This window comes from Bacteroides sp. AM54-2NS (assembly GCF_003602935.1).
Lineage (GTDB): Bacteria > Bacteroidota > Bacteroidia > Bacteroidales > Bacteroidaceae > Bacteroides > Bacteroides xylanisolvens.
Genome location: NZ_QTMZ01000012.1, coordinates 1 through 57671, shown reverse-complemented (window position 1 = coordinate 57671; position 57671 = coordinate 1). Strand labels below are relative to the sequence as shown.

20 protein-coding genes, 2 tRNA genes and 17 pseudogenes (1 of these 39 running past the window's edge) are annotated in these 57671 nt (G+C 42.3%); 25 read left to right on the top strand and 14 right to left on the bottom strand.

Annotated elements, in window-relative coordinates; genetic code table 11:
• From DXA05_RS09680 to fsa, 4 genes and pseudogenes are all read left to right on the top strand, one after another.
• Positions 1–2149, top strand: a pseudogene (locus DXA05_RS09680) (zinc-dependent metalloprotease) (it extends 339 nt beyond the left edge of the window).
• 308 nt (positions 2150–2457) lie between these two features.
• A pseudogene (gene gpmA, locus DXA05_RS09675) lies at positions 2458–3203 on the top strand (2,3-diphosphoglycerate-dependent phosphoglycerate mutase).
• Between the two features lie 27 nt (positions 3204–3230).
• Positions 3231–4283, top strand: coding sequence for a class I fructose-bisphosphate aldolase (locus DXA05_RS09670; protein ID WP_049703513.1), 1053 nt, complete (start codon positions 3231–3233; stop codon positions 4281–4283).
• Between the two features lie 67 nt (positions 4284–4350).
• Positions 4351–5007 (top strand): fructose-6-phosphate aldolase, encoded by a 657-nt coding sequence (fsa, locus tag DXA05_RS09665; protein ID WP_128859112.1) that lies wholly within the window; start codon positions 4351–4353, stop codon positions 5005–5007.
• 153 nt (positions 5008–5160) lie between these two features.
• Here the strand turns inward: fsa and DXA05_RS09660 are convergent.
• Positions 5161–9106: pseudogene (locus tag DXA05_RS09660) on the bottom strand (two-component regulator propeller domain-containing protein).
• A gap of 113 nt (positions 9107–9219) precedes the next feature.
• Here DXA05_RS09660 and DXA05_RS09655 point away from each other — a divergent pair.
• From DXA05_RS09655 to DXA05_RS09595, 12 genes and pseudogenes are all read left to right on the top strand, one after another.
• Positions 9220–10648: pseudogene (locus DXA05_RS09655) on the top strand (RNase adapter RapZ).
• A gap of 35 nt (positions 10649–10683) precedes the next feature.
• A pseudogene (locus DXA05_RS09650) lies at positions 10684–11432 on the top strand (nucleotidyltransferase family protein).
• Positions 11433–11542: 110 nt separating this feature from the next.
• Positions 11543–13525, top strand: coding sequence for a response regulator (locus DXA05_RS09645; RefSeq protein WP_128859111.1), 1983 nt, complete (start codon positions 11543–11545; stop codon positions 13523–13525).
• 659 nt (positions 13526–14184) lie between these two features.
• Complete coding sequence (locus tag DXA05_RS09635; protein WP_008026065.1) at positions 14185–15234, top strand: PD-(D/E)XK nuclease family transposase; 1050 nt, start codon at positions 14185–14187, stop codon at positions 15232–15234.
• Positions 15235–15529: 295 nt separating this feature from the next.
• Positions 15530–18736, top strand: a complete 3207-nt coding sequence (locus tag DXA05_RS09630; RefSeq protein ID WP_118196449.1) for a TonB-dependent receptor — start codon at positions 15530–15532, stop codon at positions 18734–18736.
• Positions 18737–18758: 22 nt separating this feature from the next.
• Positions 18759–20573, top strand: coding sequence for a RagB/SusD family nutrient uptake outer membrane protein (locus DXA05_RS09625; RefSeq protein WP_008026069.1), 1815 nt, complete (start codon positions 18759–18761; stop codon positions 20571–20573).
• 271 nt (positions 20574–20844) lie between these two features.
• Positions 20845–22426: pseudogene (locus DXA05_RS09620) on the top strand (sulfatase).
• Positions 22427–22444: 18 nt separating this feature from the next.
• Positions 22445–24767 (top strand): annotated as a pseudogene (locus DXA05_RS09615) (glycoside hydrolase family 20 protein).
• Positions 24768–24836: 69 nt separating this feature from the next.
• Positions 24837–27926, top strand: a complete 3090-nt coding sequence (locus DXA05_RS09610; protein WP_008026074.1) for a glycoside hydrolase family 2 TIM barrel-domain containing protein — start codon at positions 24837–24839, stop codon at positions 27924–27926.
• Between the two features lie 144 nt (positions 27927–28070).
• Complete coding sequence (locus tag DXA05_RS09605; protein WP_128859109.1) at positions 28071–29888, top strand: alpha-L-fucosidase; 1818 nt, start codon at positions 28071–28073, stop codon at positions 29886–29888.
• A 140-nt stretch (positions 29889–30028) separates the two neighbouring features.
• A pseudogene (locus DXA05_RS09600) lies at positions 30029–31203 on the top strand (mechanosensitive ion channel family protein).
• Positions 31204–31299: 96 nt separating this feature from the next.
• Positions 31300–32909 (top strand): annotated as a pseudogene (locus DXA05_RS09595) (AAA family ATPase).
• A gap of 78 nt (positions 32910–32987) precedes the next feature.
• Here the strand turns inward: DXA05_RS09595 and DXA05_RS09590 are convergent.
• Positions 32988–34204, bottom strand: a pseudogene (locus DXA05_RS09590) (endonuclease).
• Positions 34185–35645 (bottom strand): aminoacyl-histidine dipeptidase, encoded by a 1461-nt coding sequence (locus DXA05_RS09585; protein WP_087322395.1) that lies wholly within the window; start codon positions 35643–35645, stop codon positions 34185–34187. The pseudogene DXA05_RS09590 and the gene DXA05_RS09585 overlap by 20 nt, the downstream one beginning before the upstream one ends.
• Positions 35646–35778: 133 nt before the next feature.
• On the opposite strand from DXA05_RS09585, the gene DXA05_RS09580 reads away from it, so the two are divergent.
• Positions 35779–36012 carry a hypothetical protein gene (locus tag DXA05_RS09580; protein WP_008026083.1) on the top strand — a complete coding sequence of 78 codons (234 nt, stop codon included), beginning with the start codon at positions 35779–35781 and terminating at the stop codon, positions 36010–36012.
• A gap of 27 nt (positions 36013–36039) precedes the next feature.
• Complete coding sequence (locus tag DXA05_RS09575) at positions 36040–36642, top strand: OmpH family outer membrane protein (protein WP_032812121.1); 603 nt, start codon at positions 36040–36042, stop codon at positions 36640–36642.
• Positions 36643–36755: 113 nt separating this feature from the next.
• Here the strand turns inward: DXA05_RS09575 and DXA05_RS09570 are convergent, their stop codons facing one another.
• Together DXA05_RS09570 and DXA05_RS09565 are read right to left on the bottom strand one after the other, a co-directional pair.
• Positions 36756–37097, bottom strand: coding sequence for a hypothetical protein (locus tag DXA05_RS09570; RefSeq protein ID WP_004316221.1), 342 nt, complete (start codon positions 37095–37097; stop codon positions 36756–36758).
• A gap of 3 nt (positions 37098–37100) precedes the next feature.
• Positions 37101–37397 carry a septum formation initiator family protein gene (locus DXA05_RS09565; RefSeq protein ID WP_004316220.1) on the bottom strand — a complete coding sequence of 99 codons (297 nt, stop codon included), beginning with the start codon at positions 37395–37397 and terminating at the stop codon, positions 37101–37103.
• Positions 37398–37630: 233 nt separating this feature from the next.
• On the opposite strand from DXA05_RS09565, the gene DXA05_RS09560 reads away from it, so the two are divergent.
• Positions 37631–39496: a DNA polymerase III subunit gamma/tau gene (locus DXA05_RS09560; protein ID WP_128859108.1), complete on the top strand. Its 1866-nt coding sequence runs from the start codon at positions 37631–37633 to the stop codon at positions 39494–39496.
• Positions 39497–39596: 100 nt separating this feature from the next.
• On the opposite strand, the gene DXA05_RS09555 is transcribed toward DXA05_RS09560, so the two are convergent.
• Entirely contained in the window at positions 39597–39830 is a 234-nt protein-coding gene (locus tag DXA05_RS09555; protein ID WP_128859107.1) for a PspC domain-containing protein, read from the bottom strand.
• A 304-nt stretch (positions 39831–40134) separates the two neighbouring features.
• Here DXA05_RS09555 and DXA05_RS28345 point away from each other — a divergent pair.
• Positions 40135–40667 (top strand): annotated as a pseudogene (locus DXA05_RS28345) (Crp/Fnr family transcriptional regulator).
• Positions 40668–40727: 60 nt separating this feature from the next.
• Entirely contained in the window at positions 40728–41909 is a 1182-nt protein-coding gene (locus DXA05_RS09545; protein ID WP_083444190.1) for an acyltransferase, read from the top strand.
• An 824-nt stretch (positions 41910–42733) separates the two neighbouring features.
• Here DXA05_RS09545 and DXA05_RS09535 read toward each other — a convergent pair.
• The 7 genes and pseudogenes from DXA05_RS09535 to rho form a co-directional block, all read right to left on the bottom strand.
• Positions 42734–42809 (bottom strand) — tRNA-His (locus DXA05_RS09535).
• Between the two features lie 69 nt (positions 42810–42878).
• A pseudogene (locus tag DXA05_RS09530) lies at positions 42879–44027 on the bottom strand (CapA family protein); the annotation flags it as partial.
• A pseudogene (gene folD / locus DXA05_RS09525) lies at positions 44024–44904 on the bottom strand (bifunctional methylenetetrahydrofolate dehydrogenase/methenyltetrahydrofolate cyclohydrolase FolD). The pseudogenes DXA05_RS09530 and folD, both read right to left, overlap by 4 nt.
• A 209-nt stretch (positions 44905–45113) precedes the next feature.
• Positions 45114–46436, bottom strand: a complete 1323-nt coding sequence (gene ffh / locus DXA05_RS09520; protein ID WP_004312925.1) for a signal recognition particle protein — start codon at positions 46434–46436, stop codon at positions 45114–45116.
• Positions 46437–46540: 104 nt separating this feature from the next.
• Positions 46541–47863, bottom strand: a complete 1323-nt coding sequence (locus DXA05_RS09515) for an MATE family efflux transporter (protein WP_008025832.1) — start codon at positions 47861–47863, stop codon at positions 46541–46543.
• A 273-nt stretch (positions 47864–48136) separates the two neighbouring features.
• Positions 48137–49602, bottom strand: a pseudogene (locus DXA05_RS09510) (sulfatase-like hydrolase/transferase).
• A gap of 286 nt (positions 49603–49888) precedes the next feature.
• Positions 49889–52146: pseudogene (gene rho, locus DXA05_RS09505) on the bottom strand (transcription termination factor Rho).
• Between the two features lie 236 nt (positions 52147–52382).
• Here rho and DXA05_RS09500 point away from each other — a divergent pair.
• On the top strand, positions 52383–53219 hold the full coding sequence (locus DXA05_RS09500) for a 4Fe-4S binding protein (RefSeq protein WP_004312931.1): 837 nt from the start codon (positions 52383–52385) through the stop codon (positions 53217–53219).
• On the opposite strand, the pseudogene tilS reads toward DXA05_RS09500, so the two are convergent.
• Positions 53204–54483: pseudogene (gene tilS, locus DXA05_RS09495) on the bottom strand (tRNA lysidine(34) synthetase TilS). The gene DXA05_RS09500 and the pseudogene tilS sit on opposite strands and share 16 nt — an antisense overlap.
• A 145-nt stretch (positions 54484–54628) precedes the next feature.
• Between tilS and feoB the strand changes: the two are divergent.
• The 3 genes and pseudogenes from feoB to DXA05_RS09480 all read left to right on the top strand — a co-directional run bounded on the left by feoB (position 54629) and on the right by DXA05_RS09480 (position 57449).
• Positions 54629–57114, top strand: a pseudogene (gene feoB / locus DXA05_RS09490) (ferrous iron transport protein B).
• Positions 57111–57326 (top strand): hypothetical protein, encoded by a 216-nt coding sequence (locus tag DXA05_RS09485; protein ID WP_128859106.1) that lies wholly within the window; start codon positions 57111–57113, stop codon positions 57324–57326. The pseudogene feoB and the gene DXA05_RS09485 overlap by 4 nt, the downstream one beginning before the upstream one ends.
• Before the next feature lie 51 nt (positions 57327–57377).
• Positions 57378–57449, top strand: a tRNA-Cys gene (locus DXA05_RS09480).
• Positions 57450–57671 lie beyond the last annotated feature (222 nt).

Genomic DNA, 57671 nt, shown 5'->3' with positions numbered 1-57671 from the left:
GTGTGGTTTATTGGGAACAACATAATGATAAAACTCTCTTCTTACGTGAATATGTGCAGTCGCAGTTTGCCCGCCCGGGTGATAAGATAGCAGAGGCGTTGAAGCAGTCTACTGTAGATCCGGTTATCGGTAAGTTTGATGTTATCGGTAGAAATCCGGAGACTCGGGCACAGCTTGTCAACGTCTCCAAGTTCCTTTTAAGTGATAACAAGACCTGTGGCTTTACATCAAGTGACCGTTCTATTCTTGGTATTGGTTCTTTAGTTCAGGATCGTACATTTATGGATACTATAAAGACCTATCCTATTAATGTGGAAGTAGTAACTTTGCGTACTTACAACATAACTTCCGGCAAACTGCCGGCTGCGGCAACAGGATCAGTGACTGTGAAACTGAATACCAGTATGGTAATGTTGCCTAAAGAGCCGATGCAGCCGAGACTGGCAGATGAACGGGTCGGCTTTTTTCAGAATCCGGTGACAGAATTCTCTGATGAACAGCAAGTCACATCGCGTGGAGCTATCATTCAGCGTTATCGGTTGGAACCGAAAGACCCGGAACGTTATCGTCGAGGGCAACTCACTGAACCGAAACGCCCTATTGTATACTATATAGACCCGGCGACACCCAAGAAATGGATCCCTTATCTTAAAGCCGGTGTGAACGATTGGAATGTTGCTTTTGAAGCAGCCGGATTTAAAAATGCCATTATTGCCAAAGAGTGGCCGGACGATCCCACAATGAGCTTGGATGATGCACGTTATAGTGTATTGCGTTATTTGCCTTCGGAAACAGAGAATGCCTACGGACCGCGTATTGTAGATCCGCGTAGCGGAGAAATAATGGAAAGTCATATCTGTTGGTATCATAACGTGATGAACCTACTTAAGAAATGGTATATGGTGCAGTGCGGACCTTTGGATAAACGTGCGCAATCAATGACCTTTGATGACAAATTAATGGGAACTCTGATTCAGTTTGTCTCCTCGCATGAAGTAGGACACACACTCGGTTTGCGTCACAATATGGCTGCCAGTTCAGCTACTCCGGTAGAGAAGTTACGTGATAAAGCCTGGGTGGAAGCCAACGGTCATACGGTATCAATCATGGACTATGCACGATTCAATTATGTGGCACAGCCTGAAGACCGGATTTCAGAAAAAGGACTTTTCCCTCGCATTGGCGATTATGATAAATGGGCTATAAAATGGGGATATCAATATCGTCCAGAATTTAAAGACCCCTTTAAAGAGAAAGCGGCATTACGCACCGAAGTTACCAAGAAACTGAAAGGAGACCATCGTTTATTGTTTATCGGTGATGAAGGAAAAGGCTCTGACCCGCGCAGCCAAAGCGAAGATTTGGGCGACAATAATATGAAGGCTAATGAATATGGTATCAAGAATCTGAAAAGAGTGATGGAGAACATTCTGACTTGGACGGCGCAACCCGACGGTCAGTATGACGACTTGAATACTATCTATAATTCAGTTCGCGTCCAATACCTGAAGTATACGTTGCAAGTACAGAAAAATCTGGGAGGCCGTTATACCAAAAATGTGCCGGATAGCAAAGGACGTGATTATGTGCCGCGTAGTATACAAAAAGAGGTTGTTGAATGGTTGGGACGTAACTTGTTCGTAGCTCCCCTCTGGCTCTATCCGGACGAAGTGGTAAGTCGTGTAGGCCTGAAAGCGGTAGATGAAATTAGCGACCGGCAGAGTTCTGCGTTAGCTTGTTGCTTGCGCCGGGAATGCTTCACAATATCTATTCAACTTCCTTCAGCGTACCCGAACCGTATTCACTGGACGAGTATTTGAATGACGTATTTGTTGCTGTATGGAAACCGTTGAACGATCCTAATGAGTTGGAGAACAATTTCCGTCGTCAAACACACCGGACTTATCTGTCGTTTGTAGGGCGTGTGATTAAACCTAATGAGAAAGATAATACAAGTTTGAATATGACAGTCACCCGTTCTGATATTCAACTCTTTATGGAGAAACATCTGGACAAGATTGAAGAGCATGTAAAGGAACAGTTGGCAGCTTGTAAGGAAGGAGATATGAACTATCGCCACTATTCATCTTTGCTGCGGAACATCAAAAAAACGAAAGAAACCTATTATGGAAAAGATGCTGATGTGTAGACTTCAACAGTGGAACTTTTTAAAAAGAACAGAAAAGTAGAACAGATTTTCTTGTATATATAAACTCTCTCTTTTTTACTTTAACAGACTTACTCTTCTCTAACGATAACCTTGCTTTGATGAATTATCATCCATAATGCAAGCTTAGAATTAGAGGAGGGTATTTTTTTATGTCCCTGATTACTGCATCCCGCTTCTTTGCAGAAAGAATCATTATTTCTGGGTATTGATAACTATTTGTTTTCTAGTGAACTTTGTGAAGAAACAATCTGTTGTATATATAAAAAGAAGAAAGGAGAATTTTAGAAATGAAAAAGATAGTATTACTTCGTCACGGAGAGAGTGCATGGAATAGAGAAAACCGCTTCACAGGCTGGACAGATGTCGATCTGACAGAAAAGGGAGTTGCCGAAGCAGAAAAAGCCGGAGAGACATTGAAAGAATATGGTTTCAATTTCGATAAGGCTTATACTTCCTATTTGAAGCGTGCGGTGAAAACCTTGAACTGTGTTCTCGATAAGATGAATCTGGACTGGATACCTGTAGAGAAAAACTGGCGCCTGAATGAAAAGCATTATGGTGAATTGCAGGGATTGAATAAAGCCGAGACTGCGAGAAATATGGAGAAGAACAAGTGCTCGTGTGGCGTCGTAGCTATGATATAGCTCCCAATCCGCTTTCGGAGAGTGATTTGAGAAACCCGCGTTTTGATTACCGTTATCATGAAGTGCCCGACGTGGAGTTACCTCGTACCGAATCATTGAAAGATACCATTGAACGTATCATGCCTTACTGGGAAAGTGATATATTCCCCAGCCTGAAAACGGCCCATACTTTATTGGTTGTGGCTCATGGTAATAGCCTGCGGGGTATCATAAAACATTTGAAAAATATCTCCGATGAAGATATCATAAAACTGAATCTGCCTACTGCTGTGCCTTACGTTTTTGAGTTTGATGAAAACCTGAACGTGGCCAACGACTATTTCCTGGGAAACCCGGAAGAGATCAAAAAACTGATGGAAGCAGTAGCCAATCAGGGAAAGAAAAAATAGAAAAGTTACACATTAAAAAATGAAGTTATGAGTAAAGTAGTAGAATTATTAAGAGATAAGGCCTGTTATTACCTGGACCACACTTGCGAAACCATTGATAAATCACTGATTCACGTTCCGTCTCCCGATACAATTGATAAAGTATGGATTGATTCGGACCGGAACATCAGAGTATTGAACAGTCTGCAAACGCTGTTGGGACATGGTCGCCTGGCAAATACCGGTTATGTATCCATACTTCCTGTCGATCAGGACATCGAACATACTGCCGGAGCATCATTTGCTCCCAATCCGATCTATTTCGATCCGGAGAATATCGTGAAACTGGCTATTGAAGGAGGCTGTAATGGAGTCGCTTCTACCTTTGGTATCCTTGGTTCCGTAGCACGTAAATATGCCCATAAAATACCTTTCATCGTCAAGTTGAATCACAATGAACTACTTTCTTATCCCAACACTTTCGACCAAGTACTGTTTGGTACAGTCAAAGAGGCCTGGAATATGGGAGCGGTAGCGGTAGGGGCCACCATCTATTTCGGTTCGGAACAGAGTCGCCGTCAGCTCGTGGAGATTGCCGAAGCTTTTGAATATGCTCACGAACTGGGGATGGCAACCATTCTTTGGTGTTACCTGCGTAATAATGATTTCAAGAAAGGTGCTGTCGATTATCATGCGGCTGCCGATTTAACAGGACAGGCCGACCGTCTGGGAGTGACTATTAAAGCTGATATCGTAAAACAGAAACTTCCTACTAACAATGGTGGTTTCAAAGCCATCGGCTTCGGCAAGGTAGACGAACGTATGTATACCGAACTGGCTTCCGAACACCCGATTGACCTTTGCCGTTACCAGGTTGCCAATGGCTATATGGGACGCGTTGGTTTGATTAACTCCGGTGGAGAATCTCACGGAGAATCAGATTTGCGTGATGCTGTCATTACAGCCGTTGTCAACAAACGTGCCGGTGGTATGGGATTGATTAGCGGACGTAAAGCGTTCCAGAAACCAATGAACGAAGGGGTGGAATTATTGAATACCATTCAGGATGTATATCTTGATTCGTCAATTACGATTGCTTAATCAGGGATGAATAAAAATAAATTCTTATCTTTGACTATTAGATCGTTAACCATTAAAAATTAAGAGTATGAAGTTTTTTATTGACACAGCTAATTTGGAGCAAATCCAGGAGGCTTATGACCTCGGAGTACTTGACGGAGTGACTACCAACCCTTCGCTGATGGCGAAAGAAGGTATCAAAGGAACGCAGAATCAGCGTGAGCATTATATTAAAATATGCGAGATCGTCAACGGAGATGTAAGTGCCGAAGTGATAGCAACCGATTATGAAGGAATGATTCGTGAAGGCGAAGAACTTGCCGCGCTCAATCCGCATATTGTAGTAAAAGTTCCCTGTATTGCCGATGGCATTAAAGCTATCAAGCATTTTACGGAAAAGGGAATCCGCACGAACTGTACATTAGTCTTTTCAGTAGGGCAGGCATTGCTGGCAGCTAAAGCCGGAGCTACGTATGTTTCACCTTTTGTCGGCCGTCTGGACGATATTTGTGAAGATGGAGTAAGGCTTGTGGGAGATATCGTACGCATGTATCGTACGTATGACTATAAAACACAGGTATTGGCTGCTTCCATCCGTAATACGAAACACATTATCGAATGTGTAGAAATAGGAGCTGACGTTGCTACTTGCCCGTTGAGCGCTATTAAAGGATTGCTCAATCATCCGCTGACTGACTCGGGATTGAAGAAGTTCTTGGAAGACTATAAAAAAGTCAATGGTTGAGTAAGCAATGAAACTTGCAATATATTAAAATGTTAGGCACGAATTACATGGATTTCACGGTTTTTAAAATGATAGTTATCATAAAACAACTATAAAAAGAAGTGAAACCTGTGTAATCCGTACCTAAAAAATATTTATTTTCCGCGTAGCTTCTTATTGCTCTTTTTTCCTTTCCTGTTTCTGCTTTTCTTTGTATTGAGTCGGCGTTTCTCCAGTATATTGTTTGAAAGCCGTACTGAAATAGCGTGAAGTAGTAAAACCGACCTTCTCGGCAATTTCCGTGAACGACAGGTCCGTACTGGTGATTAACGTGATTGCTTTTTCCATCCGGAATTTATTAATGTAATCATTGGCTCCCATATCGGTCAGAGCTTTCAGCTTATTGTAAAGGGAGGCTCTGCTCATACCTATCTCTTTGCAGATAAAAGTGACATCCAGATGGCTGCTATCCAAATGCTCCAGGATAATTTTATTCAGTTTCAACAGGAATGTTTCATCTGCCTGGCTAAAGGTGCTTTCTTCCGGCGCAGGGACTAGTCTGTATTCAAATATCTCTTTTTGATAGATTCACGGTTCTTCAACCGGTTGCGAATGATTTCCATCAGCATTTCTATCTCAAAAGGTTTAGTCAGATAAGCATCCGCCCCGTTCTTGTAACCACTCAACTGGCTTTGTTTATCATCTCTTGCTGTCAGCAGAACGATAGGAATGTGACTGATCGTAATATCTTCCTTTATATTTTTGCATAGTTCATATCCACTCATTCTCGGCATCATCACGTCGCTGATGATAATATCCGGGGCATGGCTTTTGGTCAGTTGAAGGGCTTCCACACCATCCGAAGCAATCACTACCCGTTTGAAATATTCTCCCAGTGACTTTTTCAGGAAGTCCGTCAAGTCCGGATTATCATCCACTACTAAAACACTGTAAGGACTCGTGTCGAAATTATCTTCCTCCGGTTGTTGTTCTTTACTATCGTCACTCATCAATTCGTTCAAATACGCTTTCGGTTGGCAGATAATCTCTTCCGATTGTTGTCTCAAGGGCAGTTCAAAGAAGAATGTCGCACCGGCATCCTGATTATCTTGCGCACCAATGGAACCTCCGTGTAGTTCCACCAGAATCTTGGAATAAGACAATCCGATCCCTGTGCCGCTCTGCTCTCCTGTACCCTGATAGAAACGGGTGAAGAGTTTCTGTGTATTTACTTGTTTCAATCCGTTTCCCCGGTCAATGATGGAGATACGTACGCTATTTCTTTCGGAAAGCAACTCCGACATAATTGTTATTTCTGCATCCTGCGGACTGTGTTTCAAGGCATTGATAAGTAGATTGCTTAGAATAATCTCACACTTATCTTTATCAAAACTTACAGTATCGATATCTGGATCAAGCTGATAACGGATACGGACGCTCTTTGCTTCACCTTCGCTGATGAAATCTTGGGATACATGTTCAATCCATTGATTGAGAGCATACGGTTGTATCTGCAATTTGCTTTCGCCAACCTCCATCTTGCGTACATCGAGTACCATATTAATAAGGTTTTTCATTCGCTGCGCTTGACGGTAGATCGCTTTTATTGGCAAATACTGTGTATCTTCGGTAGAAAGGGACTTCAACATCCGGTTAAGTGGTGCGTATATTAACGTTAAAGGTGTACGCAACTCATGACTGATATTAATAAGAAAACGTACTTTTTCTTCATATACCTGTTGCTCATGTTCTTTCATTGCCCACTTTAACTTCTCTTCTTTACGTTTCCATGCTCTTCGGAAAGCTTCGATAATAGCGGCAGCAATAAAAACGGCGCAACAAAGAATAAACCACCATGTCCGATACCAGGGAGGGAGAATGGTTAGTTCCAGTACTTCCTGACTGGGAATCCAATTACCATCCTTGGCGGTACAGGATGCCATGATTTTATAACTTCCCGGAGGAAGTGAACGTATGGCCAGTTCGGGATTGTATGATTCGATTTGCTGGTCATTCAGCCCCTCTATTTGGTATCTGTACACTTTCTGTCGAAAAATATCTTTCTCTTTCGACATGATTCGAATAGTGATATTGCTATTCCAGGGAGCAGAAATCCCTGTTGGATGATTCGTTAATTCGTTATTTACTGACTCTCCATTAATGATGACATCTGATAATTGGAGTTGGGGAAGTTCGGAAGTGGTTAATGGTATTTTGCTGTTAATATGCAGTAACCCTTTCACTCCACCCATGTAGATGTCTCCCCGCATACTTAATAGACGAGGTTTGGAGAGATATTCGTTTTGGATTACACCGTCTGATTCACCGAATAGAACGAATTTTTTCTCTTTGATGAGCCAGGCGAAAAGCATACTGTCGGCTCCTATCCATACTTTTCCTTGCTGGTCGCATGCGATCAATGTGATTTCACTAAATAGAGAGGTCGGGATCGGTGTCTGTATTTGGGTGGCAGGATTGTAGTGTACCAACCCGTAGTTGTTTCCAATCCAGAAATTTCCCTCTTCGTCTCGTGCAACAGAGTTGATTGTTGTATCTTTCCAACATCTGTACAGGGCTTTCAGTCGGTTGGTATGGTTGTCCAGTTCATATATGTGCTTCGTATCATTTAGATAAGTGATATTCTTATAATTGTCGATCGGTAAGAGAGCACCGATAATTTCCTGCTCTTCTTGTTCTATAACGGTGAAAGTACGTGTATTCAAATCATAGATATAGATATGTTCTCCAAGGAACAGAATATTGTGATGAGTGTTCCGAAGTAGATTTACAGCCTTGCCTCGATTGCACAAGAGTGCTGTCGTTTTAGCGTCAACAATGGTGAAAGGCTGTTTTTCTCCTGTTGCCGGGTTGAAAATAAATACTCCCTGTGAGAAAAGAGAAATTAATAATTTGCCGGGAGTAAACTGGCAGATAGAGGCTACTTTGTCTTCCCAGGTGGAAGGGTAATGGATAAATTTCTCTGTGAGTGGGTTAAAGCTGTTGATGCCTCCTCCGTCTGTACCGACCCAAATTTGGTCTTGGGATTCTTGGAAAAGACTTAGAACGGTATTGTTGCTTAGTCCGCGGTCGTTGCCGGGAGGTACATCTGTATACGTTTTCATGGAAACTTCCCGGATGCTGATTAGTCCGTTACGGATGCTACCTGCCCACATATTATTGTTGCAGTCGTTGTATAGACATAAAATAGAGTTAGCGGGGAGTGAGTAGTTGTCACTTCCGGGCATATGCTCCAACAGCGAAAAACGTCTTGTTTCCGGGTCGAGAATATTAATGCCTCCTCCGTCTGTTCCAATCCAGATTTCTCCTTCCCGTTCGGCGAGGCTTAGTATGACATTGTTGCTTAAAGAGGAGTTGTGGGTAGTATATGTAGCCAGTAGTTTACCGTCGCGTGTCAGACAGTTCAGCCTCCATTGTAGGGAGCTACCCAGATTCTTTTTTGTGAGTCTATGAGTACATTCATAATTTCTTTTCCGCAATCGAAAGGAGGACGTCGGCATTTTCCGGTATTCAGGTCGAGCAGGAGTAGTCCTTGCCACCGGCTGCAACAGAGTAATGTGTGTTTATCCCATAGATTTAGTAGAGTCACATTATAATTGGGTTCTAAGTCAAATGTTTGTAGGAGGCGTAAAGAGGTATCCTGATAATTATAGAAAAAGATTTTATTTTTCGAACCGAATAACACTCCGTTATCAGTCAGGCAGGCGGAATAGGCGATGATATTATTTCCTGTCTCATCAGTCGGTATAAAAAAGTCATCGCTTTGCCTCTGATAACGTGCCACTCCTTTGTCTGTCAGAATCCAGATATTGTTTTGTTCGTCTTCTATCATCTGGTAGATTAAATTGTGAGGAATGGAATGAGGGTTATTTGCCTGATGAATATATTTTTTAAGTTCGTGTCCGTCATATCTCCCTAATCCGGAACGGGTTCCAATCCATACAAATCCTTGTTTGTCCGTTAAAATACATCTCACGGTAGAGGGAAGACCATCTTTTAGGGAGATTTGCTTATAGTAATAATGACCGGCTTGAAGAGGGGAACCGCCGATAAACAGTGTGATAAATGCAATGCATAGTAGTAAAAAGGTTTTTGTTCTCATGAGATCAGGTCAGTTAAACTGAAACAAAGATAGTGTATTCGGATGAATATTAGTTAAATCCCCTCTCTTATTTTTTGGTTTTTATGCTTATCTTTGCTCGAAAATATACGACTATGATTACCGAAGAACTACAGAAACTTTATCAGTCATATACGGGCGTTCCCGCTGAAAACATAACAGAATTACCGTCTTCCGGTTCCAACCGCCGTTATTTTCGGTTGGCGGGTATAGAAACATTGATTGGAGTCTACGGGGCTTCTATTGATGAGAATGAAGCTTTTCTTTATATGGCAGGACACTTCCGCAAATGTGGACTGCCTGTTCCCGAAGTGCGCATTGCCTCGGAAGATAAAACCTATTATTTGCAGGAAGATTTGGGCGATACTCTGTTGTTCCATGCCATAGAGAAAGGACGTGCTACCAGTGTTTTTTCCGAAGAGGAAAAAGAGTTGCTTCGCAAAACGATCCGTCTGCTTCCTGCTATTCAATTTGCCGGGGCGGATGGATTTGATTTTTCCCGTTGTTATCCTCAACCGGAGTTCAACCAACGCTCTATTCTGTGGGATTTGAATTACTTCAAATATTGCTTCCTGAAAGCTACCGGCATGGAGTTTCAGGAAGACAAACTGGAAGATGATTTCCAAAAAATGAGCGATGTCTTGCTCCGCAGTTCTTCCGCTACTTTCATGTATCGTGATTTTCAAAGCCGTAATGTGATGATAAAAGATGGGGAACCGTGGTTTATCGACTTTCAGGGCGGACGCAAAGGCCCGTTCTATTATGACATAGCCTCTTTCCTGTGGCAGGCGAAAGCGAAATATCCTGATAGCCTCCGTAAAGAACTGCTGCAAGAATATATGGAAGCTCTTCGCAAATACCAACCGATTGACGAATCCTATTTTTATAGCCAGCTTCGCCACTTTGTCCTTTTCCGTACGCTGCAAGTGCTGGGAGCATACGGTTTCCGTGGTTACTTTGAAAAGAAACCGCATTTTATCCAAAGCGTTCCTTATGCCATCGAAAACCTGCGTGAACTGTTGAAAGAAGAATATCCGGAATATCCGTATCTCTGTAACGTTTTGCGGGAGCTACTGGACTGAAACAATTTACGGACGACCTGAAAAAGCGGCAGCTAACCGTCAAAGTAATGAGCTTTGCTTATAAGAAAGGAATTCCTGATGACTCTACCGGCAATGGAGGAGGTTATGTATTCGACTGCCGTGCCGTGAATAATCCCGGCAAGTATGAGCGTTACAAACCTTTCACCGGACTGGATGAACCTGTAATCACTTTCTTGGAAGAAGATGGCGAAATACTTCGTTTCCTCGATCATGTCTATGCTTTGGTAGATGCCTCCGTGAAACGTTATATGGAACGCGGATTCAGCAATTTGTCCGTCTGCTTCGGTTGCACCGGCGGACAGCATCGTTCTGTTTATTCAGCCAGCACCTGGCAGAGCACCTGAATCAGAAATTTGGTGTGAAAGTCGAACTGGTGCATCGGGAACAGAACATCGAACATACGTTTGAGGCAACAATCTAAGAAGAGTAACTATAAAGAAGAAAGTAACCGAAAGAATGAAAGCAATGATATTTGCAGCCGGTTTGGGTAGCCGGCTGAAGCCACTCACCGATACCATGCCGAAGGCTTTAGTTCCCATAGCCGGACGTCCGATGTTGGAACATGTGATTTTAAAACTGAAAGCTGCCGGATTCACAGAAATAGTGATTAACATCCACCATTTTGGCGAACAGATACTTGACTTCCTGAAAGCCAATGAAAATTTTGGACTCATCATACATATTTCCGACGAACGCGACTTGTTGCTCGACACCGGTGGGGGAGTTAAGAAAGCCCGTTCTTTCTTTGAAAATTCCGATGAACCTTTCCTGATACACAATGTAGATATTCTTTCAGACGTGAACCTGAAAGAACTATATGACTATCATCTACAAAGCGGTGCTGTTGCTACTTTACTGGCCAGCCAACGTAAAACCTCCCGCTATCTTCTTTTTGATACAGACAAAAGACTTTGCGGATGGATAAACAAGGATACGGAACAAGTGAAACCGGAAGGTTTTCAGTATGATCCTTCTCTTTATCAGGAATATGCATTCAGTGGTATCCATGTACTTTCGCCCGCCATTTTTCAATGGATGACCTCTCCCCGTTGGAGGGTAAATTCTCTATTATGGATTTCTATCTTGCCACTTGCCGGCAAGTAAACTATGGTGGTTATTTGAAAGAAAAGTTACATCTGATTGATATCGGCAAACCGGAAACATTAGCGAAAGCAACAGCCTTTTTATACCAAAATACCAAATAAAGATACTGAAAGAGGCTTTTTTTAGCCTCTTTCTTGCTATGTAACAAAATATTTAAGTAACTTTGCTTGGATAAACAATCAATATTGTAATACTATACAAATTTTGCTGCATGGAACAGACTTTGGAAAATGGGATAGCTGACAACTTATTGCACAACATCTTTAATGACCTGTCTGTAGGCTTGGAGTTGTATGATAAGGACGGTCTCATGATAGATGTCAATTATTCGCGGTTGAGATCAATGGGGATAAAAGACAAAAAGGATATTCTGGGCTATAATCTATTTAATTACACTAGTTTCTCTGATGAAATCAAAGAACAGGTCAGAAAAGGAGAAACAGTGCGTTTCATGGCAAAATATAATTTTGATGACGTGCGTCATCTTTTTCCTACTAATCTGTCCGGTATAAAATTCTTCGAGATTACCGTTTCTTTCGTACATAATGAAAAGTCGGAAATTATGAATTATATGGTGATTAGTCAGGATGTCACCGAACGTGTTCTGTGGCAAAACAAATATGATAATCTTTACGAAGAAGCGGTGCGCTCAAAAAAAGAACTCCTTGAGAGCGAACAAAGAATGATCCAATTGATTCGTCAGAATGAGTTGGTATTGAACAATATTAATTCGGGATTGGCATATATTGCGAACGACTATATCGTACAATGGGAGAATATCTCGCTTTGTAGTAAAAGCCTTTCTTATGAGGCTTACAAAAAAGGGGAGCTTTGCTATCTGACGGCCCATAATCGCACCACTCCTTGTGAGAACTGTGTGATGCAACGTGCCCGGAAATCCGGTCAGGTAGAGTCTATCTTGTTTAATCTGGATAACAAGCATGTCATAGAAGTCTTTGCTACTCCCATATTTAATGAACAGGGAGATGTTGACGGTGTCGTGATTCGCGTAGATGATGTTACCGAGCGACAGCACATGATAGGTGAACTTGAAACGGCAAGAAGTCGTGCTGAACAATCCGATAAGTTGAAATCCGCCTTTCTGGCAAATATGAGCCACGAAATCCGTACACCGTTAAATGCTATCGTTGGTTTTTCCGATTTATTGATGGTGACGGAAGATCAAGAAGAAAAAGAAGAATTTATTCAGATTATCAATGCCAACAATGAGTTGCTTTTGAAACTGATTAACGACATACTGGATCTTTCGAAAATAGAAGCCGGCTCGGTAGAACTGAAATACGAAGATTTTGATTTGGCTGTTTATTTCAACGAATTAGCTGCTTCGATGCATCGTCGTGTAGTAAATCCGCAGGTTCGGTTAGTTCCCGTGAATCCTTATGAAACCTGTACCGTTCGTTTGGATAAAAACCGGTTAGCGCAGATTCTCACTAACTTTGTAACTAATGCTATCAAATATACCTCCAAAGGAACTATTGAAATGGGGTATGAAAAGATAGACGGAGATATTCGTCTTTACGTTCGCGATACAGGTATTGGTATACCGGAAGATAAAAAAGACAAGGTGTTCCATCGTTTTGAGAAACTGGATGAATTTGCACAGGGGACCGGACTGGGACTGTCTATTTGTAAAGCCATCGTTGAGGCTTGCAGGGGAGAGATAGGCTTTGAGTCGGAATTTGATAAAGGGTCTTTATTTTGGGCGGTTTTGCCATGCCAGTTTGATTCGGTTGACAGCGAGCCGACTTCTTCACGTCGGAATAATGAGAAAGATGCAGATAATGAAAGCGTTCTTGACTCCGAAGAAACAAAGAAAGTACCTAAAAGAGTGCTGGTTGTTGAAGATATTCAAAGTAACTTCTTTTTGGTATCTTCTATCTTGAAAAATAAATGCCAGTTGTTACACGCACCGAATGGACTGGAGGCAGTTGAGATTGTCCGTACCCAACCAGTGGATTTGGTACTGATGGATATGAAGATGCCTGTTATGGACGGGCGTACTGCAACCTCGGAGATCCGGAAATTTAATGCTGAAATTCCGATTATCGCCCTGACTGCTCATGCCTTTGATGCCGACCGGGTAGCTGCGTTGAAAGCCGGTTGTGATGATTATCTGGTGAAGCCGATCAATGGTGCGAAGTTGATGCAGACTTTGAAAGAGTATGGTTGTTGAAAGGAGGGGATTAAAAATGTGCTGATCTGAAAAAGGGTATATCCTATTCTTTCTGTTTTTAATATATCGGTCACTTGTTTGTGGTGAAGGAAAAAACGCTCTGCATTTTGGATGAAAGAATGTAGGGTTGTTTGTTGTCCTGGATAATTCCTGTCTAAAAATAAATAATTCCTCTGTATTGCTATCTATATGCTTACTGTTTGCCCGTATGTAGTTTGCTTTATCATTTTTCTTTTGTGCGCTTGTGATGATGAACTAGCCTATAAACGGGCTTTTCCGAGGGCTTTTATAACTTGGTCGGTGAGTATGGAAGGCTTTCTCGGTGAGGAAGGATGTGTTCCTCACCGAGGAATGGCTTATTGCTCACCGAGGAAAATCATTTATATCTTTAAAGAAAACGCATATCATCTGAAAATATATGCTGTATTGTGGCGGTAATATGCATATATATGTGATAATATGGATGCTTTTAATTCCGGATTACCATCTTCAATAGTTTTGTTTTCTTTCTTAATCTGAAAAATAGAACATTTCTCTTGTTTGTTTGGAGGAATTGAAAGGGAGACAGCTTACTATAAAAGGCTATAAATCCGTAAAGTTTGGGATTGTTTTTTATGTTTATGGATTTAAATAGTTACCTTTGCTAAAAATAGAATATCATGTCCAAATACGTCAATCCTTTTACTGATATAGGATTTAAAATTATTTTTGGTCAACCGGCCAGTAAGAATTTGCTCATCACTTTGTTGAACGAATTACTTGCAGGTGAACATCATATTACAGAACTTACTTTTCTGGATAAGGAAGATCATGCGGACAATGTGAGTGATAAAGGTATCATTTATGATCTTTATTGCCGTACAGCAAGTGGTGAGTATATTATCGTGGAGATGCAGAATCGTTGGCACAGTAATTTTTTAGATCGTACACTTTATTATGTTTGTCGTGCTGTGAGTCGGCAGATAGAATCTCCTTCTTCAAAAGAAGTCCCTGTCCCTGAAGATCCGATGACTGCAAGAGAACCACTTGTCTCTTATGGAAAGCAGTATAGACTACCTACTATATATGGAATTTTCCTGATGAATTTCAAAGAGGAAAATTTAGAGGCTAAATTCCGTACGGATACGGTTCTTTCCGACCGTGATACAGGGAAGATTGTTAATCCGCATCTCCGGCAGATTTATTTGCAATTTCCTTATTTTACAAAGGATTTGTCGGACTGCCATACATTATATGATAAATTAATTTATGCACTGAAGAATATGAGCAATTGGAATAGAATGCCGGATGCTTTGAAAGAACAAGTGTTTGAACATCTGGCGAGATTGGCAGCAGTTGCCGATCTTTCGGAAGAAAACCGTATCGCTTATGATAAGGCATTAGATCGGTATAGGGTCAACCAAATTGTAGAGGAGGATGAACGGCGTAAAAACGAAGAGATGCGGAGAAAAGCGGCTGAAGAAGGGTTAAAGGAAGGGATGAAGGCCGGGTTGGAAAAAGGAGTGAAAAAAGGAAGGCTAGAGGGAATAAAAGAAGGGATGAAAGAAGGGATGAAAGAAGGGATGAAGGAAGGGTTGGAGAAAGGGTTGGAGAAAGGAGAGCAAAAGAAGCAAATTGAAATTGCTCGGAAGATGAGAGAGGACGGAATATCCATTGATATAATTATCAAATATACGGGTCTTCAATCTTCTGATATAGAAAACCTATAATATATCTTCATAGGAAAATTGTTGTAGTTATATTAGGATAAAATATAAAGGAGGCGGGAATATTCAAGAATGGATACTTCCGCTTTCTTTTTTTGATTCGTAAGATGTCCAACAATGTCTATGATGGTTAGATATATCGATGAAATGGATGATTTTAGACAAAATTGGAAAAATAGTAGCTAAAATAGAACATGCATATTCAGTAACCACGTCTATATTTGCGTATGGATTTCAGCAAAAAATCTGGAATAAGCTTTTTAATCTTTAAATTTAATAATTTATAAAAATGACTTCTATGAAGAACCTATCAAAAGTTTTTCTGCTATGTTTCATCACATTGTTTGCGTTTGCAGCGCAATCTATGGGACAAGGAAAAAACATTACCGGTCAGGTAGTGGATGCTCTAAATGAAAGTATGCCTGGTGTCAATGTACAAGTAAAAGGTACTACTAATGGGACAATTACCAACATTGATGGAAAATTCTCCATTTCCGTTCCAAACTCAAAATCAGTGTTGGTCTTTACTTTTATCGGTTATTCCAAACAAGAAATAGTGGTTGGAAATCAGACTAAAATTAACGTTCAATTAAAAGAGGATGCACAAAATTTGGATGAAGTAGTTGTTGTTGGTTATGGAACGGCTAAAAAGAGCGATTTAACAGGCGCTACAGCCAGTCTTCGTCCTGATGCGAATGATGCTTCAAAAGCTGTATCTATTGACGGGCTATTGCAAGGTAAGATTGCAGGTTTAAATGTAACAGCTTCAATGTCTACTCCGGGTGCTGCTTCTTCTGTCACTATTCGTGGTGCTAACTCATTACGTGGAGATAATCAGCCGTTATATGTGATTGATAATGTGCCGCAAGCATCTACTGGTGAGTTTGCCGAGTCTGCTGTGGGAGGTGGTGACTTCCAAATAGCTCAAGATCCGTTGAGTGCAATAAATCCTAATGATATTGAGGATATTACCGTCTTGAAAGATGCTTCTGCTACTGCGATTTATGGTTCTCGTGGTGCCAATGGCGTAATTCTTATTACAACTAAAAAGGGAAAGGCCGGAAAGGCAAAAGTAAATGTCACAGCGAACTTTACGATAGCTAATGCACGTAACTTGCACGATATGTTAAATTTGGAAGAGTATGCCGATTACACTAATTCTAAATTAGACCAACCGCGATATTATCTGCAACCTAATGGTGAAATGCGTTACGTATTTAGTGGTAATGAATCCGCTTATCAGGCAGATCCGAATAATCCGGAATTATATAAGGTTATTACCTATCGCAACTGGCAAAAAGAAGCATATACATCAGCTTTCTCACAGGTCTACTCGGCTTCTGTCAGTGGAGGAACTGCCGGTATGAAATATTATATCTCCGGTAACTTTAAGGATATTAATGGTATCGTAGAAAATACAGGAATAAAACAGGGTGACTTGCGTGCTAATTTAACTGCTGAATTATCTAAAAAAGTAACTTTAAATTTGATATTGAGCGGTTCATTAAAGCAGAATGATATGATGACGGGCGGTAATACAACCGGAGGCGTTGCCGGATCTTTGGCTCGTACGGTTCTTGATACAGCTCCTTATATTGTTCCTGATGATGATCCGGGTGCTTTGGAATCAAAAATGAATGTATTTAGTTGGGTAAATGATTATGATGATATTACTAATAATAAGACATTTAATGGAAGCTTGAATCTGAATTGGAACATTAATAAATATTTCTCGTATAGTCTGCGTGCAGGGGGGAATATAATTGTCAATGACCGTAAACGTTGGTATGGGATTCAGTTACCTCCGGGAGAAAATGTGAAGGGTTTACTGGCAATCAGTAATGTCAATAAGTCTAATTATACAGTGGAAAACCTGTTAAACTTTAATATGGACTTGACTAAGGATTTTCGTCTGTCGGCAACAGCGGGTATCACTTATGATGAATATCATTTTCTGACAGAGAATGTTTCAGGCAATACTTTTTCTATCTATGACTTACGTACTAAAGGATTGTCTAATGCAGGAAAAGTGGATGTAAAACAGCCTATACAAAAAGATTATCAATTACTTTCATATTTAGGACGTGTTAATTTATCTGCTTATGATAAGTACTTGTTGACGGCTTCATTGCGTGCTGACGGATCCAGTAAATTTAAAAAGGGTAATCGTTGGGCATATTTCCCGTCTTTCTCATTAGCATGGCGTATGGAACAGGAAGCTTATATGAAGAGCATTGATTGGCTAAGTCAGTTGAAGGTACGTGTTGGTTATGGTGAGACAGGTAATCAGGGTATTGATCCATATCAGTCTCTATCTATTTATGAAAATAAGGTGGACTATGCTGATGGAGATGGGAATAAACTGACGTCTATGCAAATCAAAAGTCTGCAAAATGAGGGTTTGAAGTGGGAACGTACTTCTTCGTGGAATGTTGGTCTTGACTTTGGTTTCTTTAATGGTCGCCTGAATGGTGCATTTGATTATTACCGTAAAAACACAAAAGATTTGTTGGTTGAGCGTGCTCTGCCATATTCCAGTGGATTTGCAACAGTGATGATAAATGAAGGCTCGTTGTTGAATAAAGGTTTTGAGTTTAGTTTAAATGCTGATATTATTCGCAGTAACGGGTGGAAGTGGAATGTAGGCGGAAATATTGGTTTCAACAAGACTACGATTGAGAATTTAGGTTTGGAAGTTTCTGATATAGGTTCCTTGAAAGGAGTACGTGGTTATTTAGGTAAGACGATTGGCGATCATTTTGGACCTGCAAATGTTTTTATTGAGGGTGAGGCTCCGGGACTATTTTTCGGTTATAAGACACAGGGAATTATTCAGGAAGAAGATGTTGTTGATGGCAAAGTAGGATATATTTCATCAGATGGTTCTACCAAATATTACACTTCATCTGTTGGAAATGATATGGCAGCTGGTAATATTAAATGTGTGGATGTGAATGAAGATGGTATAGTAGATCCTAATGACATGGTTGTGATAGGTGATCCGAATCCTGATTTCACCTATGGTTTCCAGACACGTTTGGAATGGAAGAATCTCTCTCTCTCTGCTTCTTTTACAGGTGTTTATGGTAATGATATTCTGAATACAAATATCCGTTACGAACAGACTCCTTCCAGACAGGCCGGAAACTTGAGAAAAGATGCTTATTATAATGCTTGGACTCCGGAGAATCGTTCTAATTTATATCCGTCGTCTACTTCAAATGTAAAAGGTGTTGTTTATGATCGTTATGTAGAAGATGGAAGTTATTTGCGTTGTTCAGATATTACGCTGAATTATATTTTGCCTAAAGCGTGGATGACTAAGATAGGGTTCCAGAATACCAGTATTTTTGCTTCAGTAAAGAATGCATTTGTTATAACCAATTATAGTGGATATGATCCGGAGGTAAATAGCTTTGCATTTGATGGCCTGCGTCGGGGTATTGATATGAATGCTTTTCCAAATATGCGTTCTTTTGTGTTTGGCTTGAATGTAACCTTTTAATTTACAATAAATGATTATGAAAATGAAGAAATTTACCTATATATTTTTATTAGCAAGCTGCTTATTATTGGCTTCTTGTGAATCGTGGTTAGATGAAGACCCGCAATATACTTTGAATACACAAATTCAATTTTCTACTTCTGAAAAGGCACGTGCAGCATTATATGGATGCTATGGTTATTTTGCATTGACTAGTGGAGGATATGGTCAGCATTGGCAAGAAATTCCGGTACGATATAGTGGTTTCGGATGGGCACAGACTAATGGGGGTACGAATGATATGTGTGGATGGCTGCAATGTGACTATACAGATGATCTGTTGACAAATGCATGGTATGTAATGTATAAAGTAATTAATGAAACGAATGCATTTATAGCCAACGTAGAAAGTACTTCTTTGGAGGATAAAGACGAAATGGCTGCAGAGGCTCATTTCTTGCGTGCCTTGTCTTATTATAACCTTGCAATATGTTGGGGAGATGTACCCTTGAAGACAACTCCTTCTTCTCATGACGGCGTAGCTGTACCTCGTTCCTCGCGTTTAGAGGTGTTGGATGTTGTACGAAGTGACTTGGAATTTGCTTCAAAATATTTGCCGGAAACGAATTCTGATGGATTTCCAACGAAATGGACTGCAGAAGCATATTTAGGTAAGTTGTATCATACTTTAGGTTGTTTGGGTGATGCTACAGCTTGGGAAAAAGCAAAGACCTATTTTGAAGGAGTGAAAGGTAAATATGATTTGGAATCGAAATTTTCTAATTTATTTGTTGATAAGATTAAAGGTTCTAAAGAATCTATATTTCAACTGGGATTTCAGGTGAATGGTGAGTTGTCTTCTTTTAATAGGGGATCTTGGGTTTTTAATCCTGCTGCATCATCTTATGGTAAAAGTTTCCATAGAGTGAAGTGTACGAAAGCTTTTTATGATTTCTTTGCGGGAACCTATTGGGGAGATCCTCGTATTGAGACTACATTTATGGCAAAATGGAGAAAATGTACAAACAATATCGGACCTGTAGCTCAAGTAGAGCCTGTGCCGTCTGCCCGTGACTCTACCTATGAATATCCTTATTTCACTTATGATAGCGGTATAAAACCTGCCGGTTGGAAAAATAACAAGTTGTTAGTTGGTAGAATTCCTTATGAGTTATTGACTAATAAAGAGAATCCGAGCGCGGATGAAATTTTGGCTATCACGAATGATGAAACCAAATTTGATGAGAAATATCGTAAAGGATTGAAAGATTTTTTGAATGTATGTACTGCGGCGGGTAGGACAGGAGAAAGAGCGGCATGGCCTCATTTTGCAAAAGCTTTTGATATGAATATGGCAGGTATTGCCAGTCATAAAAATCTAATTTTATATCGTTATGCAGATTTATTATTGATGTTGGCTGATGTCTATAATGAATTGGATAGAAAAGACGATGCAATTAATACAGTAGATCTCGTGTTGGCGCGTGCACGTAAGTCGGGAGCTAAGGTTTCGACACAACCAGCCAAATGGGAGTCAACATTAACAAAAGATCAAGTACGTGAAAAGATATTCTTTGAAAGACTTTTTGAAGGTGCTGGTGAAACTGAAATGTATCAAATGATGCGCTTGCGTGGAACTGAATATTTGAAAAAAGCACTTACTGTGAATAATAATCACTCAATAACTAAAAAGTGGCAGGAGAATAATCCCAATGCAACGGGAGTCTGGGGTGAACGTATTTACAATAATGGAAATTTGAATGATGAGACTTTCTTGAAAAAGAATTTGTTGTTCCCTATTCCGCGTGATGAAATGAATACTAATATAGCTATTACAAAAAATAACTTCGGCTATTAAAAATAGTAGTTATAACAAGTTGTTTTTTCCCGAATGCAGAGGAGGAGTGTTTCTGCTTTTCATTCGGGTTTTCTTTATATAAATAGAAATCATTGTATATATTTTCTTGGATTTGCTGGATTGGAAATGAGTTGTAAATAGTGTTTTTGCCATTTTTCCTTCTGAAACAGACAAAAATGGAGAATATTGGAAATTAATTGGTTATTTGTGAACATGGATTTTGTTGACAGGTCTCTACCTTTGTCACTACAATCTAATATAAAGTTGTTTTATGGAAAAACTGCAATCAAACTTATTCTTTCCTTTAGCAGGAATAGCTGCCGTAGCTTCCCTTGCTTCCTGCTCAAACAAGCAAAAGTCTGCGGAGCAACTCCCTTTGAATATCGTCTACATTATGACAGACGATCATACAGCTCAAATGATGAGCTGTTACGACACACGCTACATGGAAACCCCCAATCTCGACCGCATTGCTGCTGACGGTGTACGTTTTACTCAAAGCTTTGTAGCCAATTCTTTAAGCGGCCCCAGCCGTGCCTGCATGATAACGGGTAAACATAGTTGTGCCAATAAATTCTATGATAATACCACTTGCGTATTCGACAGTTCGCAACAAACTTTTCCGAAACTGTTGCAGAAAATCGGTTATCAGACAGCATTGGTGGGTAAATGGCATCTTGAAAGTTTGCCTTCCGGCTTTGATTACTGGCAGATTGTTCCCGGACAAGGAGACTACTACAACCCGGATTTCATCACGCAGAACAATGACACTATCCAAAAACATGGATACATCACGAATCTTATTACCGATGACGCCATTGACTGGATAGAAAACAAACGCAATCCGGAAAAACCTTTCTGCCTTTTGATTCACCACAAGGCAATTCACCGTAATTGGTTGGCGGATACTTGCAACCTGGCTTTGTACGAAGATAAAACCTTCCCGCTACCGGATAATTTCTTTGACGATTATGAAGGACGTCCCGCCGCTGCCGCGCAAGAGATGAGCATTGTGAAGGACATGGACATGATTTATGACCTCAAAATGCTTCGTCCTGATAAAAACACCCGTCTGAAATCCTTATATGAGAAGTATGTCGGACGTATGGACGAAGGTCAACGTGCTGCATGGGACAAATTCTACACGCCGATTATAGATGATTTCTACAGGCAGAACCTGCAAGGAAAGGAACTTGCCAATTGGAAATTCCAGCGTTACATGCGTGACTATATGAAGACCGTAAAATCACTGGACGACAATGTTGGTCGTGTACTCGACTATCTGAAAGAGAAAGGCTTGCTGGATAACACACTTGTCGTCTATACTTCCGACCAAGGATTCTACATGGGCGAACACGGTTGGTTTGATAAACGCTTCATGTACGAAGAATCCATGCGTACACCGCTTATCATGCGTCTGCCGAAAGGATTCGACCGCAGGGGTGATATCACAGAAATGGTACAGAATATAGACTATGCACCCACCTTCCTCGAATTGGCAGGAGCAGAGATTCCTTCTGATATCCAAGGTGTATCCCTCGTTCCTTTACTGAAAGACGAACATCCGAAAGACTGGCGGAAAGCTCTCTACTATCATCTACGAATATCCTGCCGAACACATGGTAAAACGCCATTACGGGGTACGTACAGACCGCTATAAATTGATTCATTTCTATAATGATATCAACTGGTGGGAACTCTACGACTTGCAGGCAGACCCGTCGGAAATGCACAACCTCTACGGACAACCAGAATACGAACCGGTAGTGAAAGAACTGAAAGAAGAAATGCTGAAACTTCAGGAGCAATACAATGACCCTGTCCGCTTCTCACCGGAAAGAGACAAGGAATAACAGCAACGTATATACACCATGAAAAGATACATCTTAATCATTCTCATACTGCTTTCTCCACTGACAGTGTTCTTGCAGGCTGATAACTTAACATCCCCTTTAATTTCAATAGTACCACGCCCGACACAGATTGTGCCGGGTAGTGGTAACTTCACCTTTTCTGCAAAAACGGCATTTGCGGTAGAAAATCAGGGCAAGCTGCGATTGCCCGCAATTTTATCGACTTGTTTACCCGTGCTGCCGGAATAACTCCGGCTTTGAATGTCGGCAGCAAAGAAGGACAAGTCCGTTTCGTGACGGATTCTTCTTTTAAACCCGAAGCATATCTGTTGGAGATTACACCGCAACAGATACTCATTAAAGCTTCGGATACAAAGGGTTTCTTCTATGCCCTGCAATCTATCCGCCAACTCCTGCCTGCTGCCATAGAATCAGAGCAACCGGTACAGAATATCGCTTGGAACGTTCCCGCAATGATAGTTCGGGATGAGCCCCGTTTTGGTTTCAGAGGATTACTTTTGGACCCGGTACGTTGCTTTATTCCCAAAGAGAACGTACTGCGAATCATCGACTGTATGGCGATGTTGAAAATAAACAAACTTCATTTTCATCTGACGGACGATAACGGCTGGCGGATTGAAATAAAGAAATATCCTCGTTTGACAGAAGTAGGAGCGTGGAGAGTAGACCGTACGGATGTACCTTTTCACTCACGCCGTAACCCGGAGCGTGGAGAGCTTACTCCAATAGGTGGTTTCTATACACAGGAGGAGATTCGGGAAATTGTAGCTTATGCTGCCGACAGACAAATAGAAGTCATTCCGGAAATAGATGTACCGGCACACAGTAACGCTGCTTTGGCTGCTTATCCCCAGTTTGCTTGTCCGGTTGTGAAAGACTTTATCGGTGTACTTCCCGGCTTGGGAGGACGAAATTCCGAGATTATCTACTGTGCGGGGAATGATAGCGTATTTACATTCTTGCAGGATGTCTTTGACGAAATTCTGGCACTTTTCCCTTCCCGCTATATTCATGTCGGAGGAGATGAAGCGCGAAAGACGAACTGGGAAAAATGTCCGCTTTGTCAGAAACGGATGAGAAAGCAGCATTTAGCCAATGAGGAAGACTTGCAAGGTTATTTCATGAAGCGTATCAGTGATTATCTGCGTAAGAAAGGACGCGAGGTGATTGGCTGGGATGAATTGACAAACAGCTCTTTTCTTCCCGAAGAGTCCATTATTCTCGGTTGGCAGGGAATGGGAACGGCTGCCCTGAAAGCTGCTGAAAAAGGACATCGTTTCATCATGACTCCGGCGCGTATCATGTACCTGATTCGCTATCAGGGACCGCAATGGTTTGAACCGGTAACGTATTTTGGTAATAATACCCTAAAAGATGTTTTTGATTACGAACCTGTACAAAAAGACTGGAAACCGGAATACGAATCACTGCTAATGGGTATACAGGCCTGTATGTGGACGGAATTCTGTAATAAACCGGAAGATGTGGATTATCTTTTGTTCCCTCGTCTGGCTGCCTTGGCAGAAGTGGCTTGGACAGCTGCAGGAACGAAGGACTGGACTGGATTTTTGAAACGAATGGATGTATACAATTCGCATATTGCAGAAAAAGGAATTGTTTATGCCCGCTCAATGTATAACATACAACAGACAGTGACACCAGTGGACGGACATCTGGAAGTGAGTTTGGAATGTATCCGTCCGGATGTGGAAATTTATTATACACTGAATGGGAGTAATCCGGCAATGTCTTCTCATCGTTACGACGGACCTATCTGTGTGACGAAAACGCAAATGGTGAAAGCCGCTACCTTTATGAACGGCAAGCAAATGGGAGAAACCTTAGAGTTGCCACTCACATGGAACAAAGCTACGGCAAAACCTTTGCTTGACAATAAGAAGAACGAAATGTTATTAGTCAATGGATTGCGGGGAAGCTTGAAATATACTGATTTTGAATGGTGTAACTGGAGCCGGAATGATTCTATCTCTTTCACAATAGATTTGCAGAGTCAGGAAAAACTGAATAAATTAACCATTGGTTGCATTACGAATTATGGAATGGGAGCGCACAAACCGAAAATGATTCGCGTAGAAGTTTCTGATGATAATCGTACCTACATGCCATAGGAGAATTGAACTTTTCTCCGGAAGAAATCTATCAGGAAGGAACTTTCAGAAATGACTATTCGATAGACATGGGCGGAGTATCTGCTCGTTATGTCCGGGTGACGGCAGAAGGTGCGGGGATATGTCCCGACGAGCATGTCCGCCCCGGTCAGGAAGCGAGAGTCTATTTTGATGAAGTGATTATAGAATAGTAATCAAGTAGTTAAAAATAGCAATTAGGTGCTTTGTAAAACAATCTTGTATAAACTAATTATGATGACATGCTTATGAACATTAGCTTTAAGAAACGAACTTCTTTAATCTTATCAGCAGTACTGGCTGCCACTACTTTCACGTTAGCGCAGCAACAACCGTTACCCGAATGGCAGAGCCAGTATGCGGTGGGACTGAACAAACTCGCTCCTCACACATACGTATGGCCTTATGCCAACGCTTCCGACATTGAAAAGCCGGGAGGGTATGAACAGTCTCCTTTTTATATGAGCCTGAACGGAAAGTGGAAATTCCATTGGGTGAAGAATCCCGATAACCGTCCGAAGGACTTTTACCAACCTTCTTATTACACAGGAGGATGGGCGGACATCAATGTGCCTGGCAACTGGGAACGTCAGGGTTATGGCACAGCTATCTATGTCAACGAAACGTATGAATTTGACGATAAAATGTTCAACTTCAAGAAGAATCCGCCGCTGGTACCGCATGCGGAGAATGAAGTCGGCTCATACCGCCGTACCTTCAAAGTGCCTGCCGACTGGAAAGGACGCCGGGTAGTACTTTGTTGTGAAGGGGTCATCTCTTTCTATTATGTATGGGTGAATGGAAAATTGCTTGGATACAATCAGGGGTCAAAGACAGCTGCCGAATGGGATATTACTGACGTCCTCAATGAAGGCGAAAATGTGGTTGCTTTGGAAGTGTACCGATGGAGTGCGGGTGCTTACTTGGAATGTCAGGATATGTGGCGTTTGAGTGGTATCGAACGCGATGTGTATCTTTACAGCACTCCCAAACAGTACATTGCCGACTACAAACTGAATGCATCTTTGGACAAAGAGAAATACAAAGATGGAATTTTCGGACTTGAAGTGACCGTAGAGGGACCTTCTATTACACCTGGAGCCACTTCTATTGCTTATACCCTGAAAGACGCCGAAGGCAAAACTGTCCTGCAGGATGCCATCCGGATAAAATCCCGTGGATTGAGCAATCTTATCACGTTTGATAGAAAGAATCTACCTGATGTAAAGGCTTGGAGCGCAGAGTATCCTCATCTTTACACATTAATACTCGAACTGAAGGATGAACAAGGCAAGGTCACCGAACTGACGGGTTGCGAAGTCGGCTTCCGTACTTCGGAAATTAAGGACGGACGTTTCTGCATCAACGGTGTTCCGGTATTGGTGAAAGGAACCAATCGCCACGAACACTCCCAGCTGGGACGTACCGTGAGCAAAGAACTGATGGAACTGGACATCAAACTGATGAAGCTGCACAATATCAACATGGTGCGTAACTCGCATTATCCGACTCACCCTTACTGGTATCAGCTTTGCGACCGCTACGGATTGTACATGATTGATGAGGCAAATATCGAATCCCACGGCATGGGATATGGGGCTGCTTCTCTTGCCAAAGACACTACCTGGCTGACCGCACACATGGACCGCACCCACCGGATGTACGAACGTTCCAAGAATCATCCCGCTATCGTCATCTGGTCGTTGGGAAATGAAGCCGGCAACGGAATCAACTTCGAGCGTACCTACGACTGGCTGAAATCGGTAGAAAACACTCGCCCCGTGCAATACGAACGTGCCGAATTGAACTATAATACGGATATTTACTGCCGTATGTACCGCAGTGTGGACGACATCAAAGCATATCTTGCGAAGAAAGACATCTACCGTCCTTTTATTCTTTGTGAATACCTGCACGCGATGGGCAACAGTTGCGGCGGACTGAAAGAATACTGGGATGTATTTGAAAACAATCCGATGGCACAAGGTGGCTGCGTTTGGGACTGGGTGGACCAGTCATTCCGCGAAATAGACAAAAACGGTAAATGGTATTGGACGTATGGCGGTGATTACGGGCCGGAAGGAATCCCGAGTTTCGGTAACTTCTGCTGTAACGGTTTGGTAGGCGCCAATCGTGAACCGCATCCGCATTTGCTTGAGGTAAAGAAAGTATACCAGAATATAAAAGCGACTTTGGCAGATCAAAAGAATCTGACTATCCGTGTCAAGAACTGGTATGACTTCTCTAATCTGAATGAGTATGTACTGAACTGGAATGTGACGGCAGACAATGGCAAGATTTTGGCAGAAGGTACGAAAACGATTGATTGTGCACCGCACGCTACCGTAGATGTAGCTTTAGGCGCTGTCAAACTTCCGAATACAATTCGTGAGGCTTATCTGAATATCAGCTGGATGCGTCGTGAAGCATCTTCAATGATCGATAAGGACTGGGAAGTGGCATACGATCAGTTCGTGCTTGCCGGTAATAAGAATTACACAGGCTACCGTCCGCAAAAAGCAGGTGAAACGGCTTTCACCGTTGACAAGCAAACAGGGGCGCTGACTTCATTGAACCTGAATGGCAAAGAATTATTAGCTGCTCCGCTGACATTGAGCCTTTTCCGCCCGGCAACGGATAATGACAACCGGGATAAGAACGGTGCACGTCTGTGGCGTAATGCAGGATTGGATAATCTGACCCAAAAGGTCGTTTCACTGAAAGAGGGCAAGACTTCGACCACTGCCCGGGTGGAAATTCTAAATGCGAAAGCGCAAAAGATAGGAACTGCCGACTTTGTTTATTCATTGGATAAAAACGGTGCGTTGAAAGTACTTACTACTTTCCAGTCCGACACGACCATCGTGAAATCAATGGCACGTCTGGGACTGACATTCCGTGTGGCGAACACCTACGATCAGGTTTCTTACCTCGGACGTGGAGGGAATGAAACATACATTGACCGCAATCAGTCCGGCAAAATCGGTGTATATCAGACCACACCGGAACGGATGTTTCATTATTATGTTGCTCCGCAATCTACGGGCAACCGCACCGATGTACGTTGGGCGAAGTTGGCAAATACTTCCGGCGAAGGCCTCTTTGTAGAATCAAATCGTGTTTTCCAGTTTAGTATGATTCCTTTCTCGGATGTATTATTAGAGAAGGCCCGCCATATCAATGAACTGGAACGTGATGGCTTGTTGACAGTGCATCTGGATGCCGAACAGGCAGGCGTGGGAACGGCTACTTGTGGTCCCGGAGTGTTACCGCAATACTTGGTTCCATTAAAGAAACAGAGTTTTGAATTTACCCTTTATCCGGTGAAATAGATACTAAATCAATAGGTTATTTAGATTATATATAAAGGTGGGGGGTACACTGATTGAATGGAATATCGTAAGAAAGTATTCCATGAGAATCGTGAAATCCGTGCCTTTATTTTATTTTTGTAAAACTGCAATAATTTATAGGCTATGAATAAACTACTACTCTCTCTCTTATTGTCTTCTACCCTCATCGGTGGAGTGCAGGCACAGAAAAAAGAAAACTACTACGTGAAGCATGTTGAATTTGCTCAAGATGCAACGCTCGAACAGAAAGTCGATATGGCAGCGCGGCTGGTGCCCACTCCGCAACAATATGCCTGGCAACAAATGGAACTGACCGCTTTCCTTCATTTCGGTATCAACACTTTTACCGGACGTGAATGGGGAGACGGAAAAGAAGATCCCGCACTCTTTAATCCTTCAGAACTCGATGCTGGACAATGGGTGAAGAGTTTGAAAAATGCAGGTTTCAAAATGGTTATTCTGACCGCAAAACATCACGACGGTTTCTGCCTGTGGCCTACAGCTACAACGAAACATTCCGTAGCCTCTTCTCCTTGGAAGAACGGACAGGGGGATGTCGTAAAAGAACTCCGGAAAGCCTGCGATAAATATGATATGAAGTTCGGCGTCTATCTTTCTCCGTGGGATCGGAATGCGGAATGTTATGGAGACTCTCCCCGTTACAATGAATTCTTTGTCCGTCAATTGACGGAATTGCTCACCAATTATGGTGAGGTGCATGAAGTCTGGTTCGACGGGGCGAATGGCGAAGGTCCGAACGGAAAAAAACAAGTGTATGACTGGGACGCTTTCTATAAAACCATCCAACGCCTTCAACCGAAAGCTGTGATGGCGATTATGGGAGACGATGTCCGTTGGGTAGGAAATGAAAGAGGGCTGGGACGCGAAACGGAATGGAATGCCACCGTACTGACTCCGGGAATTTATGCCCGCTCGACAGAAAACAACAAACGTCTGGGTGTCTTTAGCAAAGCGGAAGATTTAGGAAGCCGCAAAATGCTGGAGAAAGCTACGGAATTATTCTGGTATCCTTCGGAAGTGGATGTGTCCATCCGTCCGGGATGGTTCTATCATGCGGAAGAAGACGCGAAAGTGAAATCCTTGAAACATCTGTCGGATATTTATTTCCAGTCGGTAGGATATAACTCCGTGCTTTTATTGAATATACCGCCCGACCGCAAAGGCTTGATTAATGAAGCGGACGTGAATCGTCTGGAGGAATTTGCAGCTTACCGTGAACAGATATTTGCCGATAACCGGGTGAAGAAAGGGAGAAACTACTGGAATGCCATTTCGGGCAGTGAAGCCGTTTATTCTTTGGAACCGGGTTCGGAAATTAACTTAGTGATGCTTCAGGAAGATATCACAAAAGGACAGAGAGTGGAGTCTTTCGTTGTAGAGGCTTTGACTGATAACGGTTGGAAAGAAGTAGGCAAGGGTACGACAATCGGATATAAACGTATGCTGCGTTTCCCGGTCGTGAAAGCCAGTCAGTTACGGGTGAAGATTGACGAATGTCGTCTGACTGCTCATATTAACCAAGTGGCCGCTTATTATGCAGCTCCTTTGCAGGAAGTGGTTCAGGGTGAAGATTGGAATAATCTGCCTCGTGCCGGCTGGAAACAAGTCGCTGATTCTCCGTTGACGATTGACTTGGGCAAATCGGTGACATTAGCCAGCTTTACTTATGCCCCTTCGAAAGCGGAAGCGAAACCGACGATGGCTTTCCGTTATAAATTCTTTGTGAGCATGGACGGAAAGCACTGGAAGGAAGTTCCTGCCAATGGTGAGTTCAGTAATATCATGCACAACCCGCTGCCGCAAACGGTCACTTTCGGCCAGAAAGTACAGGCGCGTTATATTAAGTTGGAGGCTACTACACCTACCGCAACAACCGCGAAAGTAGGAATGGATGAAATAGGAGTGATAACAACTCCCTGATGGGATTGTTATCGCTGAAAGATATGCTTAGAGAATAGCAGTGAAGACTGGCAGTCCCGATTTCTAGTGAATCGGACGCCAGTCTTTTTTTCTAAACCAAATGAAGCTTTTGCTGTTATTAATAAAAAAGGACAGAAGTTATGCTTGTACTAGATTTAGGAAAATGGATGAACAAAATCCTGATAGATTGGGGAATAGACCCGACAGTTGCCGACCGTTTTGATGAGACTATTATTGCTGTGCTGATGATAGCAATTGCTATCGGTCTGAATTATCTCTGCCAGGCGATTCTTATAGGAGGAATGAAGCGGTACACCCGTCGGAAACCGCACCTTTGGAATACGTTGCTGATGAAGCGCAAAGTGTTTCACAACCTGATTCATACGGTTCCGGCTTTTCTGGTTTATTCTTTACTGCCAATGGCTTTTATTCGTGGCAAGGACTTATTGCTTATTTCCCAGAAAGCTTGTGCCGTTTACATAATCTTTTCTTTGCTGTTGGCCATTAATGGGATTCTATTGATGATAATGGATATCTACGACGGGAAGGAGTCAATGAAGAACCGTCCGATGAAAGGATTCATTCAGGTGTTGCAGGTGCTTCTGTTCTTTGTCGGTGGAATCATTATCATTGCCATTATTGTGAATAAGTCCCCAGCCAGTTTGTTTGCGGGATTAGGGCTTCGGCCGCCATACTGATGCTGGTATTCAAGGATTCCATACTAGGATTTGTGGCGGGGATCCAGCTTTCCGCCAATGATATGGTTCGTCCGGGCGACTGGATAACGCTTCCTTCCGGTGCTGCCAATGGCACAGTGCAGGAGATTACTCTGAATACAGTCAAGATTCAGAATTTCGATAATACGATTTCTACCGTTCCCCCTTATACCTTGGTTAGCAGCCCTTTCCAGAACTGGCGGGGAATGGTGCAATCAGGAGGACGAAGGGTAATGAAGAATATAACCCTGGATTTGACTACGATCCAATTCTGTACGCCCGAAATGCTCGACCGTTATCGGAAGGAAATCCCTTTGATGGCGGATTATCAGCCTGAAGAAGGTGTAGTACCTACCAATTCCCAGGTTTATCGTGTATATATCGAGCGTTATTTGTGCAGCTTGCCTGTGGTGAATCAAGATTTGGACTTGATTATCAGCCAGAAAGAAGCCACGATGTATGGAGTACCTATTCAAGTTTACTTCTTCTCCCGAAACAAAGTTTGGAAAGAATACGAACGTATCCAGTCGGACATCTTCGACCATTTGCTGGCAATGGTTCCCAAGTTTGACTTGAAGGTTTATCAGTATTCGGATTAATATAACAAAATTCGTTTTATAATGTCCGGAATCGTTTGTATTTATGCCTGTTTTCACGTATCTTCGTCTAGTGATTCATAAAAAGCCGATAAAAAGATGAAATATCCTATTGGAATACAGAGCTTTGACCGCCTTCGTGAAGACGGTTTTGTTTATGTAGACAAGACTGCCTTAGTTTACAACCTTGTGCAAACGGGTTCAATCTATTTCTTGAGTCGTCCCCGTCGTTTTGGGAAGAGTCTGTTGGTGAGTACACTTGCCTGTTATTTTCAGGGGCGGAAAGAACTTTTCGACGGACTGGCAATTGCTGACCTTGAAAAAGACTGGTTGCAATATCCTATTTTCCGCATTGACTTTAACGGTGGGCCATACACCCAACCGGGAGTGCTCGAAGCAACTATCGAAGGGTATTTAGGCAATTGGGAAGACATCTATGGCAAAAATCTGAACTATACTACCACAGGTGACCGCTTCAAGGAACTGCTCCGCCGTGCTTATGAACGGACAGGGCAGCGTGCGGTAGTACTGATTGATGAATATGACAAACCAATTCTCGATGTGTTGGATACCGGAACTTACACCTGCAACCATGTAGGAGAGAAACTTTTGCTTGAAGACCATCACAGGGAAATTCTGAAATCTTTTTATTCCACCTTCAAAGGAGCTGACGAATACTTGAAATTCGTACTGTTGACGGGAGTTACGAAATTTTCGCAAGTAAGTGTGTTCAGTGGCTTCAACCAACCAAAAGACATTAGTATGGATGAACGCTACGAATCACTATGCGGAATCACTCAGGAAGAATTGGAGAAATACTTCGCAGAACCCATCTCGCGATTGGCAACTAAATACGAATGTACGGTGGAGGAAATGAAGGACTGGTTGAAACGGCAGTACGATGGCTATCATTTTAGTACGAACATGGCCGCCATCTATAATCCGTTTAGCATACTTAATGCCTTTGATATGAATGAAATCCGTGACTACTGGTTCGCCACCGGTACCCCGACTTATTTGATACGTCTGCTACAACACAGTCGCGAACAGATGAATGAACTAACAGGAAAATTCTACGACCCAACTATGTTATAGACTACAAAGCGGATGTGGAACAGCCCCTACCAATGATTTTTCAAAGCGGATACCTCACAATCAAGGAATATAATAAAAAAATGGGAACCTATCTGCTCGATTTCCCAAACAACGAAGTACGGAAGGGATTCTTGTCTGTATTAGCAGCCAATTATATGAAGCCGAAGAGTAAAGAAGTGACGAGTTGGATAACAGATGCCGTGATGGACCTTGAACGCGGTGATACAGATGCGTTCCGCCGTTCCCTCACCTCTTTTTTGGCAAGTATTCCCTATGACTCCCACGGCTCGTTGAAAGATATAGATATAACAGAAAAGCATTTTCAATACACTTTTTATCTATTGCTTCGACTGATAGGCGTATATTGCACCGCCATCCATTGCGAGGACCGCCAAAGCTACGGACGGGTGGATTGTACGCTGGAGATGGAGGATTACGTCTATATCTTTGAATTCAAAATGGATGGAACAGCACAGGAAGCTCTGGAACAAATAGAGAAGACTGGCTACGCCAAGCCTTATCTGGCAGACAAACGAAAAGTGATTTGCATCGGAGTGAACTTCTCATCTGTCACACGGACAGTAGAAGACTGGGAAGAAGTTTCTATCGTATGAGAAATATCATAATTATTTTCCAAGATATATTTGTTGTTCATTCATTATTATAGAAAGAACTAACGAGACGGTACTTTATTAATATAAAATCAGCTCGAAGTCTGCATAAATAGGTAAATGGTCGCTGACACCGCCTTGATACTTCATCCCCTTATAAGTGCGGAAAGGTTCTTTATCACCATATTTTTCGTCATCTTTCAGTAAAAAGGGGAGAAGGCATACATTTGCTTTTTCTTCGCTGGTGAAAAAGTGATTTGATTGATTTAATAGAGTGCCTGATACAATCAAGTGATCGAGTAATCCCCATTCACCACGATATTTGTAAGAACCGAAGTCTTTTGATTTAGCTTTCCGGGCGAGTAGGTGATATAGTTTTAATGAGGAGGGGGCAACTGTTGAGAAGTTGGTGGAGCCGGTTGTTGAGGCTAGATTATTGGTAGTAACAGGAGGTGCTTCAGCTTCCAATATTTTCTGAATAGATTGATTGGTCGGGTAATCGTTGAAATCCCCCATAATAATGACTTGCGGAAGAGAACGAATGTTCATGATGCTATCAACTTCCATACGCAGAGTGTGAGCTGCATATAAGCGATAGGGTTCCGATTCTTTGGCTCCACCCGAGCGGCTGGGGAGGTGGCAGACAAATACGTCGAGCGTATCTCCCGTCAGTAGAAGTCCGCTGACGTGTAGCAAATCTCTTGTCGGGCGGTATTGCTTCAACGGAGGGATGGAAATGGAACGGGAAGATAATAGTTTGAATAAATCCCGTTGATAAAGCAAGGCTACGTCAATTCCTCTTAAATCAGGGGAGTTGGTCATTACATAACGATAACTAAGCTCTTTTAAAGGAGAACGGCGGGTCAGGTCACGAAGCACTGTATCATTTTCTACTTCACATAATCCGACTAATGCAGGCGGACTCCATTCACCAATCGCCGTAATTACACGGGCAACGTCAACCAGCTTTTTCTTATATCTGCTATAATTCCAATGACGCATCGCGTTGGGAAGAAATTCGTGATCGTTCTTTAAACTGTCGTGGTGTGTATCAAACAGGTTTTCTATGTTCCAACTTACAACGCGGAAAGGGATTCTTTCTTGTTGAGAGGGGACTTGTGTGTCGTGATAGCCTTGTCCTCGTGAGAATCTTGTGCGATAACATAAGAAGGAGCAAAGAAACTTACGGCTATTAAATTCATTGCAAAAAAGAGCATGGCAACAGCTACTCTCTTTTCACTGTTACCATACTCTTCTTTATGTTGACTTATCTGTCTGTTACTTCTTGGCAGGAACATGTGCCAAGATATCCAATAGATGTTTCCAGAATTTCTCAACGGTAGGAATAAGCATCCGTTCGTCAGGAGAGTGAACACCTGTCAGTGTCGGTCCGAAAGAGATCATATCCAGCGTTGGATATTTATCAAGGAACAGGCCACATTCCAATCCTGCATGAATGGCTTTAACTTTCGCGTCTACACCAAACAGACGCTTGTAAGATTCAACAGCCACTTCGAGGATAGCCGAGTGGGGATTCGGTTTCCATCCCGGATAACCTTCGCCAAACGTAACATTGGCTCCCGCCAGTTGGAATACGGCACGAACCGTGTTCGCCATATCGTTGCGTGCGGATAGTATCGAGCTCCGCTGACTAGTTTCAATGCGGATGACATGATTCGGCTTCATCTTGACAGATGCCAGATTGGTAGAAGTTTCCACCAGTCCGGGAATATCCTGGCTCATGGCGTATACACCGTGAGGAGCTGCATACAGAACTTTTAATAAACGGGTAGTGGTATCCTGGTCGATAGCCGTCTTGCGGGGAGTTTCCGATTCGAGAACCAACTTTAAGTCGGGCTCTACAACGGATAATTCGTCTTCCATTTCGCTGGTGAAGATATTTAGTTCGGTGCGGACATCATGTTTGGCATCTTCGGGAACAGCACAGATAGCGTATGCCTCGCGGGGAATAGCGTTGCGCAGGTTACCACCGTTGATTTCACAAAGATACAGATCATGCCTGCCAGCCATGCGTGAAAGGAAACGGTTCAGTATTTTGTTGGCATTTCCCCGTCCCAAATGAATATCACCACCGGAGTGACCGCCTTTTAAACCTTTCACTTCCACCTTGAAGAAGAAATATCCGGCAGGAACTTCCACTTCCTTATAAGTAAATTCTGCAACGGAGTCAATACCTCCGGCACAGCCGATAAAGATTTCCCCTTCATCTTCCGAATCGAGGTTCAGAAGAATATCACCGCTCATAAAACCTTCCTGCAGGGCGAAAGCTCCGGTAAGCCCCGTTTCTTCGTCTACGGTAAACAGACATTCCAACGGACCATGTTCAATGCTGTCGTCAGCCAGAATAGCCAGCTCGGTAGCTACACCGATACCATTGTCGGCTCCGAGGGTAGTGCCTTTGGCTTTCAGCCATTCACCGTCAATTTCCGTTTCGATGGGATCGGTGAGGAAGTCATGTTGAACGTCATTGTTCTTTTCGCACACCATGTCGATATGTGATTGCAATACGACGGTTTGAAGATTTTCCTTTCCCGGAGTAGCGGGTTTTTTAATCAATACGTTGCCGGCTTCGTCCACCTTGGTTTCCAGGTTATGTTTTGCTCCGAATGCCTTCAGGTAGGCAATCATTTTCTCTTCCTTCTTCGAAGGGCGTGGCACTTGGCAGATTTCTTCGAAATACTTGAATACGCCAGCCGGCTTTAAGTCTTTTTTTTCCATGCTGTTTTTATTTTATAATAGGAATAGAAGGGCTGTTTTCGCTTCTTCTATTGCTAAATATGGTTAATTTGATTGACTTATCTGAACTCATATCTCATTAAAGCCTATCTTTGCACTCACAAAATTAATAGAAATGGTTGAGACTATACTGATAACTTTGTTAATAGTTGCTATTTCCCTGGTATTATTAGGGGTGAAAGTATTCTTTACGAAGGGTGGAAAATTCCCGAATGGTCATGTGAGCGGGAATAAAACGTTGCGTCAGAAAGGAATCGGATGCGCACAGTCGCAGGATCGCGAAGCACAAAAGAAACCGCGTTTTTCTATTGATGAGTTGGAAAAAGCCTTGAACGATAGTATGAATTAAATTTATTAAAAACAATACTTATTAATTATGAATAGAATGAACTACCTCATGAACGGTTTGGCTGCTCTTGCGTTTATCGTTTTATTTTCACAATGTGCTGGCAAAACTGACAATCAAACTACAAGTACTCCGGCACAGGCTAATGCCGAACTGTCAGGAATGAAAATTGCCTATGTTGAAATAGATACGCTGCTTGCCAAATACAATTTCTGTATTGACTTGAATGAGGCGATGGTAAAGAAGAGCGAGAACGTTCGCATGACATTGAATCAGAAGGCTACCTCTTTGAACAAGGAAAAACAAGATTTCCAGAAGAAAGTAGAAAACAATGCTTTCCTGTCACAAGATAGAGCGCAGCAAGAATACAACCGTCTGGTGAAGTTGGAACAAGATTTGCAAGAGTTGAGTAACAAACTTCAGAATGGTTTGATGGAAGAGAACAACAAGAATAGCTTGCAGTTCCGCGATTCTATCAACGCTTTCCTGAAAGAATATAATAAGACTCACGGATATAGCCTGATTTTCAGCAACACAGGTTTTGATAACCTGCTTTATGCTGACAGCACTTTTAATATCACAAAAGAAATTGTTGACGGGTTGAATGCAAGATATTCACCTGTGAAGAAATAATAGTGAAGGATAAAAAATAAACGTTCCGTTTCCTGATAAAAAGGACGGAACGTTTTCAATATTTTTTTCGATTTCCGCCTGTTCAAGACTGTAAAGCTATGAACAGGCTTTTTTTATGCCCTTTCTTTTTCTTCTTCCTGCGGAATACGGAAAGCAGTGTAAAGTTCGAGGATAGCAGCAATCGTGAGGCAGGCAATCCATTCATTGCCTCGGGTGGTAAACATAAAGGCTCCAGTCAGGATCAGCGCCAATGCTCCGAATATCTGCTGAACGCGTAGGCGTTTCAGTGTTTTGCCTTTTCCTTTGACAGGCGTGTTCACTTGTGCCAATGCGAAAAGTCCGGCTCCGATAGTATATATGTAAGGAGCATAGATCCATCCGGTGATAAATACAGCAGCTCCGGTGAGAGCCATGATGGCGCCTACGACAAAAAGGGCGGGTACTAATTGTTTCATTCTTTAATCTTCAAAAACGTAAATATCTTCGTTGGGTTTCTTCATCAGATACTTTTCACGGGCGATCTGCTCGATGGCGTCCGGATTGGTCGTTATTTCGTTGAGACGCTTGGTGTTCTCTTCGTAATCTGCCCGATATTTTTCTATCTCTTCTTTCAACTGGCTAATCTCCCGTTCATATCCGAAACGACGAACTAGGCTGTTCTCGTCCAGAAAGCCAATGATAACAGCAAACGCAACGACCGTAATGAGATACTTTCGTCTGCGTATGAAACTCCAGATACTGATTAGTTTACCCATAATTTCTCCTTTTAATATCCGCAAAGATAAAACTAATAACTTAAAAACTTATCGCTTTAGCTTCAAAACTTCTCTCTTTATCCCTTATTACATCTCACTTTTTTTGTGTACATTTGCAGAGTAAGCGAAAACAGGCTTCACTCGGCATAGTTCAAGCTAGCTTGACTCTGCTCTCATTTGCACTGTTTTTGCAGAGTAAGCGAAAATTCAAAAAAACAGAGAGAATCCCGGATATGGAAAACTATATTGTTTCAGCCCGTAAGTACCGTCCGTCCACGTTCGAATCGGTGGTAGGACAGCGGGCGTTGACTACTACGCTGAAAAATGCAATTGCTACCCAAAAGCTGGCTCATGCTTATTTGTTTTGCGGACCACGTGGGGTAGGAAAGACCACTTGTGCGCGTATCTTTGCCAAAACCATCAATTGTATGACGCCTACTGCCGACGGAGAGGCTTGCAATCAGTGTGAGTCATGTGTAGCTTTCAACGAACAGCGATCATACAATATTCACGAACTCGATGCTGCTTCCAACAATTCGGTAGATGACATTCGCCAGTTGGTGGAGCAAGTACGCATCCCGCCGCAGATTGGTAAGTATAAGGTATATATCATCGACGAGGTGCACATGCTTTCGGCATCTGCTTTCAATGCGTTCCTGAAAACGCTGGAAGAACCTCCCCGTCATGCTATCTTTATCCTGGCTACGACGGAGAAGCATAAGATTCTCCCTACCATTCTTTCCCGTTGTCAGATTTATGACTTTAACCGGATAAGCGTGGAAGATACGGTGAATCATCTGTCGTATGTTGCTTCGAAAGAAGGAATCACGGCGGAGCCGGAAGCACTGAACGTGATAGCTATGAAGGCAGACGGTGGTATGCGTGATGCTTTGTCTATCTTCGACCAGGTTGTAAGTTTTACCGGAGGAAATATCACCTATAAGAGTGTGATTGATAATCTGAACGTTCTTGATTATGAATATTATTTCCGTCTGACGGATTGTTTCCTCGAAAACAAGGTAAGTGATGCTTTGTTGCTTTTCAATGATATATTGAATAAAGGCTTTGACGGAAGTCATTTTATTACCGGATTATCGTCTCATTTCCGTGACCTGTTGGTGGGGAAAGACCCGGTGACATTGCCTCTACTGGAGGTGGGAGCGAGCATACGCCAACGCTATCAGGAACAGGCGCAGAAATGTCCGTTACCTTTCTTGTACCGGGCCATGAAGCTTTGTAATGAGTGTGATTTGAATTACCGCATCAGCAAAAATAAGCGTTTGCTGGTAGAACTGACCTTGATACAGGTTGCACAGCTTACCACCGAGGGGGATGACGTGAGTGGTGGGCGTGGCCCTACGAAGACCATAAAACCCATATTCACACAGCCTGCCGCAGCTCAGCAGCCGCAGGTCGCTTCTGCAACCCAGGTTCAGCAGGCTTCCCTTCATACGTCTCCGTCTTCAGTAACAACACAGGCTGTTAATGGCACTACTGTCCGGCATCCGCAAGCATCTGCAGCAGTGCAACCGGGAGCATCAGCTTCTTCTGGTGCGGCTTCGTCTGCTCCGTCGCAAGGAGCGGGAGTTGCCCCGACTGTCAAGGAAGAACGGAAAATTCCGGTGATGAAGATGTCTAGTTTGGGCGTGTCTATCAAGAATCCGCAGCGCGATCAGACAACGCAGAATACAGTTACCACTCATGTTCCCAGAGTACAGCAACCGGAAGAAGATTTTATTTTCAATGATCGGGATTTGAATTATTACTGGCAGGAATATGCCGGTCAGTTGCCGAAAGAACAGGATGCTCTTACTAAACGTATGCAGATGCTCCGTCCGGTATTGCTTAATAACTCAACGACTTTTGAAGTGGTAGTTGATAATGAGTTTGCTGCAAAGGATTTTACAGCTTTGATTCCTGAATTGCAGAGTTATCTTCGTGGTAGGCTGAAAAACAGCAAAGTGGTGATGACAGTGCGGGTAAGTGAGGCTACGGAAACAATACGTCCTGTGGGACGTGTCGAGAAATTCCAGATGATGGCTCAAAAGAATCAGGCGTTGATGCAGCTGAAAGATGAGTTCGGACTGGAGTTATACTAATGTACTTACTTCTATCGGATTACCATCTTCCAGGAACGAAGGCTTTTATCTATATCGGATACCGGTATGAAAATATGGTCTATACTTTTGATTTTTTATCTTAATGTAAACGTTGATTCATACGGTCTTCGTATCCGTCTGAAGATTTTTTTCCCGGCATGACAATCCACAGGATTATATATATGATTACTCCGGCGAAAGCAGTGAAGAATGTAGCTAATATATACACTATTCTTAGTAAGGTAGGGTCCCATCCGAAATATTCGGCTATTCCGGCGCATACACCTGCGATCATTCGGTTGGAAGAACGGGTTAATTTCTTTTCATTTTCCATGATGTACTTTGTTTTAGTGCGAATACTATACAAATATAAATAATATCATTGGGATAATCGAATAAAATCGGCAGATTATGGCAGAAAAGTATGGATACCCGGTCATGAAACAACAACGGGAAGGCAAGGGGAGCAATCCATAAATGCTAATCTGGGCGATATATAAAAATGCAGCTTGTTTATTTATTATAGGAGCATTTTTGTATTTTTGTAGCCGCTTAATAAAAAACAGGAAAGAGTAAATAAGCGTTGTGAAAGTCAAATGATGCATAATACGATAAACTCACTTAAAGCCAAGTCAAACATGAGCAATAGTTCCATAAATGAACTGTTTGCTCATAGCTCTTTATTGGAACTGCCCAAAAACATATCCTAACGTCCTCTTTCCAGAATGATAAAAACTTTTATTTCATTGAAAAAGGTATAGCACGCTCATATTGTGTAATTAACGACAAAGAACTCACCTCATGGTTTAGTACAGAAGGAGATATCGTTTTTTCGACGAACAATTTTTATGGGAACCAACAAGGGTACGAATATGAAGTTGTTCAGTTATTGGAAAATACGGTATTATATGCCGTGCCGATAAAAGATTTAGAAAAGCTGTATCAGACTAATATAGAAATAGCGAACTGGTCAAGGATTTTGCATCAAGAGGCTTTTATAATGAATGAAAAGCGTTTAATTTCAAGACTGTATAAGTCAGCGGAAGAACGATATATAGAATTGTTGCAAACACGTCCGGATCTCTTCCAAAGAGTAAATTTGGGTTATATTGCATCTTTTTTAGGCATCTCTCAAGTTACGTTGTGCCATTTGAGGAACAAGATTAAATAATAGGGTTGTTTCGTTTCCTTCGCATTGCTTTATTCTGCTTTTTTAAGTAGTTTAAAAAAAATGTCATACCATTGTCCTAACTTTGCAATTGAAAAAATTGAATACCAAATGAAAAATGTGAATCATATAGTATGGGCTGATTTAATTCGTGTGATAGCCATTTTAATGGTCATCTGTATCCATTGTTCAGACCCTTTCAATGTTTCTCCTGAAGCTCGTTTAAATCCGGAGTATAACTTATGGGGGAGTATTTATGGAGCTTTCTTGCGTCCGTGCGTACCGTTGTTTGTGATGCTGACAGGAATGTTATTATTACCGGTAGAACAGGAAATCGGACAATTTTATAAAAAAAGGATGCTTCGTGTAATAGTCCCTTTTATTGTATGGTCTTTATTATATAACTTGTTTCCGTGGTTTACGGGTATTTTAGGGCTGAATAATTCTGTTTTGTCTGAAATGTTTGCGTATGCAGGAGAGTCTCCAAGTCAAACTTGGGATAGTTGCTTGCATAATATTCTTATGATTCCTTTTAACTTCAATACATATACAGTTCCTTTATGGTACATATATATGTTGATAGGATTATATTTGTATATGCCTTTTTTTTCTGCATGGCTGAAACAAGCAACAGAGAAACAAATGAAAATATTCTTATCCGTTTGGTTTATCACATTATTTCTGCCTTATTGCCAAGAATATATATCCAGCTATATAGGAGGTACTTGCGCTTGGAATGACTATGGCACTTTATATTATTTTTCAGGTTTTAGCGGTTATCTGCTTTTAGGCTATTATTTGAAAGACAGAAACAAGTTGTCGATGAAAAAGACTGTTGTTTTATCTCTTATTCTTTTTAGTGTCGGTTATGCCATAACGTATTATGGATTCAGGAATATGACTTCACAACCTGATATTACAGAGCGCCAAATGGAATTATTCTTTTTATACTGTTCGCCCAATGTCTTTTTAATGACGGTTGCCTGGTATTTATTAATTCAAAAAGTAAAGGTAACGTCTCCCTTAATTATATTAGCCTTAAAGAATATAACAAAATGTGGACTGGGCATCTATATGGTACATTATTTTGCTGTAGGAATAGGTTATTTAGCGATTGACAGAATTGATTTACCTATATTCATGCGTATTCCAGCGACAGCTTTATTTGTGTTTATCGTATCGTGGTGTATAGTTGCATTATTTTACAAAGTGCTGCCTAAGGCTGCGAAATGGATAATGGGATAGTTTAGTTTTGCTACATAAATGTAAAACAGATAAAAGAAAAAAGGGAGCAGTCCGAAAATTAAGGGGAGTGATTTGGGGCAATCACATTCTTAAAATAGATTCATTCTTGCACGTTTTTGATTCTTTTCACCACAGAGGACACGGAGGGCACAGAGGTGAATTTGTTTTATGACTTATGGTTGTGACCCTAATTTTGATGCGTAATCCTCCTACCATAAAGTTGAAAAAACATGAAAACATCTGCCACCTGCAACGAAAAGCGTGTAATGTACTAGTTGATAAATAGTTGGAGCGTTGCAGATACCTGCGGCAGATAGGTTGCAGATAAAGTATCTGCAACACAGTATAAACCTTACATAAGCTAATTCTCCAGGAGGGCAAAAGTTTATTGTATACATTGACTTCCCGTTTCCAGGCGGGGAACTGTCGTTTCCTGTATTAGAAATTACAGTTTCCACGGCAGGAAACGAGAGTTTCTAAGGCGGGACACTACAGTTTCTACGTAAGGATACTGTCGTTTCCCCGTAGAGACCACAAATTATCCATAGAGTCACCCCAATTATCCCATAGCTTTGCACAAAGGAATCAAGGCTTTTTCTTTGATTATATAACGTGTTGCAGATACTTTATCTGCAACCTATCTGCCACAGGTATCTGCAACGTTCCAACTATTTATTAACTAGTGTATTACATGCTTTTCGTTGCAGGTGGCAGATGTTTTTATGTTTTTCAACTTTATAGTAGGAAAAACTTTAGCACTTGAATGATATTCTACCAACAAAAAGAAAACCCTCATAAGTACTTAACTTACAAGGGTTTTTGTTGGGTGGAAGACCGGACTCGAACCGGCGACATTCAGAACCACAATCTGACGCTCTAACCAACTGAACTACATCCACCATGTCTGCGTTTCTCTAACGCGGTGCAAAGATAGATATTATCTTCTAATCTCCAAAAGATTCTGCTATTTTTTTTCGAAAAAGTATATTCTTTTATTCCCTGATTGTGCTTGTTGAAAAGGGTTCGCGCGTCATTCGTGAAGATTTTCAGAGAGTTACGTGCTTGTAAAGGAATTGAATCAATCGGGAAATTGACGGGGAGTAATTGATGATTTTTTTTCCCGGACTGAATGGGGCGGGCTGTCCAGACTAAACTATACTCGCAATTATTGAGACGGACTGTGCTGTCTTTTACTAATTCCATTCTTACCATCAGTCCACCATCGGTGCGGCGGGTGGACATATTGGAAATATAATTTCCCAGTGAATAGACTACGAGATGTTTGTCGTTCGTCACGCTGTCTGTGCGAACTTCAATGGGTTGAACTACGTGAGGATGGGAGCCGATGACATGATTTACTCCTTTTTGAATCAGCCAGTCAGCAAGGAATTTCTGCTCTTTGTCCGGGAGCGACTGGTATTCGATTCCCCAATGCATACAAGCTATGATTGCGTCCGGTTTCATTGCTTTGCTCTCTTCAATATCTTTGGCGATAACTGTTGTATCAATATAGTTCACGATATTGGGAGGAGTAACGGGGATACCGTTTGTGCCATACGTATAGTTGAGCAGGGCGATGCGGAACCCGTTCTTTTCCAATAAAAGAGGATATTTCTTGTCGCGTTCTTCGGTGTTGATATACGTGCCTGCATGTGGAATTTTCAACGAGTCGATAAGTTGAATGGTACGCTCCAGTCCGGATTTGCCACGGTCGAGACTATGATTGTTGGCAGTCACTAAAACATTGAAACCTGCGTCATGAATTGCGGTCAGAAATTCGTCCGGTGCGCTGAAAGCAGGATAACCTTTGTAGGGTTTGCCTCCTAACGTAACTTCCAGATTGGCGATAGCGAGATCGGCTCTCCCTATTTCTTCTTTAACGTACGTAAAACAGGTGGAATAATCATAGCCGGTTGAGGTCCGTGCAGCGTTGATTTGTCCTTGATGCTGCATGAGGTCACCTACGAAAAGGAGTCGTAGGGTATCAGTGGGGGAAATACTGTCGGTTGCGGAAAGGCTGTCCGACAGGGTATCGATGATAGAATCTCTCTTTGCCTGCGACTGGGAGGTGCAGGACAAAGAGAGAAGTAAAATCATCAGAAACAAGCTGTGTTTCATTGATAAATGGCTTTCTTGCCAGCTAAGAGTGTATTTTTCATTAACGATACAATCGTCATCGGTCCAACACCGCCCGGTACGGGAGTGATAAAGGAACATTTTGGGGCAACTTCGTCAAACTTCACGTCACCAGTCAGCTTGAAGCCTGATTTCTTGGTTGCATCCGGCACACGCGTAGTACCAACATCGATAACTACCGCACCTTCTTTCACCATTTCGGCTTTTACAAAGTTGGGTTGTCCCAGGGCAGCGATGATAATATCAGCTTCCTGACATTCTTTTATCAGGTCTTTGCTGCGGCTGTGGCATACCGTCACTGTGGCATCGCCCGGATAGGCTTTCTGCATCATCAGGCAGCCATCGGTTTGCCGACGATATTGCTACGTCCGAGTACAACACATTTTTTGCCGGAAGTCTCTATTTCGTAACGTTTCAACAATTCGAGGATACCGTTGGGAGTAGCGGATACATAGCACGGAAGTCCGATGGACATACGGCCTACGTTGATCGGGTGGAAGCCGTCTACATCTTTACGGTAATCAATCGTTTCGATTACTTTCTGTTCGGAGATATGTTTAGGTAAGGGAAGTTGTACGATAAAGCCGTCTACATCGTCGTCTTCATTCAGTTCGCGTACTTTGGCAAGCAGTTCTTCTTCGGTCACGTCACTTTCATAACGGATGAGGGAGGACTTGAATCCACATACTTCACAGGCTTTTACTTTGGCAGCTACATACGTTTCGCTACCACCATCGTGTCCAACAAGGATAGCCGCCAGATGCGGGCGTTTTCCGCCACGAGCCACAATTTCGGCTACTTCGGCTGCAATCTCTTGTTTCACTTGTTCGGAAATGGCTTTTCCGTCTATCAGAGTCATATTTTCAGAGTATTTATTGGTGATGGGCAAAAGTAAAATAAATAACTGAACTCTCCAAAAGGATTGGAATTTTTGTCAGGAGATGAGCAGTATATTATCAGTTTGTTAGTGGAGAAACTACTTTCTACCGTAGGCTTCCGGATACAAAAAAAAGAGGAAGTCGAAACTTCCTCTTTTTTTGTTATAATCAGTTTGGATCTATTGAATGATTATCTTTTCATTTTAGGCATCATCTTACCCATCTTGCTGCTAGTTACCATCTTCATCATTTTGCGAGTCTGGTCGAACTGTTTCAGCAGGCGGTTTACTTCCTGAATAGTCGTTCCGCTACCTTTGGCGATACGTGTACGACGTGATCCGTTCAGTATTTCCGGGTTGGAACGTTCTGCCGGAGTCATGGAATAGATGATAGCTTCGATGCTTTTGAAAGCATTGTCGTCAATATCAATATCTTTGATTGCCTTTCCTACTCCCGGAATCATGGAGGCAAGGTCTTTCAGATTACCCATTTTCTTGATTTGTGCAATCTGGCTAAGGAAGTCATTGAAGTCGAATTGGTTCTTGGCAATTTTCTTTTGTAAACGTTTAGCCTCTTCTTCATCATATTGTTCCTGTGCACGTTCTACCAATGAAACGATGTCACCCATACCGAGAATACGGTCGGCCATACGGGCAGGGTGGAATTGGTCGATTGCTTCCAGCTTTTCACCTGTACCAACAAATTTGATCGGTTTGTTCACTACCGAACGGATAGAAAGAGCCGCACCACCGCGGGTATCACCATCGAGTTTGGTCAGTACCACACCGTTGAAGTCCAGACGTTCGTTGAATTCTTTAGCCGTGTTTACAGCATCCTGACCGGTCATGGAGTCTACCACGAACAGAATTTCGTTCGGGTTGATTGCTTCTTTGATAGCGGCGATCTCGTTCATCATCTGTTCGTCTACTGCCAGACGTCCGGCTGTATCGACGATAACGAGGTCATATCCTTTGGCTTTAGCTTCCTGAATAGCGTGTTGTGCGATTTCTACCGGATTCTTGCTGTCCAGTTCGCAGTACATCGGTACTTCGATTTGTTCTGCCAATACGCGCAACTGTTCGATAGCTGCCGGACGGTAAACGTCACAAGCCACCAGTAATGGCTTACGGTTTTTCTTGGTTTTCAGCATCCGTGCCAACTTACCGGAGAAGGTGGTCTTACCCGAACCTTGCAAACCTGACATCAGGATGACTGCCGGACGGGCGTCGATATTGATCTCGGCTGTCTCTCCACCCATCAACTGTGTAAGTTCATCATGTACGATTTTCACCATCAACTGGCTTGGCTTCACAGCCGTAAGCACGTTCTGGCCAAGAGCTTTTTCTTTCACTGTATCCGTGAAATTCTTTGCCACCTTGTAGTTTACGTCGGCGTCGAGAAGTGCTTTACGTACGTCTTTCAGCGTCTCCGCCACGTTGATTTCGGTGATTTTGCCTTCACCTTTCAGAATCTTGAATGACCGTTCTAGTCTTTCACTTAAATTATCGAACATAGTTATTTAATTACGAATTACTAATTACAATTTACTTGGGCGAAAGAGGGACTTTTCCGTCTACTCTTTATTTGAACTTGCAAATGTACAAAAATCTCTTGTATTTATATCTTTTTATTCTGCCATTTTGCTTTTTTGAGATAAATATAACTTGTTATCAACAGCAAGCTATAATACACAATCTCAATCGTAAAGCAAATTTCGATCGGTGCTTTCAGCCACATTCCGATGAAAATGATGTATGATCCGTAGATGATAATTGTAATTGTTTCGAGCAACAGGGCTGCCTGTGTATTTCCTGTTCCGGAGATACCGTTGAACACCACGTTGGCTACGGATGCGATAAGCATGGCGCAACAAATTACATATACCGAAGGTACGGACTCCGTAATGAGCGCAGCTTCACTGGTGTAGATAGAGAGCAGGAACTGCGGAAACAGTGCCGATACCGCTACTAACCCCAGCATGATGAAAAAGGAGAAACGCGCAATTTTATTAATGAGCGGCATCACGTGCTGGATGCCTCCTGCACCAATAGCATTGCTGACAAGACTGTTGGTAGTCGTAGCCAGTGCGTTGACCGGAATCAGCAATACGACATAAATACTCCGGACGATATTGGCAATCGCCAGTTCCCGTTGTCCTAACCGTTCTACGGCTACGAAGAAAACAAACCAGGTAGCCATCGACAGGAAATATTGCAGCATGGTGAAGCAGGAGATACTAAGGATCCGCATCAGCAATGCAGGGTCGAATGTGCGCAGGCGGTTCATACCGTATTTCTTTAAATCGACCGTGGCATACGTATAGATGACGAAAAAGAGAATGGAGGAGGCTTCTGCCAATACGGAAGCAATAGCAGCCCCTTTGATACCCATTTCCGGCAAACCGAACTTTCCGAAGATTAATGCATAGTCCAGTACGACATTGGTTAATGCCATGACAATGGCATTGATGGTTAGCACTTTAGTGCGTGTAATGCCGATGTACAATGCCCGGAACATGACATTGATAAAAGAGAAAAAGAATCCGTAAATACGCCAGTCCAGAAACTCCATTGTTCCTTCGTAGATGGATTCTGAAGAAACTAGCAAACGCATGATGTTTCCACCGAATGCCTTGGTGAATCCAAATAGCAGCAGTGCCATCACGAACAGGAACATGACTCCCTGAATCATGACAGGGCCGACATCTGAATAGCGGCCTTCGCCATTGCGTCGCGCTATGACAATCTGCGAACCGGTACTGAATCCGAATGCGATGGTGAATACACATATATAAAATAACCCGCCCATAGCCGATGCTCCAAGAGCTACCTCACTCACGTGTCCGAGGAATGCTGTGTCGGTGACATTGATGACATTTTGTGCCAGCAAGCTTAGTAGTATCGGGTAACTGACACTCCAAATCTGTTTGTTGGTATACATAATTAAGCGTTTAAGTTTACACTTTGCAAAGATAGTGCTTTATTTCGATTCGGAAGCGATGGGGTAGATGAAAACTATTTCCGGACCTTCGGGAGTTTTATCGTTAGTTGATTCGGAATGAAGCATGTCTCCCTTACGGCTTAATATGAACCGGATGATTCGTGTTTGCCGGTGTTCTTGGGCTATACTAGTGCGCTGCTTGCTTGTAAGTTTGCCAGCGAAAGAACTAAAAAGAGTGAAGATTTCTTTGTCGTCTTCACTCTTTTTTATTATTTATTTTCTTTTGAGTATTTCTCGAACTCCAGGACCTCGTGGTTGGGGTAGCCGGGAGTATGGTTTCTGCATCGTGGATCAGCATCTACTTTCAAGCTTCGGTAGTCATCTTTTGTGCGGGTGATGTAATCATCAAGCATGGCACGGTGTTCTGCCAGAACTTTACTGTATTTCGGATCTTTGGCGAGATTCTTGCGTTCTCCCGGATCTTTTTTCATATCATATAGTTCTTCTCCGTTGCCTTCCAGATAGTGCGTGTATTTGTATCTCGGTCCGCGTACCATACGTCCGGGGGTAACGACATATTCATATTCGCTGTGCCATTCGGAAACTACATAAGGGTGAGTCTTTTTCTGTTTCTCTCCTTTTAATGTGGGTGCGAGACTGATTCCCTGTTTTTCGACCGGAACGGAAATTCCTGCCAAATCACAAAGGGTAGGCAAAAGATCCAGCGTAGGCTGTGTCAATAGTTGATCTACCGGTTTTTTCTGTTGTTTGATGCCGGGACCTGCAAAGATAAACGGAACGTTTGTCATTTCATCATAGAAACTGATATGCTTGGTCACCATACGGTGTGAAGCCATTCCGTCGCCATGATCGGCCATGATAACAACGATGGTGTTTCTTCCGGCAGGAGTGGAGTAAAGAGCTTTTAATACACTGTCTACTTGCTTGGACACCATTTTAGTATAGTGCTGGAAAGCGGCAATGTAATGACGGTAATTCTCTTCATTCCAATGAGAGGCCTGGGTCATGCGGCGATGGCTGCAACAGATGTATTGCACCGGTTTGGGGATATTGTTCCAGTCTTCCACGTCGAAGTTGGCTGGTAGTTCAGGAAGAGTTCCGCTGATGGGGCGGTCGGTATGTACTCCTTCATTTGCTCCTACGAATCCGCAAATGTTGTGAGGGTTCTGAAAATCGGCAATACAGATGAATGGTTCTTTGGGAGGGTTGCTTAAATAAGCAACAGCATCTTCGCAGGTTCCTACGTCCAGGAAGCTGTCGTTATTAACCGGGAACTCCGGATCAGTGAATGGTTTGGCTACCGGTTCTTTGTGTTTGAATCCTCTTAGGGAGCCCATGTCGTGTGTTTTTCCGAAGTGTACGGCTTCGTAACCGTTTTCGGAAAAAAGGCTTCCTAGTGTCGGTACATTTTCGGGAATACGTGGGTTGATAGGTTCGCTGGAGTTCGAACGTACATTCGTTTGATGAGGCATCATGCCGCTCCATAAAGCTGCGCGTGAAGGTTGGCTGAGAGGGCAGCCTACATAAGCATTGGAGAAGATAACTCCTCGTGAAGCGACTTCGTCAATAGGGAGGGTGCAGCCTTGTGTTTGCCCGTAAGCTCCGACGACGCGTTGTGTCAAATGGTCGCACTGGATAATCAGGAAATTGGGCTTTTCTTGAGCTTGGGCTGCTACGCCGCATAGGGCTAATCCCATGAATGGATAAATAGTTTTCATTACTGGTTAGAATTAAGTAATAGTTGATTTTGAAACAAAAGTAGGAAAAAAGGAAACGCAAAAAAGGGTGAAGTAGTAGTTTTGGACGCAAGTGAAAGTATTTTGTACAAAAATGTAATGTGTGATGGATGATTAGGGGGAACTATTGCTGATGAACGTTGGATTGTGAAGGATGAACGGCAAGTGGTTATTGATTAACGGGGTGGCTAAAAAAGAGAACGGTGAACAAACTGCAATTATTAGGACGCAGTTTGTTCACCGTTCATCATTTATCGTTTACCGCTAATTAGCTGTTCATGCTCATCAGGAATTCATCGTTATCTCTGGTCTTTTCCAAACGGTCTTTAACGAAGTCCATTGCTTCGATCGGATTCATGTCTGCAAGATATTTACGTAATATCCACATGCGGTCAAGAGTTGTCTTATCAAGCAACAGGTCGTCGCGACGAGTGCTGGATGCAGTAATGTTGACTGCCGGGAAGATACGTTTGTTGGACAGGTTGCGGTCGAGCTGCAACTCCATGTTGCCGGTACCCTTAAATTCTTCGAAGATAACTTCGTCCATTTTAGAACCGGTATCGATCAATGCGGTAGCGATGATGGTCAACGAGCCGCCGTTTTCAATATTACGGGCAGCACCGAAGAAACGTTTAGGTTTGTGAAGTGCGTTTGCATCCACACCACCGGAAAGAACTTTACCGGATGCAGGAGATACTGTATTGTATGCACGAGCCAGACGGGTGATAGAATCAAGGAAGATCACTACGTCGTGACCACATTCTACCAAACGTTTTGCCTTTTCCAATACGATACCTGCAATTTTTACGTGACGTTCTGCCGGTTCGTCGAAAGTAGAAGCGATAACTTCTGCATTAACGCTGCGTGCCATATCGGTTACTTCTTCCGGACGTTCGTCAATCAGCAGCATAATCATGTAAACTTCCGGGTGATTGGCTGCAATAGCGTTAGCGATATCTTTCATTAAGATAGTCTTACCTGTCTTTGGCTGGGCAACGATCAAGGCACGTTGTCCTTTACCGATAGGAGCGAAAAGGTCAACAACGCGTGCAGACATGGAGTCTGAATAACCGCCTTTGCAAAGTTTGAACTTTTCATCCGGGAAAAGAGGTGTCAGATGTTCGAAAGGAACACGGTCGCGAACGAAAGCTGCGTCACGTCCGTTAATTTTCGACACTTTTACCAACGGGAAATATTTTTCTCCTTCTTTGGGTGGACGGATAACACCTTCCACTACATCACCGGTTTTCAAACCAAAGAGTTTGATTTGAGATTGTGATACATAAATGTCGTCCGGAGAAGAAAGGTAGTTGTAATCGGAAGAACGGAGGAATCCGTATCCATCCTGCATGATTTCCAGAACGCCTACTCCGTTGAGAATATCATCGAATTCGTAAGGCTTTTCGCGTTCAATAACCTTGCGCTCCTGCTGTTGTTGCTGTTGTGCCGGAAGATTCTCGTTCGCATGGTTTTGCTGAGTGGCACGTGGCATCGGTAAGCGTTGTTGGTTCTGATTCTGAACCTGATTTTGATTATTGTTATTACGTTGGAAATTATTATTGTTGTTATTAGCGTTATTGCTATTATTGTTCACATTGTTATTACCGTTGTTATTGTCGCGTGGACGAACAATACGCGGGCGTTGCTGCTGTGCTTGCTGCTGTTGAGATTGTTGTTGCTGTTGAGGATGAGATGGCTGTTCAGGTGCTGTTTGCACAGGTTCTGTTTTAGTTGCCTCGAATTTGCCGAAGAGTTCGGTAGGAAGCTCTATTTTTTCAGAAGGCAGATCTTCGATTGGAATAAAATCATCATCGTCAACGCTGGATAAGATATTGCTTTCCTCGTCGATAACGGGTGCGGCTTTCTTTTGTGGTTTATCTATAACTTTTTTCTCTGCAACAGGCTTGTTTGGCTCTGCGGCTGGTTTATTTGTTTCTGCAGCCGGTTTGCTTTTTGCTTTCTTTTCAGCAGTCGGCTGTTGTGCTGGAGCAGCTTTTTCTTTTGTTTCAGTAGTTTTCTCTGCAACAACAGGCTTAGTTTCCACCACTTTGGGAGCAGCCGGTGTTACATTTTCTACTTCTTTTTTCTCTTCTGCATCAGCGCTCTTGCGTGGACGGCCCACTTTACGCTTGGGAGCAGTAGTAGCGTTTTCTGCTTTAGCTTCTACAACAGGAGCTTCTTTTTCTTTGTTTGTACTTTCTTCTTTCTTGGAAGGTTGTGGTGCTTTTACAGGAGTGGCTTCTTTTGTTTTATTAACCTCTCCACTCTTTGGTGTGGAAACTACCTTGTCTTCTTTTTGGTAGGAGCTACCCGTGAACGCTTTTTCTTTTGTTCTTCATTTTTGCGTTCTTCTTTGAGCTTATCTGCGGCAACTTTCTTAGTAGCTCCTACAATAGCCTGTTCATCGAGTATCTTATAAACAAGGTCTTCTTTTTTGTATGAGTCTGCTTTTTTTATGCCTAACTCTTTGGCAATAACTTGAAGTTCCGACAGATTTTTGTCGTTTAATTGGATAATGTTATACATATAGTATGGTAAGTTATTAATATTTCTTTTTTTGCTGAATTACGGACAGCATTACTACAGCTTATGGCTACAGATATGCAAGCATACGTTTTGTTTTTTATTCTGAATTAGGGATGTATATGTTGAATCGTAGAATGTTTCAACGGGGCAAAGATAATAATTTTTTTTGGTTTCATGAACAATCAAACATTTTTTTCCACGTAAAAGTGTATCTTTGCTACATAAAAGAAAATGGTATGACAGTAAATGAAGCTCATTTAATTTATTTTTCGCCTACACACACATCTAAACAAGTTGCGGAAGCGATTGTTCACGGTACGGGCATAAAAAATATCCTTCCTATTAATGTAACGCAGCAAATTGCAGATGAAATCGTGATTCCTGCATCTGCTTTGGCCATTATTGTAGTGCCTGTGTATGGAGGTCATGTCGCTCCTCTGGCAATGGAGCGTTTGCAGTACATCCGGGGAGTGGATACTCCGACCGTTTTGGTGGTGGTGTATGGAAACCGTGCTTATGAAAAAGCTTTAATGGAACTGGATGCTTTTGCTATTCCTCATGGATTGAAAGTGATTGCCGGGGCAACTTTTATTGGAGAACATTCATATAGTACTGATAAACATCCGATTGCGGTGGGACGTCCCGATGAGTCGGATTTAGCCTTTGCTACGGAATTTGGGAAGAAAATCATGGAAAAAATACAGGCTGCTGATAGCATGGATACCCTTTATCCGGTAGACGTACGTGCTATTAAACGTCCGAGCCAGCCATTTTTTCCTTTGTTTCGCTTTTTGAGGAAAGTTATCAAGTTACGTAAAAGTGGAACACCGCTTCCCCGCACTCCTTGGGTGGAGGATGAAAATTTGTGCACCCATTGTGGATTGTGTGTGGTCCGTTGTCCGGCAGGGGCTATAACGAAAGGGGATGAACTGCATACAGATGAAGCTAAATGTATCAAGTGTTGTGCCTGTGTAAAAGCCTGCGTTAAAAAAGCACGGGTGTATGATACTCCTTTTGCGGCTTTGTTGTCAGATTGCTTCAAGAAACAGAAATTGCCTCAAACTATTTTGTAGATTACGACACGCTTAGTTGTTTCATCAATACGAAAGCGGTTGTCTGTTCGTTCGCCTATCAGCCACGCAATGTGTTCTCCACAACAGAGTACCCACTGGCGTTCTTTTTGACTGATAGAAAATTTGCGGTCGGTCAGATAATCGCTTATTTTTTCTTTCCTTTCATTCCGAAAGGAATAAAAGTGTCTCCTGTCTGCCATTTCCGGTAATGAATATCTCCATTCAGTTTGTCGGCATCAAAACAGGCTATTCCTTTGTCGCGTGGAATTAGGAAATCAGGGGTGTATTCTTTTTCTTCTTTGATGATTTGAAAAGGAGGAAGAACTTCATTTCTAGATTCGATTGCTTCTATTAAAAAGAATTCCCTGTCTTTTATCACTCTCCATTTTTTACTGCAAAATTGTTTGCCCGGTTGGCTGTGAAGCGAAAAGGCAATATCTTTGATTTGTGCAGAATTGAAGCCTAGAGGATGCAAGATTTCGAATAGAATAGCTTCGGGTGCCGGTTCCTTTACTAAATCACTGATTCGGATACCTTCTGTCGTTACAATATTATTTTTGGTTTCCTCTATGCATTTATTATATATGGTAGCTACATCATTCAGATAATTGCTCGTGTCTATCAGATTCTTTTTGACTGACGGATTGATTTCCTGCATAAGAGGAAGGAGATTGAGTCGGATTTTGTTACGGGTATATTCGTCTTCCAGATTGGTGCTGTCTGTTACATAATCTTGTCCGATGCTCTCCAGATAATGAATGATATCTTCTCGATTGACGCAAAGCAGAGGCCGTACGATTGCTCCGTTGCGGGGGCGGATTCCTAATAAACCGGTAATTCCTGTACCTCGAATCAGATTGAGTAGTATGGTTTCTACGCTATCATCCTGATGATGTGCTACGGCGATCACATCTGCCTGGCATTCTTTTCTCGTTTTCTCGAACCAGTCATAGCGTAATTCCCGTGCAGCCATTTCAATCGAAATCTGTTTTTCCTTTGCGTATTGTGTCGTGTTAAAATCAATTGTATGCAAATGGATCCCGGTTCTTTTGCAAAGTTGGCGGACAAACAGTTCATCCCGGTCTGATTCTTCGCCTCGCAGGTGGAAATTACAGTGTGCGGCTTCGCAATGATAACCTGCTGTGTGCAGAATACATAGCAGTGCCACCGAGTCGGCACCGCCACTCAATGCAATCAGGACTTTGGCATCCAGTGAGAACAAATGTTCTTTTTCTATATATTTTGTAACGCGTTGTTGTATCATATCTGCAAAGATACGAGTTTATCAATAAGTTTTTTTATTTTTCCTAAATCTTTTGGAGGAAGAAAATGGCTGCTATTTAAAAACATTCTAAATAATTTGCGTGCTCCGAAGTTATGAATTATCTTTGCCGAAAATTTTGAGAGTTATGCGTTTGTCCGAATTAAAAACAGGAGAAAAAGGTGTTATTGTAAAGGTATTGGGGCACGGTGGTTTTCGTAAACGTATTGTGGAGATGGGCTTCATTAAAGGTAAAACGGTTGAAGTGCTGTTGAACGCTCCCCTAAAAGATCCCATAAAATATAAAGTCTTAGGTTATGAAATATCTCTTCGTCGTCAGGAAGCTGAAATGATCGAAGTAATCAGCGAGGAGGAGGCAAAAGAACTGGCTGAAAAGACTGTTTATCATGAAGGATTACCCGAAGACCTTTCAGTAAAAGAAGAAGATATGAAACGGTTGGCGTTAGGTAAACGTCGCACCATCAATGTTGCCTTGGTCGGAAATCCGAACAGTGGCAAGACTTCTTTGTTTAATCTTGCGTCCGGTGCTCATGAGCATGTAGGCAATTACAGCGGTGTGACCGTGGATGCCAAAGAAGGTTATTTTGACTTCGAAGGTTATCATTTCCGTATTGTCGATCTGCCGGGAACTTATTCTTTATCTGCTTATACGCCGGAAGAAATCTATGTTCGCCGTCATATTATCGATGAAACTCCTGACGTGATTATTAATGTCGTCGATTCTTCTAATCTGGAGCGAAACTTATATCTGACTACTCAATTGATAGATATGAATGTCCGCATGGTAGTGGCTCTGAATATCTATGATGAACTGGAAGCCAGTGGAAATACATTGGATTACCATTGTTGAGCAAGTTGTTCGGGGTGCCGATGCTGCCTACTGCCAGTAAGAAAAATCGTGGATTGGATACGTTGTTTCATGTAGTTATCAATCTGTATGAAGGAGTAGACTTCTTCGATAAACAGGGAAACATGAATCCGGAAGTCCTCAAAGACTTGACTGAATGGCATGACTCTTTGGAAGACCGTAAGAACCATGAGGAAGAGCATCTGGAAGATTATGTGCGTGAACATAAAAAGACGGGGCGTGTCTTCCGGCATATTCATATAAATCACGGTCCTGATATAGAAAAAGCGATTGAGGCTGTAAAAAGTGAAGTGTCCAAGAACGAGTTTATCCGGCATAAATATTCTACCCGTTTCCTCTCCATTAAATTGTTGGAGAATGATCCTGACATTGAGCGTATTGTACGCACATTGCCGAATGCGGATGAAATTTTCCATGTCCGCGACAAGATGTCGAAGCGTGTTCAGGAGACAATGAATGAGGATTGTGAATCGGCTATTACTGATGCTAAATATGGATTTATCAGTGGTGCGTTGAAAGAAACGTTCACGGATAATCATCTGGAACAGGCGCAGACAACAAAGGTATTGGATTCGATTGTAACTCATCGTGTCTGGGGATTTCCTATTTTCTTTCTTTTTATGTATCTGATGTTTGAAGGTACATTTGTCATTGGCGAATATCCGATGATGGGGATTGAATGGATGGTAGAGCAGCTTGGTGAATTGCTGCGCAATAACATGTCGGAAGGTCCATTTAAAGATCTGCTGATTGATGGAATTATCGGTGGGGTAGGAGCTGTCATTGTTTTCTTACCGAATATCCTGATTCTGTATTTCTGTATTTCTATCATGGAGGATTCTGGTTATATGGCTCGTGCGGCTTTTATCATGGATAAGATCATGCATAAAATGGGGTTGCACGGAAAGTCGTTTATTCCTCTGATTATGGGATTCGGATGTAATGTGCCTGCGATTATAGCGTCCCGTACTATTGAGAACCGGAAGAGTCGTCTCATTACCATATTGGTGAATCCATTGATGTCTTGTAGTGCGCGTCTGCCGATTTATTTATTGTTGGTGGGTGCTTTCTTCCCGAACAATGCAAGTTTGGTGCTGTTAAGTATCTATGTGATTGGTATTGTGCTGGCCGTGGTAATGGCTCGCTTGTTTAGCAAGTTTCTGATAAAGGGTGATGATACGCCGTTTGTGATGGAGCTTCCTCCTTACCGAATGCCGACAGCGAAGTCTATCTTCCGTCATACATGGGAAAAGGGAGCGCAGTATCTGAAAAAGATGGGCGGAATTATTATGATTGCTTCTATTATTATCTGGTTTCTGGGATATTATCCGAATCATGATGCTTATGAAACGGTTGCCGAACAGCAGGAAAATTCTTATATCGGTCAGTTGGGGCGCGGAATAGAGCCGGTAATAAAGCCATTGGGATTTGATTGGAAATTAGGTATTGGCTTGCTTTCCGGTGTAGGGGCGAAAGAATTGGTGGTAAGTACGTTAGGCGTTTTGTATGCAGATGATCCGGATGCTGACTCGGTGAGTTTGGCAGAACGTATTCCGATTACTCCATTGGTCGCTTTTTGTTATATGCTGTTTGTATTGATTTACTTCCCGTGCATTGCGGCGTTGGCGGCTATCAAACAGGAATCGGGTAGTTGGAAATGGGCGCTTTTTGCTGCCTGCTATACAACGGCATTAGCTTGGCTTGTATCATTTGCTGTTTATCAGATTGGAGGATTGTTTGTATGAATAATTGGCAAGAGTGGGTAGTCGGAGTACTCGTTGTGCTCTGCATTACCCGTGTCGTATATGGAATATTTCTTTTTTTTCGTCGTACGCGGGAAAATCAGAATCCTTGTGACAGCTGCGTAAGTGGCTGTGAACTAAAGGATATGATGGAGAAGAAACGCAGAGAGTGTGATGTAAAGAAAAAAAGTACAAAGAAAAATTGCTGCGGATAGTTGGTAGTTTCAAAATTTGTACTACCTTTGCAACCGCAAACGAGAGATAATGGTTCCTTGGATGAGTGGCTTAGTCAGCGGTCTGCAAAACCGTGTACGGCGGTTCGAATCCGCCAGGAACCTCACGAAGCCCTTTCAGATGTTTTCTGGAAGGGCTTTTCTTTGCTCTTAACTGAAAATGTTCCCACTTTGTTCCCACCTTTTTAAAGCTGTATTGGGAATGGTACTACAAAAACGGCTCAGTCTGAAACCTTGGGGGATTGCGTTAAAATTCTTATTTTTGCATCATGAAAACATCCTCTTCCCAAACGATTGATCCTGTTGCTTCTTTAAGCTTGTTCTTGC

Coding starts and splice junctions, on each gene's coding strand:
- DXA05_RS09565 (WP_004316220.1), bottom strand. CDS start 37,397: ATGGGTAAACTAATCAGTATCTGGAGTTTCATACGCAGACGAAAGTAT.
- DXA05_RS09575 (WP_032812121.1), top strand. CDS start 36,040: ATGAATAGAATGAACTACCTCATGAACGGTTTGGCTGCTCTTGCGTTT.
- DXA05_RS09645 (WP_128859111.1), top strand. CDS start 11,543: ATGGAACAGACTTTGGAAAATGGGATAGCTGACAACTTATTGCACAAC.
- DXA05_RS09610 (WP_008026074.1), top strand. CDS start 24,837: ATGCTTATGAACATTAGCTTTAAGAAACGAACTTCTTTAATCTTATCA.
- DXA05_RS09670 (WP_049703513.1), top strand. CDS start 3,231: ATGAGTAAAGTAGTAGAATTATTAAGAGATAAGGCCTGTTATTACCTG.
- DXA05_RS09485 (WP_128859106.1), top strand. CDS start 57,111: ATGAATAATTGGCAAGAGTGGGTAGTCGGAGTACTCGTTGTGCTCTGC.
- DXA05_RS09605 (WP_128859109.1), top strand. CDS start 28,071: ATGAATAAACTACTACTCTCTCTCTTATTGTCTTCTACCCTCATCGGT.
- DXA05_RS09515 (WP_008025832.1), bottom strand. CDS start 47,863: ATGTATACCAACAAACAGATTTGGAGTGTCAGTTACCCGATACTACTA.
- DXA05_RS09625 (WP_008026069.1), top strand. CDS start 18,759: ATGAAGAAATTTACCTATATATTTTTATTAGCAAGCTGCTTATTATTG.
- DXA05_RS09630 (WP_118196449.1), top strand. CDS start 15,530: ATGAAGAACCTATCAAAAGTTTTTCTGCTATGTTTCATCACATTGTTT.
- DXA05_RS09560 (WP_128859108.1), top strand. CDS start 37,631: ATGGAAAACTATATTGTTTCAGCCCGTAAGTACCGTCCGTCCACGTTC.
- DXA05_RS09585 (WP_087322395.1), bottom strand. CDS start 35,645: ATGGAAAAAAAAGACTTAAAGCCGGCTGGCGTATTCAAGTATTTCGAA.
- fsa (WP_128859112.1), top strand. CDS start 4,351: ATGAAGTTTTTTATTGACACAGCTAATTTGGAGCAAATCCAGGAGGCT.
- DXA05_RS09545 (WP_083444190.1), top strand. CDS start 40,728: ATGTCATACCATTGTCCTAACTTTGCAATTGAAAAAATTGAATACCAA.
- DXA05_RS09635 (WP_008026065.1), top strand. CDS start 14,185: ATGTCCAAATACGTCAATCCTTTTACTGATATAGGATTTAAAATTATT.
- DXA05_RS09555 (WP_128859107.1), bottom strand. CDS start 39,830: ATGGAAAATGAAAAGAAATTAACCCGTTCTTCCAACCGAATGATCGCA.
- DXA05_RS09580 (WP_008026083.1), top strand. CDS start 35,779: ATGGTTGAGACTATACTGATAACTTTGTTAATAGTTGCTATTTCCCTG.
- DXA05_RS09570 (WP_004316221.1), bottom strand. CDS start 37,097: ATGAAACAATTAGTACCCGCCCTTTTTGTCGTAGGCGCCATCATGGCT.
- DXA05_RS09500 (WP_004312931.1), top strand. CDS start 52,383: ATGACAGTAAATGAAGCTCATTTAATTTATTTTTCGCCTACACACACA.
- ffh (WP_004312925.1), bottom strand. CDS start 46,436: ATGTTCGATAATTTAAGTGAAAGACTAGAACGGTCATTCAAGATTCTG.